Origin of the sequence: Janthinobacterium sp. Mn2066, assembly GCF_049319705.1 — a bacterium.
GTDB lineage: Bacteria > Pseudomonadota > Gammaproteobacteria > Burkholderiales > Burkholderiaceae_D > Janthinobacterium.
The window spans coordinates 1-57671 of record NZ_JBMOUF010000017.1; the positions used below are offsets into that span (position 1 = coordinate 1).

The window sequence follows — 57671 nt, forward strand, 5'->3', positions numbered from 1 at the left end:
TTTGGTGGGTGCTGAGAGGCTCGAACTCCCGACCTACGCCTTGTAAGGGCGCCGCTCTACCAACTGAGCTAAGCACCCGCTATATCCCAGAAAACTATCCCGACGTTTGTCACCACGTCTGGAAGAGGCACTATTATAGGTAGCCTCTGCCGCTTCTGCAACTGTTACGGCATGGTTTTTTGCAAAAAACTGCCATTTTTTTCAGGATGGGGTATGTGGCCTGATTTTTGGGCCTGAAATGGGAAAAGCCCTCTGCTTCAGGGAAGCAAAGGGCTTTTCTTTTATTGGCGGAGCGGACGGGACTCGAACCCGCGACCCCCGACGTGACAGGCCGGTATTCTAACCAACTGAACTACCACTCCAAGCTCGTATGATCTGTATTGCTGATCCATGAAGCACTGGATAATTTTCTGTTTGGTGGGTGCTGAGAGGCTCGAACTCCCGACCTACGCCTTGTAAGGGCGCCGCTCTACCAACTGAGCTAAGCACCCAATGCTTGACTCAGAAAACTATCCTGACGTTTGTCACCACGTCTGGAAGAGGCGCTATTATAGGACGATGAAAATCCGGATGCAAGCGCTTTTTTCCATTGAGTCGCAATTTATTCTGTAATGCCCCATTCGGACAGCATCCAGGCAGTGTTAAAAGCCCCTTCCGCAATCGCATCATAGCGGCCCGACGCGCCGCCGTGGCCGGCGCCCATATTCGTTTTCAGCAACAAGGGATTGTTGTCGGTCTTGTAGGCGCGCAGCTTGGCCACATACTTGGCCGGTTCCCAGTACATCACCTGGCTATCGTTCAAGCCCGTCGTCACCAGCATGGCTGGATAGTTCTTGCGGGCAATGTTGTCGTAAGGCGAGTAGCTGAGCATGTAGTCATACGCTGCCTTTTCATTCGGATTGCCCCATTCCAGGTATTCACCGGTGGTCAAAGGCAGGCTGGCGTCCATCATGGTGTTCATTACGTCGACAAACGGCACGGCCGCGTGCACCGCGTGGAACAGTTCCGGGCGCATATTGACGACGGCGCCCATCAGCAGGCCGCCGGCGCTGCCGCCCTGGATGATGAGGCGGTTCGGGCTGGTCCATTTTTCGCGCACCAGGTAGTCGGCGCTGTCGATGAAGTCATTGAAGGTGTTTTTCTTTTTCATCAGCATGCCGTCTTCATGCCAGGCTTCGCCCATGTCGGTGCCGCCGCGAATATGCGCCTGCACATAGATCACGCCGCGGTCCAGCAGGCTGAGGCGGGCGATCGAGAAACTGGCTTCCGTGGAAATGCCGTAGGAACCATACGAGTACAGCAGCAGCGGGGCGGAACCGTCGAGCTTGACGCCTTTCTTGTAGACCACCCACAGCGGCACTTGCACGCCATCGCGCGCGGTCACCCACAGGCGCTGCGTGGTGTAGCGGGACGCATCATAGCCGCCGACCACTTCCTGTTGCTTCAGCACCGTGCGCTTGCCGTCTTTCATCGACACATCGATGACGGTCGGTGGCGTGACGGGCGATTGATACGACATGCGAAATTGCGTGGCGTTAAATTCCGGCGTACCGGCCGGGTTGGCCAGGTAGACCGGGTCGTCGAATTGCACGGTTTTCCAGTGCTTGCTGGCGAAATCGTAGATGCGCGCGCGGTTCAGTGCACGCGCCTTTTCCATCACCACCAGGTAACCCTGGAACACGTCGATCGACTTGATGACGGCGTTCTTGTCATGCGGCACCAGCTCCTTCCAGTTTTTTGGCTGCGGCGCTGACAGCGGCGCGCTGACGATGCGGAAGTTCTTGGCATGCTTGTTGGTCAGGATGTAGAGCTGGCCATCGCGGTGTTCGACGCTGTAGCGGTGGCCTTTTTCACGCGGCAACACCGATTTGAAGACGCCGTTGGGCTGGTCGGTTGGCAACAGCAAGGTTTCGCTGGTATCGGTGCTGCGCGCCTCGAGCACAAAGAATTTCTTGTCGTGCGTACGGCCCAGGCCGATGGAAAACTGTTCCACCGGCTCGTGGTAGACCTCTTGCGGCTTGCCGCCCAGGGCCAGGCGGAATAAACGGTCCGAACGCTTGGTGGTGGCGTCTTCCTGTGTCATCAGCAAGGTGGCGTTGTCCGCCGCCCAGGCCAGCGAAGTGACGCGCGGCATGCTATCGGTCAGCAATTGGCCCGTCTTCAAATCCTTGATATGCAATTCGTACTGGCGAAAGCCCGTCGTATCCGTGGTGTAGGCGAGCAATTGCTCATTCGGGCTGACGGAAAACGCGCGCACGGAAAAAAATTTCTGGCCTTCGGCCAACTTATTCTGGTCCAGCAGGATTTCTTCTTGCGCTTGCGCATCATAAGCGCCGTTCGCGCCCACGGGGCGGCGGCAATTGATCGGATACTGCTTGCCTGCTTCGGTGCGCGTGTAATAGTAGAAGTTGCCGATGCGCACAGGCACAGATAAATCCACTTCCTGCATGCGGCCCTTGATTTCCGCAAAGACCTTGTCGGCCAGCGGCTGTATCGGTGCCGTCACGGCGGCCGTATAGGCATTTTCTGCATTCAGGTAATCGATGACGGCAGGATCGGTTTTCTTTTGCAGCCAGCGGTAATCATCGGTCACGACGGTGCCGTGGCGGGTTTCCTGCCAGGCCGTTTTGGCAGCGACCGGGGCAACCGGGGCAACAGCGGGGGCATCGGCAGCTTGCGCCAAACCCGATAGCAGCAAGGCAGGCAAGATGGTCGAACAAATGGACAGGCGGCGTAAGGCGTGATGTGCGATAGACAAGGCAACTCCCTTTATAGTGTTGTGCCAAGATTCTAATCTTGCCATTGAGAAAAGCAACCGTTGATCCCCGTCATGCTTATTTGGAATGTTATGTGCGCTGTTCGTTTCAACTTGCATCCCAGCGCGTTTCAGGTAATACTGTATGCATACACAGTATCTTGCCGCAACCGTCTGCAGGCAGGCTTAACCGCCGCGAGGTGTCCTTGACCACATCCGTTTCTTCACTTGCCGATGCGCGCTACGGAGTCTCCAGCAGCGGGGGTGCCCGCCGCTGGATTGCGCACCTGGACATGGATGCGTTTTTTGCCTCCGTCGAATTGTTGAAATATCCGGACTTGCGCGGCCAGCCCGTCGTGATCGGTGGCGGCCGCTTGCAGCAACCGCTGCTGTTGCCTGATGGCACGCGGCAATATGCGCGCATGCGCGATTACGTGGGACGCGGCGTGGTCACCACGTCCACCTATGAAGCGCGGGCCTTTGGCGTGTTTTCCGCGATGGGCATCATGAAGGCGGCCAAGCTGGCGCCGGACAGCATTTTATTGTCGGCCGATTTCGAGGCGTATCGCGAGTATTCCGCGCGCTTCAAGCAGGCCGTAGCCAATCTTGCGCCGGTGATTCAAAACGTGGGCATCGACGAGATTTATATCGACCTCACCGAGCATGGCGAGCAGGCGCCGCAGGTGGCCGCGCGCCTGAAGGCGGCCGTGTTCGAGGCGACGGGATTGTCGTGTTCGATCGGCCTGGCGCCGAACAAATTGCTGGCAAAGATCTGTTCCGACCTGGAAAAGCCGAATGGCTTGACCATCCTGCATCCCGAGGATGTGACCACCCGCGTGTGGCCCTTGCCGGCAAAAAAAATCAATGGCATCGGTCCCAAGGCCACGGCCAAGCTCGAAGCGCTGGGTGTCAATACCATCGGCGAGCTGGCGCAAGCCGACATGGGCATGTTGCGCACGCAGTTTGGCGACCTGTACACGAGCTGGCTGTGCCAGGCGGCGCAAGGTATCGACGAGCGGCCCGTGCAGACCAGCCGCGAAACCAAGTCCGTCAGCCGCGAAACGACCTTCGAGCGCGACTTGCAGGTGGTGCGCGACCGCGCCATCCTGTCGGAAAAACTGGAAAGCCTGTGCACGCGGGTGGCGGGCGACCTGGACAAGCAGGCGCTGGCGGGGCGCACGGTGGGCATCAAGCTGCGCTTCGAGGATTTCAGCACGGTGACGCGCGACATCACCTTGCCCAGCGCGACGGCAGACGCGGCCGCCATCCTGCGCGCCAGCCGCGATTGTTTAAAGCGGGTGCCGTTCGAGAAAAAAATCCGCCTGCTGGGCGTGCGCATCTCGACCTTGTGCGATCCTGCCTTACTGGTACAGCAAGCGCGGCAAGTCCCTGCGCAGGCGGAGCTGTTCCCCGCCCTGTAGCGGCATTGCCCCCTGATTGATTGTGAAAAAAGCACCGCGCCAGACCGCGCCTTTGACGGCATCGCCATGTCAAAAGTGTAGAATGGCGTTCCCCTGGCAATACTGAAACAAACGGAAGACAAAAACTATGTGGTTCAAGAATCTTCAGATTTACCGCCTGCCCGCTCCTTGGGCATATACGCCAGAACAACTGGAAGAGGCATTGGCCTCGAACAAATTTACGCCGGCGACCAGCATGGATCTGATGCGCCAGGGCTGGGATACGCCACGCCCTAACGGTGGCCTGGTTCACGTGGTGAACAAGCAGATGCTGATCTTGCTGGGGACAGAAAAAAAACTGTTGCCAGCGACCGTGATCAACCAGGTCGCCAAGGCCCGCGCTGCTGAAATGGAAGAAGCGCAAGGTTTTGCCCCAGGCAAGAAAGCCATGAAGGAATTGAAAGAGCGGGTGGCCGACGAACTGCTGCCGCGCGCTTTCAGCATCCGCAGCAATGTGTGGACCTGGATCGACCCCGTCAATGGCTGGCTGGTGGTCGATGCGGCCAGCCCTGCCAAGGCGGACGAAGTGATCAAGCTGCTGTTGAAAGCCGTCGACAAATTGCCGCTGGAAAGCCTGCGCGTGCAGCGCTCGCCAGTGGCGGTGATGACGGAATGGCTGCAAGCGGACGACGCGCCTGCCGGTTTCACGGTGGACATGGATACGGAATTGCGCGCCACCGGCGAAAGCAAGGCCACCGTGCGCTATGTGCGCCACACCCTGGAAGCGGACGATGTGCGCCGCCATATCGCGGCCGGCAAGCAATGCACGCGCCTGGCCATGACCTGGAACGACAAGATCTCGTTCGTGCTGACCGAATCCCTGGCCATCAAGAGCGTCAAGCCGCTGGACGTGATCAAGGAAACGGAATCGAGCACCAAGAACGACGACGAGCGTTTCGACGGCGACCTGATGCTGATGACGGGCGAGCTGAGCAAGCTGATGGCCGACGTGGTCGAAGCACTGGGCGGCGAAGCGACGGCTTAAGTTTCCAGTTCAACGCGATCAGTCCTGGCGGCCCGGTGGCAGTATGCACCGGGCCGTTTTGCATCGTCCGCTGGTAGCGGGCTGCTCTCAATGCTGCGGAGTAAAGATCAGGCAGCGCCTGATTTTCTGCTGCGCGCCACGAAGCCCAGCAGGCCGAGGCCAGCTAGCAACATGGCATAGGTTCCCGGTTCAGGCACTGCTGCCACCGGTGAAGCGAAGTTGCCGGTAAAGGTGGAGTAATTGCCGTACTGATTGCTGGCCGACTCTGCCGTCGCAGCGCCGAAGCCGAAATAAGTGGTCAGGCCGACGGTGTTGTTGCCAACCGCAACATTGCTCAAGGTGATGCTGAAGTTCGCTGTCGAGCCTGGCGTGTACACGGATTGGGTATTGCTACCCCACCAGGTGTAGGCGGCATAACCTGCCGGCGCCACCAGATTTTGCGTACCGTTGCCCGCCAGGTCGAGCTGGGCACTGCTGCTTGCCGACCAGAAGCCGGGGGCGCCGTTGTACGGCGCGGGGTAGCTGGCGCTGACCAGGCTGGCCGTGACGGGCACGAAGATCGTGAAGCCATCGAGGCCGGTCTGGCCGCCGATGCCCTGATTATTATTCAAGACGCTGTAATCGAAGGTCCAGGTATTCACGCCTGCGGCGCTGACCGATGTCGTGACCGTGTATTCATTGGTGAGCGTATTGACTGCCTGAGCAGCACCGCTCAGCGCAAATGCAGCGCCCACTGCAGCCCATTGAAAAATTTTTGCAGCCGATGTGTATTTGCTCATGATGGATTCCTGGAAGGACTGGGTCGATGAGCAAAATATAGCACCGAAGCGCGGGAAAGAATTGCAATTATGAACAAATATATTGCTTTTTTACTTTCTTCGTTTCCATTGAGAAATTAATCATTCTTTTATTTATTTTTGTATCAATATTGCTATGATTTTTTGTTGTTGTCTTGCGACGTTGTCGCAACGTAACAACTTTGGCCAGCTGACCTCTGGATGGCGAGCCACCCTGGCTGGATGATGAATCCACTCCCCTGAGTGCCGGCCAACTGGGAGTGTTGCCTGTCGCGATGATGTGTCTGATCTGCACAAGATGGGGCGCCATTACAGCTGGGCATTTTTTGTCGAGGGTAACTGGCAGAGGCCGATCAACAGATCAAGCCCTTGCTACACGATGCAGAGGGAACGCGTGTTGCGGATCGAAGCGCACGACCAGCTGGCGCCAGCAGGGTCTTGAGGTCGTGCAATCAGCCCTTGTTCTGGCCCACGCTCTTGCGCTGCGACGGTGCCGCAGCGCAAGAGCGTGTAGCCCTGTTTCTTACAGCGGCTGGAACACGCCCGCGGCGCGGTTCTTTTGCACATTGTCCCAGGCAAAAATCTGGCCATTCATGGCCACATACACGCCAGCTGGCAAGGTTTGCGCCACGCCGCAGGCGAAGCCCAGGTTGAACAGGGCGTCGGAATTGTCGATTTCATAGGGAATCATGGCGCCCGTCAAAATCACCGTTTGTTGCAGCTTGGCCGCACCCAGCACTTGCGCCGTTTCGCGCATGGTATCGGTGCCGTGGATGATGACGATGGCTTTTTCCTGGGCGGCGCGGCACGAGGCCAGCACGCGCTGGCGGTCTGCGTCCTGCATGTCGAGCGAATCGAGCAGCGGCAATTGTTCCAGCGCCACGGGCGCCGTCATGCGCGCGCGGGCAATGGCAGCGGGCAAATGACTGTCGGAAAAGCCCAGGGTGCCGTTCAATTCGTTGTAGTGTTTGTCGAAAGTGCCGCCAGTGGCGAGTATGCGCAAAGTCATGATGTGGTCACGATGTCAGTGGAGAATGACGCGCATGATAGCGTGAATAACTGGCGCAAGGCGAATCGAGCTTGTTGCAGCGCCTGGAAAATTCGGCCATCTGTGAGTACACTTGATTCTTTGCCTCGCCTACCGGCTGGATTCCCGTATGAAAGCGCTCGCTCCCGGCACCGTCATTTTTCACCGTCACCGCGGTTACGGCGTGATCACGTCCGTCAATTTGCTGACGGGCTGGATCGCCGCCCGTTTCGGCAGCGAGGCGCGCACGCTTGATTTGAATCTGTCGACGGACGACGTGCAATTTGCCGATGGTGAGGCGATCCTGTTCCGCCGCGCGCCGCCCGACCGCATGCCGCATGCGCGCCTGATGGCGATGGTGCGCGAACTGCATCGCGCCGGTTATCAAAAACTGTATTTGTATGCCTGGCCGAAACCGTCCGGCCTGCACTGGCGCTGGCATTTGTTTACCGGGCCGCGCGACTGGATGCAGCGGCCATGGCGCGAAGGCTGGTATGGCTCGGGCGCCGATTACAACGTCAATCCCGTGATGGGCTGGGGCGATACGCCGGGCGCTTCCACGGGCGAACTGATCGATGCGCTGGCCCGTTTCGATCCGCAAGGGCTGGCCCAGGCGCTGGGCCGCGATGAAGACCACACGGCCTGGTTTGCGCAGGTGTGCGACGCCTTGTTGCCCAACTATATGTATAGCCTGGACATGCAGCGCCCCGATGGCGGTCCCTTGCAAGACAGGCCGCCCGTGCCCGTGATCGGCGTGCGTGCCGGTCTGGCGCCGTATGCCGGGCCGGTGCTGCCGTGGCCACCGGGCTGGGCCGGCTTGTGGACGGGTACCCACGTGCTGCCGGCGCCGGCCATCAGCATCACGGGCGAACCTGACCTGCAAAAGGGTTTTCAGCGTTCTTGAGGCTGCTGCCGCGCGTGTTGCAGCACTTCGGGGTTGAGCAGGCGCGTGCATTGGCCCTGCTCGAAATCGACGATGTTTTGCAATGCGTAGCGGAAATACAGCTCATAGCTGTCGCGCTCGACATAGCCCAGGTGCGGCGTGGCCAGCACATTCGGCAATTGCAGCAGCGGCGAAGTGGGCGGCAGTGGTTCGTCCGTAAATACGTCCAGCGCCGCCGCGCCCGGGCGGCCCGTCGGCAGCGCCGCTTCCAGCGCGCCGGTTTCCACCAGTTCGGCGCGGCTGGTATTGACGAACAGGGCAGTGGGTTTCATGCGCGCCAGATCTTCCTTGGTGACCAGGCCGCGCGTCTTGTCGGACAGGCGCAGATGCAGGCTGAGCACATCGGCCTGTGCAAAGAAAGCTTCGCGCGATTCGGCCGCCGTGTCGCCAGCCGCCACCGCCGCTGCGCGGCTGGCTTCGCTACCCCAGACCAGGATCTGCATGCCGAAGGCGCGGCCATAGCCGGCGATCAACTGGCCGATCTTGCCATAACCCCAGATCGCCAGTGTGCGCCCCTTGAGCACCGTGCCCAGGGTATTGAGTGATGGTTCGATGGATGAGGTTTGCCACAAGCCTTCTTTCAAATGTTGCGTGTACGGCACGATCTTGCGCTGCGCCGCCATGATCAGCGCCCACGTCAGCTCGGCCGGCGCCGTCGGCGAACCCACACCCTCTGCAATCGCGATGCCCAGCTGCGTGGCGGCCGCCACATCGATATGGCTGGCCACCTTGCCCGTCTGCGACAGCAGTTTCAGATTCGGCAGTTTAGACAGCAGCGCCTGGTTAAAACTGCTGCGTTCGCGTATCAGTACCAGCGCATCGAACGGCGCCAGGCGGATCGCCAGCTGGCCCAGTCCGCGCGCCGTATTGTTGAACACCTTGACCTCATGCCCATCGACTAATTTGAAACAATCGAGTGTACGTACTGCATCTTGATAATCGTCGAGTATGGCTATTTTCATGGTAGATGGCCGATTTTATGAAAGATTTGGTAGGGAAATAACACGATACGGAAAATGCTGAATAGCCTACTACATTAGTCAAGCTATCTTCCTACATTTTTGCGAAAATAGCTGTTTTGCGGGTGTACAATCGCCGGCACTTTTAATGATTCCTGATCTGTCATCAGGCGCAATACCGTTGCAGCCGCCTTGGGGCATGATCCAGGAAACAGCCGCTGGCGCGTACGCCGCGGCCGACACGACACCAGAGCCCGCCGGCGTGAACTACCCGCCCGCAGTGAGCCGCAGCCACCTCTCAACGATGCTGCCTGTCTTGCCGGAACGACCAGAATTTCTTTTATTGGTATTGGAGGTAACATGAATCAGCCCGTCATGAGTGGTGTCGCCGCACTCAACGTCCCAGCTTACATCAAACAACAGAAGCTCATCAATTGGGTAGCCGATATTGCCGCGCTGACCAAGCCGGAGCGCATCTATTGGTGTGATGGCTCGCAGGAAGAGTACGAGCGCCTGTGCGCCGAGATGGTGGCCAGCGGCACCATGAAAAAGCTGAACGCTGAAAAGCGCCCGAATTCCTACCTGGCCTGCTCGGACCCGAGCGACGTGGCCCGTGTCGAAGACCGCACGTATATCTGCTCGGCAACGAAAGAAGAAGCCGGCCCGACCAATAACTGGACCGAGCCTGGCGAGATGCGCCACACCCTGAACGGCCTGTTCGATGGCTGCATGCGCGGCCGTACCATGTATGTCGTGCCATTCTCGATGGGCCCGCTGGGTTCGCCGATCGCCCATATCGGCGTGGAACTGTCCGACTCGCCATATGTTGCCGTCAACATGAAGATCATGACCCGCATGGGCCGTGCCGTGTATGACGTGCTGGGCGCCGATGGCGAGTTCGTGCCCTGCGTACACAGCGTGGGCGCGCCCCTGGAAGCGGGCCAGCAAGACGTGAAATGGCCATGCAACAGCACCAAGTACATCGTGCATTTCCCGGAAACGCGTGAAATCTGGTCCTTTGGTTCCGGCTACGGCGGTAATGCGCTGCTGGGCAAGAAATGCTTCGCGCTGCGCATCGCCTCCAACATGGGCCACCAGGAAGCGCAAGCATCGAACGACAATCCGGGCTGGCTGGCCGAACACATGCTGATCCTCGGCGTGGAATCGCCGGAAGGCAAGAAGCATTATGTGGCGGCAGCCTTCCCTTCGGCTTGCGGCAAGACCAACTTCGCCATGCTGATCCCGCCTGCCAGTTTTAACGGCTGGAAAGTAACCACCATCGGCGACGATATCGCCTGGATCAAGCCGGGCAAGGATGGCCGTTTGTATGCGATCAATCCGGAAGCGGGTTACTTTGGCGTGGCGCCGGGCACCAACGAAAAAACCAATTTCAACTGCATGGCCTCCATGCGCGACAACACCATCTTTACCAACGTGGCGCTGACCGACGATGGCGACGTGTGGTGGGAAGGCTTGACCAAGGAAGCGCCGAGCCACCTGATCGACTGGCAGGGCAAGGACTGGACGCCGGCGTCCGGCACCAAGGCCGCTCATCCGAACGCGCGCTTTACGGTTGCGGCAACGCAAAACCCCGTGATCGATGCCGCCTGGGACGACCCGGCCGGCGTGCCGATCTCGGCCTTCATCTTCGGCGGCCGCCGCTCGACTACCGTGCCGCTGGTGACCGAAGCGCGCAACTGGGTCGAAGGCGTCTACATGGCGGCGACCATGGGGTCCGAAACGACGGCCGCCGCCGTGGGCCAGATGGGCGTCGTGCGTCGTGATCCATTTGCAATGTTGCCATTTATCGGCTATAACATGAGCGATTATTTCCAGCACTGGCTGGAGATGGGCGTCAAAGTGGGTAAAGTGAATGCGGCGGCCCTGCCGAAGATCTACTGCGTGAACTGGTTCCGTACCGATGCAGCAGGCAAATTTGTCTGGCCTGGTTTTGGCGACAATATGCGCGTGCTGAAATGGATGCTGGACCGCATCGAAGGCAAGGCGGGCGGCGTGGAAAACCTGTTCGGCACCACGCCGGAATATGGCGACCTGAACTGGGATGGCTTGCCATTCACGCAGCAACAGTTCGACACCATCACCTCGATCGACAAGGCCGCGTGGGTGGAAGAATTGGCATTGCATACCGAATTGTTTGAAAAACTCGCGTATCATCTGCCGCAAGAATTGGCAGACCATAAGGCGGCATTGCAACAGCGCCTGGCTGGGTAAGATCACAAGACCTGAAAAGCGCCGCGCGCGGCAGCCGATCAGGATGGTGAGTTGTAGTGGGGGAGAAACACGCCGGCAAAGACTGGCGTGCTATAAATGACACGCCGGCAATGACTGGCGTGCTATCAAAAAGAGAAACGGCGCAGATTGCATGAGCAATCCGCGCCGTTTTTTTTGGCCGTCTTTTTGTTATTGCTTCAGCAGCGGCCCCAGGTATTTACCCGTCACGCTGGCCGCATTCAGGGCCACCTCTTCCGGCGTGCCGGTGGCGATGATTTGTCCGCCGCCGGCGCCGCCCTCGGGGCCCAGGTCGACGATCCAGTCGGCCGTCTTGATCACGTCCAGGTTGTGCTCGATGATCACCAGGGTATTGCCCTGGTCGCGCAGGCGGTGGATCACTTTCAGCAGCAGGTCGATATCGTGGAAGTGCAAGCCGGTGGTCGGTTCATCGAGGATGTACAAGGTGCGGCCCGTGTCGCGCTTGGACAGTTCCAGCGACAGTTTCACGCGCTGCGCTTCGCCGCCCGACAATGTAGTGGCGCTCTGGCCCAGCTTGATGTAGCCGAGGCCCACGTCCAGCAGGGTTTGCAGCTTGCGCGCAATCAAGGGCACCGGCTTGAAGAAGGTGTGCGCATCCTCCACCGTCATGTCCAGCACTTCCGTGATGTTCTTGCCCTTGTATTGCACTTCCAAGGTTTCGCGGTTGTAGCGCTTGCCGTGGCAGACATCGCAGGGCACGTAGACGTCGGGCAAGAAATGCATCTCGACCTTGATCACGCCATCGCCCTGGCATGCTTCGCAGCGACCGCCTTTCACGTTGAACGAAAAACGGCCCGCGCTGTAGCCGCGTTCCTTGGCTGTCGGCACGGTGGAAAACAAATCGCGGATCGGCGTAAACAAGCCGGTATACGTGGCCGGGTTCGAGCGCGGCGTGCGGCCGATCGGCGCCTGGTCCACGGAAATCACCTTGTCGAAATGCTCCAGGCCGCTGATCGACTGGTGCGGCGCCGGTTCCGTCTGTGAACCATATAAATGGCGCGACAGGGCCGGGTACAGGGTATCGTTGACCAGCGATGATTTGCCCGAACCGGACACGCCCGTGACGCAAGTCATCAAGCCCACCGGCAAGTTCAAGGACACGTTTTTCAGGTTATTGCCTGTCGCGCCAGTAATCACCAGCTGCTTTTCCGGATTGCTGGCGTGGCGCTTGGCGGGCACGGCAATTTTCATCTTGCCGTTCAGGTACTGCGCCGTCAGCGATTTCTTGTTTTTCAGGATGTCTTGCAAAGTGCCTTCGGCAATGATTTCGCCGCCGTGCACGCCCGCACCGATCCCCATGTCGACGATGTAGTCGGCCGTGCGGATGGCGTCTTCATCGTGCTCGACCACCAGCACGCTGTTGCCGATATCGCGCAAGTGTTTCAAGGTTTCGATCAGACGGTCATTGTCGCGCTGATGCAAGCCGATCGACGGTTCATCGAGCACATACATGACGCCCGTCAAACCGGAGCCGATTTGCGACGCGAGGCGGATGCGTTGTGCTTCGCCACCCGACAAGGTGTCGGCGCTGCGGTCCAGCGACAGGTAGTCGAGGCCCACATTGTTGAGGAATTTCAGGCGCGAAATAATCTCTTTTACCACCCGGTCGGCGATCTCTTTCTTGGCGCCCGTCAATTTCAGTTTTTCGAAAAATTCCAGCGTATCGCGCAGCGGCTTTTCCGCCACTTCATAAATCGCCCGCTGCTGCTTGCCGGTGCCGACTTTGACGAAGCGCGCTTCCACGCGCAGGCGCGCGCCATGGCAGGACGGGCATTGTTTTTCATTGATGAACTTGGCCAGCTCTTCCTTGACGGCCATCGAGTCCGTTTCGCGGTAGCGGCGGGCCAGATTGTTGACCACGCCTTCAAACGTGTGTTCCTTGATGACGGTACGGCCGCGCTCGTTCACATAGGTAAACGGGATCGTTTGTTTACCGGAACCGTACAGGACCACTTGCTGTGCATTCAAGTCCAGCTGTTCGAATGGCATGTCCAGGTCGAATTCGTAAAAGGCGGCCAGGTTCGACAGCATCTGGAAGTAAAACTGGTTGCGGCGGTCCCAGCCCTTGACGGCGCCCGAGGCCAGCGACAGATTCGGGAACGCGACGATGCGTTTCGGGTCAAAGAATTCGATGTGGCCCAGGCCATCGCATTCAGGACAGGCGCCCATCGGGTTGTTGAACGAAAACAGACGCGGTTCCAGTTCCTGCAGCGAGTAACCGCAGACATTGCAGGCGAACTTGTTGGAATACACGTGTTCCTTGGCCGTGTCCATTTCATAGGCGATGGCGCGGCCATCGGCCAGGCGCAGGGCTGTTTCGAAACTTTCCGCCAGGCGCTGCTTGATCTCGCCATTGACTTTGACGCGGTCGATGACCACGTCGATCGTGTGTTTTTCCGTTTTCTTTAATTTCGGGAGGTCATCGACTTCATAAATCTTTGCCTCATGCGTGCCGCTCTGCACGCGAAAACGCACGAAACCCTGGGCTTGCATCTGCTCGAACAAGTCCACGTGTTCGCCCTTGCGGTTAGCCACCACGGGCGCCAGGATCATCAGCTTGGTGTCTTCCGGCATGACCAGCACGGCGTCGACCATTTGCGACACGGACTGGGCCGCCAGCGCGTTTTCCGGGTGATCCGGGCAATACGGCGTGCCCACGCGCGCATACAGCAGGCGCAGGTAATCGTGGATTTCCGTCACCGTGCCCACCGTCGAACGGGGATTGTGCGAGGTGGCTTTTTGTTCGATGGAAATCGCTGGCGACAGGCCTTCGATCAAGTCCACGTCCGGTTTTTCCATCAGCTGCAAAAATTGGCGTGCGTAGGCCGACAGCGACTCGACATAGCGGCGCTGCCCTTCTGCGTACAGCGTATCGAAGGCCAGCGAGGACTTGCCGGAGCCGGACAGGCCGGTAATCACGATCAGCTTATTGCGCGGCAAATCGAGACTGATATTCTTGAGGTTATGCGTGCGGGCGCCGCGAATGCGGATCTGTTCCATGTGATTGCCTTGCTTTCAGTGAGTGGTGCGGCCAGCGCGTTGCGGAAGATGGCAGATGACGGGCCACAACGGGTCAACCTGTTACTATAGCCGGGTTTTGATCTGCATGCCTGGGGTCGCCACAGGGGAATTTCGCCAGCCCTGCCGTACGCCCTGACAAAGATTGATATGGATGCGTGCAGACGTGTAAACACTGTATATAATACCAGTATTCAAGTTTCTTGTTTTCCCCAGCTGTGAAAAAAAAACAGGCTGCCGCGTGCCAGATGGCGCGCCGGGAACGTACGTTTTTTGTACCTGGTCGCTTATAATCCTCGTTTAGTAAACTAAACTAACGCGCGGGAACACCGACTTCCGCTGCAGTTCATCAGGAGTTATTCATGGCATCAGTCAACAAAGTCATCATCGTCGGCAATCTGGGCCGTGACCCGGAAATCCGCTACATGCCGAGCGGCGACGCGATCGCCAACATCGCCGTGGCCACTTCGTACAAATCGAAGGACCGCAACACGGGCGAGCAAAAAGAATTGACAGAGTGGCACCGTATCTCGTTCTTCGGCCGCCTGGCTGAAATCGTCGGCCAATACCTGAAAAAAGGTTCCTCCGTCTACGTCGAAGGCCGTTTGCAAACCCGTAAATACACGGACAAGGACGGCGTCGAGAAATACGCCACCGACATCATCGCTGAACAGATGCAAATGCTGGGCGGCCGTTCCGGCATGGGCGGCGACAGCGGCGGCGACGATAGCTACGGCGGTGGCGGCTACGACGCCCCGGCCCCACGCCAGGCACCAGCCCCCCGTCCAGCGCCGGCACCTGCCCCACGCCCGGCACCGAAGCCAGCGCCGAACTTTTCCGATATGGATGACGATATTCCGTTCTGATTCGAATAAAATTGCGTTAATGAAAACCCGTTCTTCGAGAGAGGAACGGGTTTTTTATTTGCACTTTGCTGCTGGTATCACAGCAACATGCTGTTGACATGTCAATGAGGAGGTGCAGCCCCGGCTGCATGGCACAAGTGGTGTAAAGCAACCGGAAAATCAATCGGCAAATCAATCGGCAAAATAAATGGTTAACTTAATCAAATTTGAGTAGATTTACTTGTACAATCAGATACTTGTAAAAAATATAGATCGGCAAGGAGATCGGCAAATGTATAGCGAAATCCATCAATTTGAACCTACCCTGCCGAGTGATCGTCTATGGACAGAACTCTATCCGATTGCTGAGAAAATTGTCATCGATTCTACAAGATTGACTGAAAAAGCGCACGCGACTACGCGCTCGGTCATCCGTGAACTTGTACGACAAATGAACTCGTACTATAGCAACCGGATAGAAGGCCAGAGTACTCACCCTCTCAATATTGCGGACGCGCTCAAGCGTCATTTTTCTCATCGGCCTGATGAGGCGAGATTGCAGCGGATTGCGCTTGCGCACATTGGTGCTGAGCAAGCTTTAGAGCAAGCGCTGGGTGATCATTCTCCGTTATCGTCTGGATTTCTGATTGGCGCGCATCGTGAAATGTATCAACGCCTGGCGCCAGAAGATAGATTGTCTGATGACGGCCTGGAGATCATGCCTGGTCAGTTAAGAAATAAAGAAGTCAAGGTGGGTGAGCACGTTGCTCCCACTGCCGAGTCGATACCGCGATTCTTGAGCCGGATGAACCAACAGTATGAGCCGATCCGCGGGGAAACGCAGACCTTGATTATCGCGGCATGTGCACATCATCGAGGTGCCTGGGTTCATCCCTTTTTGGATGGGAACGGTCGCGCGCTACGATTACAGTCCCACTGCGCTCTATGGAAGCTATCGGAAGGCTTATGGTCCCCTAGTCGTGGTTTCGCACGTGACACTTCAAAGTACTATGAGGCATTGAACGCAGCAGACAGGATGCGTGAGGGCGACTATGATGGACGAGGCAACTTAAGCCAACAAGGTTTTTCGACCTGGATCCTCTATTTTTTGTCGATCTGTCAGGATCAAGTGAGCTATATGTCAAAGATGCTCGATCTGGATGGCGTACGCAAGCGGATTGAAGCATTGATCATTATGCGTAGTCTAAATAACAAGGATTATCGCACTGAAGCGATTCTGCCTTTAATGCATGTTTTTGCATTGGGACCGGTGACGCGCGGTGATTTTTCTCAAATGACCGGGCTTGGCGAGCGTACTGCACGTACGCTTATCGCCAAATTACTGGAGGATGGCTTGTTATTGTCTGATCATCGTGTCGGCCCGGTTCGAATGGGCTTACCGCTTGATGCGCTCAACGTATTGTTCCCTGCACTCTACCCCGAGGTTAACCAGCCTCTGATTTGATGAATTTACGCTTGAGGTAGAGGCGTGGGTCGTAACCAAGCCATACACTATTACTTCGCCACCGCCACGCTGGCGATACTGCGCTGCAATAACCACAGCAAGCCCAGCGCCAATATTGCCGTGCCGACCATCACGTCGCCGATGGTGTCGAAATGTTGAAGCTTGCCATCGGCGCCGAAGGTGACGATGTGGCCGGCGATGACGGAGGCGACGCCGCCGGCCAGTTGCTGGATCGATGCGCTGATGGCGTTGAAGGAGCCGCGCTGGTTGGCGGCCGGTACGGACGACACCAGGGCTTGATACGGGATCATGCGTGAAAAGATGCCGACGAACATCAACGCGTTGATGAAGATCAATGCTGGCAGGCTGACGGCAGTCAAGCGGGTGTAGACCAGTACCATCACGATCGATACCACGGTGCCAAAGATAAACACGCGGAACTTGCCGTAGGCGTCGGCTGCCTTGCCGATCAGGGGGCCGAAAAAGATGGTGCACACGCCCGTCACCAGGTAGACGGTGGGCAATTGATGCATGTCGATGCCCAGGTTGTTAACGATGTAGGCGCTGCTAAATGGCATCAGCATGAAGCCGCCCGTGGTCAGCACGGCCGTGATGGCAAACGCCAGCAGGTAGCGGCGCTCGGTAACGGTGTGGTACAGGTGCATCCACGGGCTGTGTTCTTGCGGCAGCGCCAGGTGGGCGTTGACTGGCTGCATTTTTCGCAGCATCAGCAAGCCGCCGACCAGACCGAAGCCGGCCATGGCCAAAAAGGGCATATGCCAGTCCCAGCGGTTGGCCAGGTACAGGCCGATGGGGATGCCCAGCACCTGGCTGGCGGCGAACGCCGTCTGGATCAGGCCCATGACCCGGCCCCGCATGTGAGGGGGAAACAGGTCGGTGGAAATGGCCAGCACGATGGAGCCGATCACGCCGCCAAACAGGCCGGTGACGATACGTGCCAGCAACAGCATTTCATAGCTGCTGGCCAGGCCGCACCACAGGGTGCCGAGCAAAAAGCCGGTATAGAAAAACAGCAGCAGTTTCTTGCGGTCGTAGCGGTCGGCCAGGCCGGCCGTCAGCAAACCGGCGATACCGGCGCTAAAGGCGTAGGCCGAGACCACCAGGCCGAATTGCGCGGTATCGATCTTGAGTTCGGGAATGATCATCGCGCCCAGCGGCGACATCAGCATGAAGTCGACGATGACGGCAAACTGCAAGAAGGCCAGTATCGTGACGACGATTTTCTGGTAAGGGGAGAATGTCCCTGGTGTTTCCTGGAGGGTGGAATTCATGGATTGCTTCAGATGTTAGGTTGTGCCGGATGGCCACGCTGCGCGCACTGTTGCAGGACTTGTTCGCGCTCTTCCGGCGTCATTTTTTGCCAGCGCTGCCATTGGCCATGATCGTGCCGGTGGCCACGGCCGCGGAAACCGCCAAACAGGATACGGCTCAGCACCAGCAAGCCCAGCGCGCGCCAGTAATCGATGGTCGCCACGCCTGTTACCAGGCCGGGCATGACCCAGTTCCACAGCAGCATGACCACGCCGCCCAGGATGGCCGCGCCGGCCAATAGCAGGCCCAGTTTGGCCAGCTTTCTTGTTTTCATCTTTGTTTTCAAATGCATGATATTCCTCCATCGTTAGTCGTTGTAAAAATCCTGTAGCTGCGTGCGCAGAGACAGGACCGCGTAGCGCTTGCGCGCCAGTAAGGTATTCACCGGCACACCACTGTGTGCCGCCATGTCCTTGAAGCTGATGCCTTCCAGCTCATGCGCGATAAACACTTCGCGCTGATTGGCTGGCAAGGCTTCCAGGGCGCTGTGCAATGCCTGCAACAGCATGCTCCGGGCATACGCCGCTTCCGGGCCGGCGTCGCCCGAAGGCAACAGCAAGTCGAGGCGGTAAGCCTCGTCGTCGTCGCCGTCGTCGAAATCGTCCAGCGAGGTTTCCTTCTTCTTGCGGAAGCGGTCGATGATGCGGTTGCGCGCCACCCGGAACAGCCAGGCGCTGGCCTGTTCGATCGGCGCCGGCAGCCGGCATGCCTCGATGAATTCCTGGAACACATCTTGCAGGATGTCATCGGCATCGGTGGGATCGCGTACGCGGCGCCGGATGAAATTGCCCAGTTTCAGCTGTTCGCGTTCGACGGTGTCGGCGATGTGCTGTTCGTGCGCTGCGCTGGGGGAAGGGGGCTTGGGCGGGTTCATGTCATTGAAGACGTTTCAGAATCGCAAATATTGTGGCGCGCCGTGACGATATTTTTGGCCAGTGTTGTCGGCGCAGGCATGGTGATGCGCGCCAAAAAACGGGGCAATCAAAGAAGCGGTCGCCGATCAGCTGTTTCCAGCAAAAATAAGGGATTTGTTATTGGACAATTAATAAGATATTAATTATAATTGTTGCAATTTAATAATTATTACTTATATGAACTATTCAAGCTTGATGCGCAAGTTCGCCGTACTCGTTCCATTCCTATTGCTCGCTGCATGTGGCGGTGGTGGTAATACTGCTGCAGAATCGCCGCCTGTCGTCGTGGCGCCGCCCGCACCGGCGCTCAAATATCCTATCCCGGCAGGGATGTGGTCGGCGCCGAATGGCGTAACGCCAGCCCAAGGGAATTATGTCTATCTGCAAAGTTCTGCTGGCGATTATATCGGCCGCGGTGCCAGCTATCTGTATACCAACAGCAATACGGCGTTCAAGTTGAGCAGCAATGGCTTGGGTATTTCCCTGAGAGTGGCTGGCGACCAGAATTGGGATGGCAGCTTTTTGTTGCCAAGCGCAGCTACGCAGTTGCAGACTGGATATTTTTCAAGTCTGAGCCGGACGCCATTCACCGATACGGCTGTGGGCGGGCTGGATTGGTCCGGCGAAGGCCGTGGCTGTAATCAACTGACGGGCTGGCTAATCATCGACAAGATTACTGTTGCCGACGGTGTCATGAACGCACTCGATTTACGCTTTGAACAGTATTGCGACGGAAATCCCGCGCCCTTGCGCGGCCAGATCCACTGGACCAAGGCCGATGATGTAGCATCCACCGCCGGCCCACAAGCGATTCCTGCAACGCTGTGGAAACCTGATGCATCCTTCGTACCGCCATGGGGTAATTATGTGTATCTGGTCAACAGCAATGGCGGCCGCCCCGAGTTGCAGACATCCGCCAGTACCAGCATAGAAGTCGATGTAACGCGTACTGCCGCCTTGAGTATCGCCGTAGGTGGTTTTGCCGGATTGAGGGGAGACTTCGTTGGCATGAATTCACTATCGCAACTCCAGCCTGGCTATTACGCAGATTTGCAGCGCTATCCCTTCCATAATGCGGTGAAGGGCGGTATGAGCTGGGTTGGCAACGGACAAGGATGCAATACGCTGAAGGGCTGGTTTGTTGTCGATCAGGTGAGCTATGTATTGGGCGCATTGACATCCATCGATCTGCGCTTCGAGCAAATATGTGATGGCGCCCCAACATCATTGCGTGGTGCGATTCACTGGGCCAAGTAAATCCTGTTCTCCATGGCGGGCGCAAGCCGGAGCTTGATGGCTCGTTTGCCCGCGCTGATGTTGCATAGCATCAGACTCGTTTTTTGCAGATCTCTTGATGTAAAGCTCTTTTTTCTCAATTCCTGTTTCGTGTGCTCTTTTCAGCATCAGGGAAAAGGTTTTTCATAGGAACGGAACTGGGCCTGCATGTTGCAGACTCGCTATTTCGAGAGGAAAGCTGATGAGTATCACAGGAAAAGTCGCGCTGGTCACGGGCGCCGCGCAAGGTATCGGCAAGGCGATTGCCTTGCGTCTGGCCAGGGATGGCGCCGATATCGCGCTGGTGGATCTCCATCAAGAAAAGCTGGACCTTGCCGCCGCCGAAGTGCGCGCGCTGGGCCGCAAGGCCGTCACCTTTGTTGCTGATGTGTCGCAGCTCGATCAGGTGACAGAAGCGGTGGCGTTTGCCGAGAAGCAATTGAACGGGTTCGATATCATCGTCAATAACGCCGGCATCGCGCAGGTCGCGCCCTTGCTGGAAGTCACGCCCGCCGAGGTCGACCGCATCATGCGCATCAATGTGCAAGGCACTTTGTGGGGTATCCAGGCCGCTGCCAAAACCTTCAAGGCGCGCCAGCAGAAAGGCAAGATCATCAATGCCTGTTCGATTGCCGGGCATGAAGGCTTTGCCTTGCTGGGCGTGTATTCATCCACCAAGTTTGCCGTGCGCGCGCTGACGCAGGCGGCAGCGAAAGAGCTGGCGGCCGACGGCATTACCGTCAATGCGTATTGCCCCGGTGTCGTCGGCACCGATATGTGGGTCGAGATCGACAAGCGCATGGCCGAGGTGACGGGCGCTGCGCTGGGCGCCACGTATAAAAAGTATGTGGATGGCATCGCGCTGGGACGCGCCGAGACGCCGGAAGACGTGGCGGGCCTGGTGTCTTTCCTGGCCGGACCGGATGCCGACTACATGACGGGGCAGGCGCCGCTGATCGATGGCGGGCTGGTCTACCGTTGATGCGGCAATAAAAAGCGGGGCCTGAACCGGCGGTTCAGGCCCCACACACTTACAACGCCTAACAAAACCGTAGCGAGCGGATGAGATTTGTGGCTGAGAAGCGGAGCTGTGCGGATGCACAGTGAGCATCGGAGGCCGCACATCGCGACGCGCAGTAGGTTTTGATAGGCGTTCTTAGTTAAAGCTGACTTCCTTGCGGTTATCGCTAGACACCCGGTCGATCAGCTTGTTGTAAGGATCGACGCCCACGTCGAACGGTTTTTCCTTGACGGTAATGGTCACCACCGGATCGCTGCCTGGCAAGATGCGCTTGTCGGTGAACAAGACTTTTTCATCTTTTTCCTTGCCGCCCGGTGGACGCGAGAAGATGGCGATTTCCACCGGCTCGTCATACACGCGCGGGCTTTCCTTGCCCTTGCCGTCGGACTCCAGCTTGGCCAGATGCAATTTCATGGTGACATCCCACTGGCCGTCGGCCCGTTTGACTGCTTTTGCTTCCGTCACGCGGTTGTCGTAGAAGACGATTTTCTCGAACAGGTCCGTGATCAGCGCCTGCTTGTCTTGCGGTGCTTCGGCGCGGATGTAGCCCAGCAGTTCCAGGGTGGTGGTGAAGGGTGCTTGCTGGAAACCTTTATCTTGCAGATAGCGTTTCAGGGCACGGTTCAAAGCTTCCTCGCCGATCTCGTCACGCAGGCGGTAAAACACCAGGCTGCCCTTGTTGTAGTGGATATATTGCTGTCCTTCTACACGCGCCAACGGCAATTCCTCGATGGCTTCGCCGCCACGGCCGCTCAGGTAACGGTCCAGCTCATAACGCAGGAAGCGGCGCATTTTTTCGCGGCCGTATTCCTTTTCCATCACCATCAGGGCCGAGTATTGCGCCAGCGACTCCATCAGCATGGTGGCGCCCTGTACATTGGCGCCGATGACTTGATGGCCCCACCACTGGTGCGCCATTTCATGCGCGGTGACGTAGAACACGTAGTCGATGTCATCCTTCTTGCGCAGGTCGGCGATAAAGCCGATGCCTTCCGAATACGGAATGGTGTTGGCGAAGGACTGGGCGAAGCTCTGGTAGCCCGGGAACTCCAGGATGCGCACCTGCTTGTGCTGGTAAGGCGTGAACTGGGTGGTGTAATAGTCGAGCGACTTTTGCACGGAGGTGATCATGCGCTCCGTGTTATAGCCATGCTTTTTATCGTAATAAATTTCGATCGGTACGCCATGCCAGTCGCCTTTCTTGAGCTCCCAGCGCGCCGACAGATAGGCGAAGAAAGGCATCATCGGCTGGTCCATCTTGTAGTGGAAATAGCGGCGGCCGTCCTTTTCCCAGCTTTTTTGCAGATAGCCGGGCGCCACGGCGATCTGGTCGCTGCTGGTCGATACGGTGGTGTCGAAATTGATCCAGTCCGCTTCCTCGCCAAACACGGTATTGCCGTAGGCCGATTTGTCTTCCAGCTTGGCCATCCGCTGCGGTTCGCCCAGTCCCCGCTTGCGGCGCTCGTTGCGGTCGGTCAGCTCGAAGCTTTTTGCATAGCCGAAATGCGGGAAAAAGGCCTGGTTATTGAAGAAGCTGCCGTTCAGGTTGACCTGGTCCGGTGCGCCATCGTTGCTAAAGCCTTCATGCGTCACGGCCACCGTGAAGTCCAGCGGCAAGGTCGCACCGGGGGCCAGTGGCTGGGCCAGCTTGAGGATGCTGAATCCCAGCTCCTTGTCGTCCAGTTCCACCTTGTGCGCTGGCAGGTTCAGCCAATGCGTTTCCAGGTCGGGATTAAGCTGGATGCGCAGGGTATCGAGTGGCTGCTGGGTCTTGTTCTGCAGCACGTAATGGCCCTTGATCAGCACCTTGCGCTGTTCCGGATAAATATCGACATCGGCCTGGATATCGGTAATCTTTGGTTGTGGCAAGTCATTGTACTATTTGTAGGTTTTTTCGTAGCGGGCCTGCTTGTCCATGGCGATGTTCGACGGCTCGTACTGGTTCAGCACATTCGTGTTGTAGAAGATCCAGCCACCCGTACCGATCCAGGCCAGCACCACCACGGCCAGGGCGCCACCGGCGCTGCTTTTCAGGCGCTGGCCAGCCAGGCGCGCGCGCGCGCCAGCCGCTAGACAGGCCACGCACCCAGAAGGCTTGCGCGACGATCAGCAGTGCCACGGTAAACAAGCTCCAGTACAGGGCAAACCAGCTCCAGCCCGTCAGGAAATGGCCATAGCCATTCATGTCCGAGTACTTGATGGCAGGCGTGGCGCCGAAGTTGTACAGATTATGCTCGAAGTGCAGCATGCCCAGCACGCCTTGCACGATCATCAGTACGATCACCAGCAGGTAGCCGATGAATTTATTGTTCGATAGCACTTGCAAGGTGAGCGCGCACAAGGCCATCAGCACGAAGAAGAAGGCGCCCAGCAACGTGCCTTTCAGGTACAGCGCCAGTTCCACCGACGCACCACCCTTGAACAGCTGGAAGCCGATGGCGGCGATCACGCCCACCAGCAGGTAGCCGGCGATCACGCCGACCAGTGCCGTGCACTTGGCCAGCAGCGGCACCCAGTTGGGTACCGGCATGGCGTCGCTGACATCGGCAATCTTGACTTGCCTTTCCTTGAAGATCAGCTCCCCCGCGTAAAAGGCGACGATGATGATCAGCATGAAACTGAAGCTGTTGCTGATATTTTGCAGCATCAGATGCGTCATCGGATAGACGGCCGTGCCGTACATGTTTTTGGCCACGCTGGAGCCGGCGATCAGATTGATCACGCCGAATAGCAGCATGACCATGAACGGTACGCTCCTGAACACGCCAACGGCGTCGAAGCGCAGGATTTGCCACCATTGGCGCCAGCCCGTCGCGCTCGTAAAACGTGGCGCGGTGCGCGGCAGGTGCAGCGGGGCCGTGAGGGCGGGGACGGCGGCCTGGAGTTTGTTCTTGCCGAACCAGCGCTTGCCGGTACCGGCGCGCTGTGGCTTGAACAGCAGCACGGTAGCGATGAACAGCACGGCCGTAATGCCCAGCCATAGCAGGCGGTTGGCCAGCAGGAAGCCGGACAGCGGCGGCAGGATGGTGTTCGCTTCGGAGGACGTGAAATAGCGCGTCATGCGGCCGAAGGCGCGTACGCCAAACGGGTCGAGCAGCACCGAGACCCACTCATTGTTGATGTCGCGCGTAAAGGCGCCGGCGATGGCCCACAGCACGAAAAAACCCAGCACGCCGACGTAGACCAGCATCATCGAACGGGTGGTTGCTGCCAGTAGCATCAGCAGCGCACCGATGAACAGCAGGTTGGGGATCACCATGATGGCGAAGCTCCAGGCGTAGGTGTGCAGCGAGAACGCACCGACCCGTTGCGGATCGACCCAGGGCATGAGCGGCCCGAGCATGGTGGCCAGGGCGATTGCGATAAAAATCACCAGGCAGGCGGCAAAGCCGGCGGCGAAGCGGCCGAACAGATAATCCCACTTGCGCATGGGCGTGGCGAACAGCATGTCGGCCATGCCCACTTCGCTGTCGCGCAGCACGGCGCCGGCGATGAAGACTGTGACCAGGAACATCGCCAGCAGGCTGAACATGCCCATGATCTGCGCGATGACGGTGGGGGCGTTGCGGTTGATATTGCCGATGGCGCCGCCGATCTGTACGGAATCGCTGGTGGTGACGCCAAACGCCATCAAGGCCATGATGGCGGCAAATACCCACAGCAGCGGTTGTTTCAGCTGGTAGCCGAGGTCAAACTTGAAAAATTCCTTCCACATGGCGGCCCCTTACGCTGCTGCTGCGGCTTGTACTGCGGCGGCAGGCACGGCAGCGCCCTGGCGGGCGGCATTGCGGACATGCAGGAAATACACGTCTTCCAGGTCGGGCGCGACGGACACGAAACCGCTGTCGGGCTGGCTGTCGGCAAACACATTGATTTGCGGCTTGCCACCCACCAGGCGCGTCGACAGCACATTAAAGCGCTCCTGGTATTGCGGCAGCTCATCGCTGGTAACGCTGCGGCGCCAGACCTTGTTGTGCAGGGTATCGATGGCAGCCTGCGGTTCGCCCTGCACCAGCACTTCGCCCTTGACGATCATGGCCATGCGCGGGCATAAATCCGTCACGTCTTCCACAATATGGGTCGACAGTATTACCACCACCTGCTCGCCGATCTTGGCCAGCAAGTTCAGGAAACGGTTGCGCTCGTCCGGGTCCAGGCCGGCCGTCGGTTCATCGACGATCACCAGGCGCGGCGCACCGAGCAACGCCTGGGCGATGCCGAAGCGCTGGCGCATGCCGCCCGAATAGGTGCCCAGGTTGCGCTTGCGTGCTTCCCACAGATTGGTTTGCTGCAGCAAGGCTTCCACCGCTTCCTTGCGCGGGCCTTTTTCCGTCAAGCCTTTCAGCACGGCAAAGTGATTCAATAAGGTTTCCGCACTGACTTTCGGGTACACGCCGAAGTCCTGCGGCAGATAACCGAGCTGGCGGCGCAAGCCTTCCTTGTCCTTGAGCACGTCGACGCCATCGAAAGTAATGCTGCCGCTATCGGGATCTTGCAATGTCGCAATCGTGCGCATTAGGGAAGACTTGCCCGCCCCATTCGGTCCCAGCAAGCCGAACATGCCGTTCGGTATCTCAAGACTGACGTTATTGATGGCCTTGACGCCATTGTCATAGGTTTTATTCAGCTGTTTGATCGATAGCATGTGCAGCACTCTCCTGGGCTTTAGATAGGGTGATGGAATCCGGGCCGCCTGCCTCATGCGCAGAACGCCCTCGGTTCCCGCCGGGGATGGGTATTTATTTCTCGGCAACAATAATGTACATTGTTCCGTGAGGAAATAATTACTTTTGCGACAGGCTGTCGCAATTCGGTGACGAATGACGAAATACGCGGGTGGAAGACGGGGAAGCTGGAGGGGAAGCTAGAGGGAAACGACAGAACTGGCCGCACATCCGGGCGCGGCCAGTGGAAGAGACGGTCAGAAACGCACTTTCACATAGGCCGAGGGACCGGCCAGGCGTATGTTCAGGTTGGCGTCATTATCGCTGTCGCGGTTCAGCTTGATTTTCGAGATGCCATAGTCGGCCACGAAGCCGATATTTTTGAATGGGAACCATTCGAGACCGATATTGCCGCCGTAGATATGGCCATTGATGCGTCCGCCATTCTTTTTGATGCCCGACGCTTCCGCATACATGCGCAAGTCCGGCGTGAAGGCGTGGCGCCAGCCGATTTCCAGCAGTGGCGCAAACGCGTGCTCGCCGATCGAGTCACGCGCCGTTGCTGGTTGCCCGTTGACGATGCCCGAAGCCGTGCCTTCCAGGTGGGCACGGTAATAGGCGGCGCCCAGGCCAATGCCGAAGGTATCGTTGCCTTCGCCCAACCACCATTTATAGGCCAGCTTGGCCAGGTCCAGCTCCAGGTCCGCATTGGCGGTAGCGGTGCCGGTGACTGGCTGGCCATTGATGGTGGTCTGGCCCGTCAGGGTCGGCGTGTAGGATTTGTCGTAGCGGTAGTAATCGAAGGCCAGGCCGTGCCGGTCGCCGATCAGCAAATCGGCTTTGACCCGCGGTATGGTGGTATGGTTGGGATTCGATTCCGGTGCATCGATACGGCCAAATTGCGTGTCTGCCCCGATATTGATGCGCGGCTCCGCATAGAAAGCGCCCAATGAAATGCTGGCGCGGTCCAGGGTGAGCGATGGGTCGGCGCGGACGGTGGTGCTGGCAGCGCCTGCACTCAGTATCCCCAGCATCATGACGCTGCGCAAGCCGAAGTGGCGCAAGCGTGGTGGAGCAAGGCGGGCGGGCGCGGACGTGGCAAACATGGAGGCTCCTTTGCTATGTGGATGGCGTAGCCGCAAGGTTGGGGCGGCTACACAGTAGAAAAATAATAGCAATTCAATCAAGTTGTTGACGTAGCCGCACGGCGCAAGTCGCCGTCGGAATTGTCCTACTGGGACTTAACAAGGGGGAACCGTATGAGAATCGCCGCCATTTCCGATATCCATGGCAACCTGCAGGCGCTGGACGCCGTGCTGGCCGACATTGCGCGCTGTGGCGTGGACGTGATCGTCAACCTGGGCGATATCGTCTCGGGTGGTCTGCAGCCGAGCGCCACGGCGGCCCGCCTGATGGCGCTTGATTTCCCCACCATCGCTGGCAACCACGAGCGCCAGTTGCTGGGTGACCTGGCGCGCATGGGAAAGTCTGACCGCTATGCCCGCGAGCAACTATTGCCGCAGCAACTAGAATGGATCGCTGCGCTGCCGGCCAGCTTGCGCCTGACGGAGGATGTGTTGCTGGTGCATGGCACGCCTGGCAGCGATCTGGTGTATTTTCTCGACACGGTCACGCCGCAAGGCAGCCGTGCCGCCACGCCAGACGAGGTGCTGCAGCGCGCCGGTACGGCGGACGCTGCCTTGATACTGTGCGGTCACACGCATATGCCGCGCCAGGTGGAGTTGCCCGACGGGCGGCTGATCGTCAATCCCGGCAGCGTGGGCTTGCCGGCCTATGACGACGACCATGTTTACCCGCACGTGATGGAAAACGGCACGCCGCACGCGCGCTACGCCATCGTCGAACGCGATGCGCGCGGACGCTGGTCGGCGCAGTTTCATGCGGTGGAGTATGACTGGGAAGAGGCGGCGCAGCTGGCGCTGGCCAACGGCCGCCCCGATTGGGCCGTGCCTTTGCGCACGGGCCGGGTTCAGCCTGGGCGTGGCGTTTAGCAGCCAGGTGCGGCAGTGACGGGGACTGGGACCAGTTCTGTCTTGCCGTCCTTGACAACGACCTCATTGACGCCCGTGCGGCACAGCCTGCCTTCCCACGAGAACGATGCTTCGTAATCGGCGCCGGCGCGTGGCGTAAAGCTGATGTCGCCGCTGCAGCTGGCGCCGCGGGTTTCATGGCTTACGCCATGCATGACGTAAAACGACGAGACATTCTGAAAGCCGAGGCGCAGACTGCTGGGCTTACCGGCAGGAATTTCATATTCGCGGAAATACGCCTTCGACAGCAAGCCATCCTTGCTCGACAGGTTTAACGAGGTTTCCGTTTCCGGGATACCCAGGCTTTCATTGCTGACCTGGCCAATAAACGAACTGAAAGCGGCACCCATGCTGCCGCTGGCTTTTTCCACGCCATCGCTGAAGAAACCGCGGATGCAGCTGCTGTCGCGGTACAGAAAGGCCGTTGCGCCATTCTGGCCGAACAGGCGGATACGGCTGATGGTCGACGGGGCCGGCGCGCTGGCCGCTGCAGTGGCCGCCGCTGGCGTGTCGGCGGGAGCGGCTTCCTGGGCAAAGCTGGTGCTGGAAAACAGGAGGGAAGCGAGCAGCAGAGACTTGTGCATGGCGTTATGGAATTATTGAAAAGAAATAATATATACCATAAGGCAATATATTCTGATGCATTCTTTTTATTTTTCTCTGGCCAGAGCGCTGATTCAGCGAAACTCTTCCGCCACCAGATTGTACTTTTGCATCTTGTGATACAGGGTCTGTTTCGGCAGCCCTAATACCGCGCTGACTTCACTGACGTTGCCCGCATAAGCGCGCAGTTCCTGCTCGATCAAGGCACGTTCGAAGCCGTTCACCTGTTCCGCCAGCGACAATGGACTGGCCGGTACGCCTGCCAGCAAGCTCGCGGCGCCGCTGGCGATGCCCAGCACGAAGCGGTCCGCGATATTGCGCAGTTCGCGTACATTGCCGGGCCAGTTGTGCGCCATCAGGTTGCGCATTTGTGCGCTGGACACCACGGGCGCGGCACGGTTGTAGCGGGCCGCGGCAGCCAGCACGAAGTGTTCGAACAGCATCGGGATATCTTCGCGCCGGTCGCGCAGCGGCGGCAAATGCAGCACGATCAAGTTCAGGCGGTAATACAGGTCGCTGCGAAATTTCTGTTGCTGCGACAACTCTTCCAGGTCCAGCTTGGCCGCTGCGATGACGCGCACGTCGACCGGCGTGGGCAGGTTGGAGCCCAGCCGTTCGATATAGCGTTCCTGCAACACGCGCAGCAATTTGACTTGCAGCGACAGGGGCAGGCTTTCGATTTCATCGAGAAAGAAGCTGCCATGGTCGGCATGCTCGATCTTGCCCACTTGCCGCTTGGCCGCGCCCGTGAAGGCGCCCGGTTCGTGGCCGAAGACTTCGCTTTCAAAGATGCTTTCAGGAATCGCGCCGCAATTGACGGCGACAAAGTTGTGCTTGCGGCGGTGGCTGAAGTCATGCAGGCAGCGCGCCACCATTTCCTTGCCGGTGCCGGTGTCGCCATAGATCAGCACATCGGCCGGTTCGTCGGCGACGTCGAGGATCAAACGCCGTATGTCGCGCATCGCCACCGAATTGCCCAGCAGGCGCGCTTCGATGCCGCCGCCGTCTTCCAGCTGGCGGCGCAGGCTGTGCACTTCCAGCATCAAACGCCGCGTTTCCAGCGCGCGCAGGATCACGTCCACCAGCTGTTCCGACGAATATGGTTTCTCAATGAAATCGTAGGCGCCCGTGCGCATGGCGTGCACGGCCATGGTGATGTCGCCGTGGCCGGTGACGAGGATCACGGGCAGGTGGGCGTCCAGCGTCTTGACGGCTTGCAACAGTTCCAGGCCGCTCATGCCGGGCAGGCGCACGTCGCTGACGACAATGCCGGGAAAGTCGGGTGTCAGCAGCTTATACGCCAGTTCGGCTGAATGAAAAGCCAGCACGTCCAGGCCGGCCAGTTGCAGCGCCTGTTCGCTGCCTTCGCGTACCGTGGGGTCGTCTTCCACCAGCAAGACTTTCAAACCTTCAAACATGTTTTTCCTCCTGCCTTGCAATCTGTAATTCGATGGTGAAGATGGCGCCGCCACCGGGCGCGTTTTCGGCGCGCAACAGGCCGCCGAACTGGCGCGTGATCTGTTCGGAAATGGCCAGCCCCAGGCCCAGTCCCTGGCCTTGCGGCTTGGTGGTGAAGAACGGCTCGAACAGGTGTTCATACACTTCTGGTGACAAGCCCGGCCCCGTGTCGGCCACGTGGATCAGGACTTGCTCCTCGGTGCATGCTACCGAGACGCGCAAGCTGCGCACCTCGCTGCCATGCATGGCGTCGAGCGCATTCGCATACAGGTTGACCAGCACCTGCTCCAGGCGGTTGCTCTCGCACAGGGCGAAGATATCGTCGGGCGGCAACTGCAAGGTAAAGCGCACGTTTTCCACCTGCAGCCGGCGCTCGACCAGGAACAGGGCATTGCTGATGGCGGTGGGAATCGAGACCGAGGTCAGGCTGGTGGTCGACTTGCGCGCAAACACTTTCAATTGCCCCGTGATGGCGCCCATCCTGGCGGCGATCTGCGATATTTTAGTCAGGTTGCGCCGCGCATCGTCGAGCCGGCCCCGCTCCAGCAGGATCACGGCATTGTCGGACATGGTGCGCAGGGCCGTCAGCGGCTGGTTCAGCTCATGCGTGATGCTGGCCGACATTTGCCCCAGCACGGCCATCTTGCCAGCCTGGAACAGCTCGTTTTGCGTGATGTGCAGTTTTTGTTCCGCCTTGCTGCGCACCTCGATTTCCTGGCTCAGGCTTTGCGTCATGGCGTTCAATTCCGAGGTGCGTTCCTCGACCATGGTTTCCAGGTTGTCGTAGGCGTGCTGCAAATCTTCCCGTGCGCGCAATTTTTGCGCCACGGCGGCGCGCCGCTGGCGCAGGTAAAAGAACAGCAGCATGAAAAAGCCCAGCAGCACGCAGGAAAAGGCGGCCGCCGCGCGCGCGCTGGCCTTGGCCTGCGCCAGGTCGGACAGATAAATAAACGTCCAGCCGTTCGGCGATTTGAGCTTGATCTGCGTCATCACGCTCGATGTGGTCTTGGGCGGGCCATCGGCACGGTCTTGCTCACGGATGGTGATCACCCGTGCGCCATTGCCCAGCTGGCGGTCGGCAATGAAGGGAATCGGTTCCAGTTGCTTCGAGTAATACTGGCGCGTGCGGTTCAGCTCCTCGACCACGTCGGCCGACAAGGACGCCAGGGTCTTGTATTTCCAGTCCGGCATGGAGCTGAGAAAGATCACCCCATGTTCATCGGCCAGCATCACTTTGTCCGCCCCTTGCACCCAGCGTTTTTCCAGGTTTTCCAGGTTCAGCTTGACGGTCGCCAGGCCCAGCATGCGGCCATTTTGATAAATGCCATGGGCAAAGAAATAACCGGGTTCCAGCCGCGTCGTGCCCACGCCATAAAAGCGCCCTGGCGTGCCGCGCAAGGCATCCTTGGCGTAGGGGCGAAAGGCAATATTGTCGCCGATAAAGCTGTCCGGCAAACGCCAGTTGCTGGCCGCGCGCGTGTTGCCATCGAGGTTGCTGATAAAAATCGTCGACGACTTGGCCTGGGCGTTCATTTGCTCCAGGTAATGGTTGACCGTATCGACCAATACCGGATCTTCCGGGTGCTGCAGCAAACGGATCACATCGCGGTTCAACTCCAGCGTCTTGGGCAGGAAATCGTATTTTTCCAGCGCGTTTTCCAGGCTGCTGATATACACCTCCAGCCGCTGCGCGCCGCTGGCCTGCAGCTTGCCGATGGCGATGCGTTCGGTCCAGAAATACACCAGCCAGACGATCGCCAGGCAGGCGGCCAGCACCAGACCCCAGGCCAGCGCCTTGCGGCCCGGGCGCTGCATCAGGCGCTGGCGCCAGGAAAGAGGTGGTTTGCTGCTATTCATAGGCTGACAGTATCGCATCCCGATGCTGCAAAGATAAAAAAGCCGCCGGATCTGACGCCGGCGGCCTGGGTATTGCGCAAGCAGGCGTCATCAGAAAGTATGGCGCATGCCCAGGTTGAAGCCCGTGTTGCCGGTGCCATTATCGGTCGCATTGCCGACCGTAAACGTGGCGCCGTTCTTGTTGTTGATATGGCCGTAGCCCGTGTACAGGTCGCTACGCTTGGACAGCGAATAAAACGCGCCGATGGCCCATTGCCGGGCGTCACGGTTGAGCACGCTCTTGTCGTCGTGGCGGATGTAGGAAGCGACCAGCCTGGTGCGGCCAAACGGTGCGCTCAAGCCCAGCAGCAAATCGTTGCTCTTGCTATTGTCCAGTGCACGGTTGTCGGCGTAGCCAAAGTTCGCTTGCAGCATCTTAAAATCATAGCGCGCGGCCAGCAGGGTGTTGCGGGTTTGCTGGGTCGCCAGGGCGTTATCCTTGCGGTGATGCGCCAGGGTCAGGTTCAGCGGTCCATCGATGTAATGCACGGCGCCGCCGATACTGCGGTTCTTTGCATTGTCGCCCGCCACTTCGCCGAAGCCATACGCCAGGTCGGCCGACAGCTTGTGGTAGCTTGGGGTGGTGTATTGCAGCATATTGTCGACCCGCATATTGGTCGCCATCAGGTTCGATGCGGTGCCGGCCAGGCCGATGGCAAACGGATCGGCCACGTCGCGCAAGGCCAGGTAATACGGCGAATACTGGTGGCCGGCGGTCACGGCGCCGGCGCTGCCCGACAAGCCCACATACGCCTGGCGGCCAAACAGCAAGCCGCCCTGGCCGGTGGTTCCCGTGTCGATGTTGTAGCCGTTTTCCAGCACGAAGCTGGCGGCCAGGCCGCCGCCCAGGTCTTCGCGGCCCTTGAAACCGATGCGCGAGCCTGACGCAACGCCGCTGGCGATGCGGTTCAGGCGCGCGCCGGTGGCGTCCTTGTCGGCCACCAGGCCGGCGTCGGCGACGCCGTAAATCGTGACGTTGGACTGCGCCAGGGCGCCGTTGCAGGCGCCAAGGGCCAGCAACGTCATCAACAATGCTTTTTTCATGAGTACCTCAGACGTCAGGATGCAAGACCCTGGCCCGCGCATGGCGGACCAGGGGGCTTGGTTCAAGCCTTGCTGGCGTGATCGGCTTCGCCCCAATGGCTTTCCGTATTCTGGCTGGCGGCGTTGGCAGCGGCGGCTTCTTCTTCCGTGGCCAGGCCACCTTCCCATTTGGCGACCACGGCGGTGGCAACGGCATTGCCGACTGCATTGGTCGCCGAGCGGCCCATGTCCAGGAACTGGTCCACGCCCATCAGCAGCAACAGGCCCGCTTCCGGGATATTGAATTGGGTCAATGTAGCAGCAATCACCACCAGCGAGGCGCGCGGCACGCCCGCGATGCCTTTCGAGGTCAGCATCAGCAACAGCAGCATGGTGATCTGGGTGCCGATCGACAGGTCGATGCCGTAGGCTTGCGCGATGAACAGCACGGCAAAGGTGCAATACATCATCGAGCCATCGAGGTTGAAGGAGTAACCCAACGGCATTACGAAGCTGGAAATCTTGCGGTCCACGCCGAACTGGTCGAGCGCTATCAGCAGTTTCGGGTAGGCCGCTTCCGAACTGGCGGTCGAAAAGGCCAGCAGGAATGGTTCACGGATCAGGCCGACCAGCTTGAAGATGCGCGGGCCGATGACGAAGAAGCCGGCCGCGATCAGCAGCGCCCACAGGCATACCAGGCCCAGGTAGAAGCCGCCCATGAATTTGGCAAACGTGAGCAGCACGCCCAGGCCGTGGGTGGTGACGACGGACGCCATGGCGGCGAACACGGCCAGCGGCGCCATGTTCATGATGGTGCCGGTGATGCGCAGCATGACTTGCGCCAGCTGGTCGATCACGTTGGTGAGCGCCTTGCCCGATTCGCCCAGGCCGGCCAGTGCGCCGCCGAAGAAGATGGAGAACACCAGCACTTGCAGGATTTCATTATTGGCCATCGCCTCGATCGGCGATTTTGGCACCAGGTGCGTGAAGAAGTCTTTCATGGTGAAAGCGGCTGTCTTCAGATTGGTGCTGGCGTGTACGTCCGGCAATGGCAAGCCCAGGTTGGTACCCAGTTGCATCAGATTGGACAGCACCATGCCCAGCGCCAGCGACACCAGCGAGGCCACCATGAACCAGCACATGGCTTTCAAGCCGATGCGGCCAGCCGTCTTGCCGTCGCCCATGTGGGCGATACCGACCGTCAGGGTGGAGAACACCAGCAGCGCAATGATCATCTTGATCAGGCGCAGGAAGACATCGGTGACGATGGAGATATTGCCAGCGATTTCTGCGCTGGCCTTGGCATCCGGGAATGCCGTGTTGCATGCGTAACCCACGCCGATGCCCAGTATCATCGCAATCAGGATGTACAGGGTTAATGGCCGTTTCTTTTTCATGTTGACTCCTCCAGATGAAGCGCCGCTGCGAGCGGATTATGTATTAATGTTAATTAATGAGCAATTCATATCTGGCGTTGCTCATTAGTAATTTTTTTGTGTTTGCGTGTCATAAAACTTTTACATAGCAAAGGATATGCCTGAAATCGGTTTTTGCCACGCAGATATGTAAGGGTATGATTTCATGCTGTTTTTTTGCTGCAGCCGCATTGTAATCGCATCCCGGGCAAGCTTGCATGTGCAAATTGTTGGACGACAATGGGGCAGGCCGTATGACTTTTCATACAAAGGGCGCTTGCCTGCACCATCAATGACAATGTTTATAAAATAAAAAAGCCCCTCCGGAGGGAGGGGCTTGCTTGCCAAACCGCCACATGGCGGCCAGGCAGGACGGGATCAGAACTTGATATTGGCCGTCAGGCTGAACGAGCGCGGCTGGCCTGGCGTGTAGCGATAGCCACTCTTGTTAATCGCTGCCACGTAGACCTTGTCGGCCAGGTTGTAGGCATTCAGCTGCAAGTCCAGGTTCTTGCTGACGCTATACGTGGCCATGGCGTCGAAGACCCAGTAGCCATCGATGCGGGCCGGCGTGCCGACGGCGCCATCGGTGCCGCGCAGCATGTCGCCCACATAGCGGGCGCCGCCGCCCAGTTTCAGGCCGAATGGCAGGGTGTACGACGTCCAGCTGGTGAACGCCTGTTTCGGTGTATAGCTGAGGTTATTGATGCCCGACGCCGTCACCACCTTGCCCGATTCCACTTCCGTATTCATGCGCGTGTAGCCGGCGCTGACCAGCCAGTCGCGCATGATTTCACCGACTACGCCGATTTCCACGCCCTGCACGCGTTTCTTGCCGGTCTGGTAGTACAGGGTCGGGATCACAGGGTCTTGCTCGACGTCATTCTTGACCGTGGTCTGGTACAGGGCGGCCGTCAGCGACAGTTTTTGTTTCAGCAAGTCCCACTTGCCGCCGAGCTCCTTGGTGGTGGTCTCTTGTGGGTCATAGGTGGGATTCTGCGCACTGCTGGCCGCCGCGCTCAGCGCAAAGTTCACGCCCGGTGGCGCCTTCGAGCTGGCCCACAGTGCATACACGCTGCTGTCGGCGGTCGGCTTGTAGGACACGGCCAGCTTGCCGTTGGCCAGGGTGTTGCCTAGGGTCAGATGGGTCGGAATTGGCGTGCCCACGGGCAAAGGCTGCACCTGGCCGGCCGCCACTGCCGTTTGCAGGGTGACGGCGTCATAGGTGGTGTTGAAGTGGTCGAAGCGCATGCCGCCATTCACGCTCCACTTGTCACCGAACTTGATGGTGTCGAACGCATACACGCTTTGCGTGTTGACTTCGCCTTCCGTATAGGCGCCGCTGCGCACCGGGTTAAAGCCGATGACGGCATCGTTGGGATTCGGGTGGTACAGATTGGCGGGCGCCAGGGTGCCCAGGCTAGCCGGCACATAGCTGTAGTTGGTCTGCTTTTCGCTGGTGAATTCGACACCCGTCACCAGCGTGTGTTTCAAGCTGCCCGTGTCGAATTGCGCGGTCACGACAGTTTGATTGGTCAGGATCGTGTTTTCCTGGTCCTTGACCGTGCGCAAGGAGCGCGCCAGGGTCCAGGTCGATGGATCGCTGGCCACCGGCGTCGCCAGGTTGGCCGTGCTGCCCATGAAGGAGGTCAGCAGATAGTCTTCCTTGGTCTTGCCGTAGCGCGTGGTGTTTTGCAATTGCACCGTCGGTGAAAAATCATGCTCGATGCGCAAGGTCGCCATGTCGGCCTTGACCTTGTCATAGTCCGAGGTGGAGCCATAGAAATTGCTGGGGTCGACCTTGGCCGCGCTGTTCAGGAAAGTGCGGACGACTTTATTGGTGGCGGTAATGGTGTCCGGCGTGGTGTAGCCAGGCAAGCCGATGGTCGGCACGCCGCCATCGGGCACGTTGTTCTGGTCCACGTGCAGGTAGCTGGCCGTGATGCGCGTCGGTTTGCCGATGCCGAAGGTGATGGTGGGCGCTACCGCCCAGCGCTTGTTCTTGACGTCATCGCGGGCCGGGTTGCCGCTGTTCTGGTCCAGCAGGTTCAGGCGGAAAGCCGTGCCGCTGTCGGCGTCGATCACCCGGTTCCAGTCGGCCGTGGCGCGCTTTTGCTTGCCGCTGCCGGCCGTCAGCAGGGAATTGAAATTGTTTTCCAGGGTTGCCGTCTTGCTGACCAGGTTGATCGAACCGGTCGGCGAGCCGCGTCCGCTGTCGGTGCCGGCCGGGCCCTTGAGCACGTCGATCTGCTCGATATTGAACACATCGCGCGAAATCGAACCCACGTCGCGCACGCCATCGACATAGATATTGCCCGAGGCATCGAAACCGCGCATGTAGACGGCGTCGCCCGTATTGGTGCTGCCGTTTTCGCCGAGGAAGAAGGTCCCCACGCCAGGCGTGTTGCGCAGCGCGTCGGTCAGGGTGACGGCGCCTTGCTGCTCGATCAATTCCTTCTTGATCACGACGATGGTTTGCGGCGTATCAACCAGTTTTTCCGTGTATTTCGGTGATGACGCCTTGTCTGCCTTGAAATCATTTTCCTTGGCGCCAACGATCTTGACTTCGTTCAGGGTTTGCTGCGATGCGGGTGCCGCCTGGCCGGCCGGATCGGCGGGGCTGGCCGCGTCGGCTGCGTGGGCGGCCACGGGCAGCAGCATCACCGCCAGCGCGGCGCCGATCTGCTGGTTGAAACGGGATGACACGTGTTTGCGGCTCTTGATTGCCATTTTTTGCTTTCAATGATCTTGAGAAGTCCTGGCTGGCGCTGCTGAAGGGATGCAAAAACGCATCGGCAGATGGCTGGCGATGGAGAGAATGGGAGACATTGTAATAATCGGTAGCTGATTCGTAAATGGGAATCGTTATCAGTCTCGTTTACGCAACGAATCGCAGTAGCAGTAAAAAAACACTGTGATATCCCATCAATGCTTGTGCTGCTGGCCACTTTGCTGCTACGCGCGCAGGCGTCTTGAAGCGGGAGTATGATGAGCAACCTTTACAAAATTCCTCTTAGCATGCTGCAGACTCCCGACGCGTTCTTGCCCCTCATCGATGTTCCCACGCCCCTGCCGGGCGATCCGCTGACCTTTGTATTCCACCGTGGCCGTTTGCTACTGGACACCCTGGAGCATGCCTTGCCCGAGTGTGAGCGCGTCCAGGCACTGGGCCTTGATCTGGCGCAGGCGCAGCCGGTAGGCATGTGGCAAGGCCGCTACTGCCAGACCATCTGGACCGATGACGAAACCCTGCCAGATACCCGCCTGGCGTATCACGGCCTGCGCTCGCTGTTCAACGTGGTTGATGACGGTTTCCTGGGCTTGATCAGCCGCGCGGCCCAGTTGGCCGAGTGGGCGCGCACGCACCGTTATTGCGGCGTGTGCGCCACGCCCATGCAGCGCCATCCGGGCGAGCGCAGTTTCAAATGCGGCGCCTGCGGCATGCTGGCCTACCCGCGCATTTCACCGGCCATGATGGTACTGATACGCAAGGGGGACAAGGTGTTGCTGGCGATGCACAAACATTCGCCTTCGCAGCGTTTCAGTCCGCTGGCCGGTTTCCTGGAAGCGGGCGAATCGATCGAAGAAGCGGTGCACCGCGAAGTGATGGAAGAAGTGGGTTTGCGCGTGCACAATCTGCGCTACTTCATGAGCCAGTCCTGGCCCTTCCCCCATTCGTTGATGATTGCGTTTACGGCCGATTATCTGGATGGCGAGATTCGCCTGGACGAGAATGAAATTGCCGAGGCGCGCTGGTTCGGTGCAGACGATGTGTGGCCCGAAGCGACCTCCAGCGTGTCGATTTCCGCGATGCTGGTGCAGGCGCACCGTCCGCCCGGCAAATAGGAAAAGCGTGGCTGGCTCAGGCAGCTTGTCCACTTTTCTATATACTGGCGGCAATTGTAACTATTTGGGTGTTTTAGTATGTCTCAAGAAGAATTCTCCGAAAACGACTGGCGCCGCCTGATCAGCAGCCTGGGTGAAGACCCACAGCGTCCTGGTCTGCTGGAAACGCCGGCACGCGTGGCAAAAGCCTGGAAACACTGGACCTCGGGTTATGCCCAGGACCCCGTCGACCTGTTGAAAGCGTTTGAAGATGGCGCGGAACAGTACAACGAACTGATCGTCGTGCGCGGCATTCCCGTCTACAGCCATTGCGAACACCACCTGGCGCCGTTCTTTGGCAAGGCCACCATCGGCTACGTGCCGAATGGCAAAATCGTCGGCTTGTCGAAACTGACGCGCCTGGTCGATTGCTTCTCCAAGCGCCTGCAAGTGCAGGAACGCATGACGATGCAGATCGCCAATGCCTTGATGGAAGTGCTGGAACCGAAATCGGTGGGCGTGGTCGTGCGCTGCCGTCATTTGTGCATGGAAAGCCGCGGCATCCGTACCCCAGGCGAAGAAACCATCACTTCGGCCATGCTGGGCGAGATGCAGCCAAACCTGGCGCTGCGCACGGAATTTCTGGCCTTGGCCCGCGAAAGCTGATTTTCGCTGCAGATGCAGGAAGAAGGCGGCGCGATGCCGCCTTTTTTTCGCCTGTTCACATGTCGCTTGCCTGCTTGCGTTCGGCCAGGTAGCGCGCCGGCGGCTTGCCGGTAGCCTTGCGGAACATGGTGACGAAGCCGCTGGTGTTTTCATAACCGAGCGCCAACGCCACCGCTTTGACGCTATGTCCCCTTGCCAGCCGCTGCAGGGCGATGATCACATGCAGTTGCCGCCGCCAGCGGCCCACGCTCATGCCGATTTCTTCCAGCAGTTGCCGCGTCATGCTGCGCTCGCTCATGCCGATGCGCATCGCCCACTGCGTCAAGGTGCTTTTATCGGCTGGCTGCGCCAGCAGCAAGTCCGCCAGCTGGCGCAAACGCACATCGCGCGGCAGCGGCAAGTGCAAGTCTTCCACCGGGGCGGCCGCCAGTTCGTCGAGCAGGGTAGCCACCAGGCGCTCTTCCGCCCCATTCAGTACATACAAGGTGGGAAAGCTGGCCGCCTTGATGATCAGTTCGCGCAGCAGGGGCGAGACTGCCAGGGTGCAGCAATTGCCGGGCAAGGCGGGCGCCAGGGCGGGCACCATGTCGGCCTCGACAAACAGGCAATAACATTGCGCCTCGCCCACGCCGCGCGCCGCGTGCAGCAAGCCGCCCGGTATCCAGATGGCGCACTGGGGCGGCACGATCCATACCCCGCTTTCCACCTCACAATGAATCACGCCCCGCACGGCGTACAGCAACTGCCCCTTGCGGTGGCGGTGCGGCGCCTGTTCCCATTCGCGGGTCACACAGGCCACTCCCACGGCCAGCACGGGACGCAGCACGTCGTCGATCTGCTCCATGGAAGAGGGTATGTCAGACCGTAATGGCGGCATGGTGGGAAACATGGGCAGGGACATGGGAGTGTTGTTTGGCTGGATTGAGTAATATTGTGGCCAATTTGTGCAATGACGTCCAGTGCTGCCTTCGGTATCGTGTGCCTATCCGCAGCCTCACTTCAACGGCAACAGCCGCCGCCAGTGCTTTGATGAAGGTCTGGACGGATGGGCAACGGCACTATTGATGAGGGAGGTAATACCATGCTGCTCGACATTTCCAATTTTCCACTGGTCTGGATGCGTCACGACGCTGCATCTGGCGGCAATACCGAGGCGCTGTTTGCGCAATTCGATGCCTTGCTGACGCGCCGGCAAGCGTTCGTCATTCTCACCGACGAAGGTTACGCCGATAGCGGCCATGAACACACGCAGGAGGAGCGCAAGCGCACGACTTTATGGATGAAACAGAACAAGGCCGTGATCCGCGCGTATATCCAGGGCATGGTGATGGTGGAGCCCGATTGCGCCAAGCGCCTGGCGGGCAAGGCGTTTGCCGTGATGTTCAACAAGTTCTGGGGTTATCCGCTGCATTTCGGCAGCAGCCGCGACGACGCGCTCGATATCGCCCACAGCCTGCTGCAGGCGTGGCTGCCGCCGCAGTCTGTACTTGATACAACAGTACTGACTTGACGAGGCGTTTTAGTAACGGTATTTAGTAGCGGTATTCGCTCACCAGATGTTTGGTGAAATTGTACTTGCTGCCGCCATCGAGCAAGTCGATCAGGCGTTTTGGGGCCGAGGCCGACATGAAGGCGTCGGCCGCGCCGCCCGTGCTGCGGAACTTCATGCCGGGGCTGAGGATCTGGTTGGCGCCGATTTTCAAGTGCTGGAAGCTCTTGGTTTTTTCATTGTTGAGGATAAAGTGCAATTCCTGCTTGAAGGTCAGGAACGGGATCTTCAGCCACCAGCCCTCATCCGTGCCATAGCTGGCCACGCTGGCGAAATGTGTGTTCTTGTCGGTCAGCGTGGGTTTGCCCAGGCGGTCGTTGATGCGCTTCATGGCTTCGATCTTGGTCATGCGGTTCTTTCTTGTGGATGCAACGGTATTGGTCTATTTGCCGCGCATTCTGCCACAGTTCCCCTCTGCTTCTTGCCAGCCCGATGCGATGCCTGGCGTTTTTAAAAAAACATTTCTCATAGGCATTGTCAGTTTCATTACTTCAAGCGTATGCTGGTGTTGTCTGAATGATGCCGCCAGAGCATCTGCGCCGCCGCATTCCGGCCGTCCGGGCGGGAAGCGGGGCATGTCCTTATCGCTGCAACACCACAAAAGTTGGAGACACGCATGAAGAAACTGACCTTCCAGCAAAAGTTATGGATACCCCTGATTTGCAGCCTGTTGTGCATTACGATCATTTTTGTATATAACGCACTGGAAATCCGCAAGATACGCATCGAGGAGCGCAGCGCCGACCTGGCCAACGCAGCCGACCTGGGCCTGGGCGCCGTCAAGATGTTCGGCGACCTGGCTGCCAGCGGCGCCCTGAGCACGCCCGAAGCGCAAAAGCAGGCGCTTGCCGTGATCAACAGCATGCGCTTTGGCGAGACCGGCTACCTGTCGATCATCGGTTTTGACTCGTCGGTCGTGATGAATCCGGGCGCGCCGCAAACCAATGGCAAGAACATGGCCGACTTCAAGGACGCCAATGGCACGTATCTGTACCGCGACATCGCCAACGTCGGCAAGAGCGATGCGGGCAAGGGCTTTGTCTATTATCACTTCCCCCGTCCCGGTCAGCAAAAGCCGGAACCCAAGATGAGCCGCGTGGTGGCCTACAAGCCATGGAACTGGACCGTCGTGGTCGGCGTGTACATGGACGATATCGACGCCGCCTTCCGCCAGTCCCTGTGGACGGCGCTGGGTCTGCTGGTACTGGTGTGCGTCGTGCTGTCGGCCATCGTGGTGGCGATTAACCGCAGCTTGCGCCATGCGCTGGGCGGCGACCCTGAATATGCGGCGCAAGTGGCCGAACGCATCGCCAATAACGACTTGAGCGGCGTCGTGCGCACCCATGCCAAGGACCGCCAGAGCGTGCTGTTCGCCATGAAGACCATGCAGGCCAACCTGGTCAGCGCGATCAGCGAAATCCGCCACAGCGCCGACACCATCGCCACGGCGTCCAGTGAAATTGCCAGCGGCAATATGGACTTGTCTGCCCGCACGGAAATGCAGGCAAGTTCCCTGGAAGAAACGGCCGCATCGATGGAAGAACTGACCTCGACCGTGACGCAAAACACGGGCAACGCGGTGCAGGCGAATGAACTGGCCAAGTCGGCCTCGGCCGTGGCCCGCCAGGGCGGCGCGGTGGTAGCGCAGGTGATCGGCACCATGGAAACCATCAACGCTTCCTCGCGCAAGATCGTCGACATCATCGGCGTGATCGACGGCATCGCCTTCCAGACCAATATCCTGGCCCTGAACGCGGCGGTGGAAGCGGCGCGCGCGGGCGAACAAGGGCGCGGCTTTGCCGTGGTGGCCTCGGAAGTGCGCAGCCTGGCGCAACGCTCGGCCGCCGCCGCCAAGGAAATCAAGGGCTTGATCGGCGCTTCGGTCGACAGCATTGCGGCCGGCAGCAGCCTGGTGGCGCAGGCGGGCACGACGATGGATCAGGTGGTGGCCAGCGTGTCGCGCGTGACCGATATCATGGCCGACATCACGGCTGCCTCGCATGAGCAAAGCACGGGCATCGGCCATGTCAACCAGGCGATTACGGAAATGGATAGCGTGACGCAGCAAAATGCAGCGCTGGTGGAGCAGGCGGCCGCCGCGGCGGGTAGCATGCAGGACCAGGCCGCCGTACTGGCGCAGCTGGTGTCGCGGTTTACCTTGTCGGCCCAGGAAAATGGCGCCCTGCGGGTGACGGCTGCGGCGCCATCGGCCTTGCGCGCAGCGCCCAGGAAGCCGCTGCGCAGCCTGGCTGCATAACTTCTATTGGGACGGCGCCGCCGCTGGTGGCGCCGCTTCAAACACCAGCTTGTCATCGACTACCTCGAATTTGCCCACTGGCTGGCCCAGGTCGGCTTTCGGATCATTTTCCATTTCCGTCAGGCTATTGCAGGTATTCGTTTCCGCCTGCCACAGTTGCTTGCCCATCCGGATATTCCACACGTCATCGCCGGCCGCAAACACTTCCACCGTGATGTCGGCAGGCGCCTCGGTGGACAGGATATGCAGGCGCTGGCATTGCGGCAAGTGGGTCGCCATCAGTTGCACTTCCACCGTATCTTGCCAAAAGTAATTTTGCTGGCGGCGCACGGTCAGCGCGTGGTCCTGGCCATCGATCGTATAAATGGCGAAATCCTTGACACAGCCTGACAGCAGGATAGGCAACAAAAGGATCAGAATTTTGCGCATGGTCGGCTTTCTTCGTTGGTTCCCGGTATGGTGGCTGAGAGTGGGTACTTGCACTGGTGGGAAATCGAGTGCCCGCCGTCTTGTTTTCCGCTTACGTGGCATTATATCCATGCGCACCAGTTGCGGCGCGACAATACAGACGGGCGCGCCCCAGCCAGCTATCCTCTACCTCATGGAAAGACCACGATGATCGACCTGTACTATTGGACTACGCCCAACGGGCACAAAGTAACGATGTTCCTGGAAGAAGCGGGCATCCCCTACAACATCATTCCCGTGCATATCGGCAAGGGTGAGCAATTCAAGCCGGAATTCCTGGCCATTGCCCCCAACAACCGCATTCCCGCCATCGTCGACCAGGCGCCGGCCGATGGCGGCGGTCCGCTGTCGCTGTTTGAATCGGGGGCGATTTTGCAATACCTGGCCGAGAAAAGCGGCCAATTCCTGCCGGCCGACGTGCGCGGCCGCGCCGAAGTGTCGCAATGGCTGTTCTGGCAAATGGGCGGCCTGGGCCCCATGGCGGGCCAGAACCACCATTTCGTGCAGTATGCACCCGAGCAGATCGAGTATGCGATCACCCGTTATGTCAATGAAACCAACCGCCTGTATGGCGTGCTGAACAAGCGCCTGGCCGACCGCGCCTTTGTTGCCGGCGACGAGTATTCCATCGCCGACATGGCCATCTACCCCTGGATCGTGCCGCACGAGCGCCAGCGCCAGAACCTGGCCGACTTCCCGCACCTGGCCCGCTGGTTCGCCGCCATCGCCGCCCGCCCGGCCACCATCCGCGCCTACGCCCGCGCCGCTGAAATCAACCAGCAGCCGACCGTCAGCGCCGATGCCAAAAACGTGCTGTTCGGGCAGACGGCGAAGTCGGTCAGCTGATCCTGGTTTACCCCATTTCTATTAAAAATTCGTGCATATCGGTATGCGCCAGCTGCGCGCAGGCCGGGGCGAAGTGGGGCAGCTGGCCCCACAGCAGCGGGTTGCCGAGGATGTAGATATGGTGTTTGGCGCGGGTCAGGGCCACGTTCAGCAGGTTCGGCGTGGACGCTGCCCACTGGGCGGCGCCGGCCGTGCTGTTGTCGGCGCCCAGCACCAGCATCACCACGCTTTGCTCCTTGCCCTGGAAGGTATGCACGGTGCCCACCATTTGCCTGCACCACTGGCCCAATTCACGGGCCGTGGGCGCCTTGCCATAACCGAGCCGGCGATCCCAGTCCAGGTCCATGATGCGCGAACGCAATTCATTGCGCACGGCCTTGAACGGCGTGATCAGATACATCTCGGGCAGCTTGCCATCGCGGCGATACAGCTTGAGCAAGACTTCCAGCACAAAATCGAGTTGCAGCGGCACCACCTGCTTGTAGCTGACGGGGCCGGCCACGTCGATCCAGCGGCTGGGGCCACGGCTCAAGCCGCGTGCCTGCGCGGGTGGCGCAGTGTCGGCCAAGCCGTACACCATCTTGCCTTCATAGGCGATGGTATTGGCCAGCGAGAACATCGGTTCCACGCAGCGGCGGTGCACGCGCAGCGGGCTGCCGATCCACAGCGGCTGCCCGCTGTCCTTGCCCACTTGCGCACCATAGCGGTTGGCCCGGTCGGCCAGGGTTTGCACGGACACGGCGGTCGGTGCATAACTGCCGTTCTGCGTGTGCGGCGACAGGGTGGACAAGGCTTGCACCAGGCGCCCCGGCACCGTAAACACGGGTTCGATCTGCAGCGGATCGCCGACCACCACCGCGCGCTTGGCCCGCCACAGGCTGCCGACGGCCGCTTGCGGCACGGCCTGGCCCGCTTCATCGATGAACAGCCAGCCCAGCGATTCTGCTCCCATGCCCTGGAACTGGCGCGCAAACGAGGCAAACGTGGTCGAGACGACGGGCACCACCATGAACAGGCTGTGCCAGACCATGGCGATATGCGACTGGTCGTAGGCGCGCTTGTTTTTCAACAGCTTGGATACCGCCAGCAAGTTGCCGCCAAAGCCGGGGCCGCCTTTTTTCGCCACTTCCGCCAGCCACGCTTCGTGCAGGGCCAGCGCCTTGGCGAACAGGCGCGAGCGCAAGCGGGCCAGCGCCGGTTCATGCCACAGGCCGCCAATTTGCAAGGCATCGCCATCGAGTTCTTCCAGCGAGGCCGGCGCGATCAAGGTGTGGAAACGCAGGCGCGCGCGGCGCAGCATTTCCGTGCTGTCATCCCATTCGCGCTGGCGCGATTGCGCCGTGCGCAGGGCCACGTGCAGGCTGAGGCGCGCGCGTTCGCAGCGCGGTTCCAGCTCGCCCTTGAGCAGCAGCTTGATATTGGACACGTCCTTGGCGGCTTGGCGTTGCGCTTCGGCATTGTCCACCACGGCGGACTGGTAGGCGCGCGCCGTTGCCGTGCGGAACAAACGGGCAAAGAAGCCCGGTTGCGTCAAGCTCACCAGCCGCTCGTCTTCCTGCAATTCCTTCTTCTTGACCAGCAAGATATCCTGCTGCGCCAGCGCTGCTTCCAGCGCGCCATTGGCGCCATCCATTTCCGCTTCCGCCGCGATCAGCGCCTGCTGGCTGCTGGCCAGGAATTCTTCCTGGCTGCAGGTGCCCACCGCTTGCCACAGTGCCGCATATTGCGCCTGCTCGGCCAGCGCTTTTTCCACCACGTGTTCCGTCTCGCGGAATTCGCGCGATGCCTGGGCGAAACTGATACCCTGGTGGCTGGCCAGCCACTGGCGGATATTCTGCGCTTGCTGCGTCTTGCGTGGCGTGCCGGTATCCCAGTCATCATCGTAGAAATTGCTGATGAAGCGGCGGCGGTTGTTGTTATTGCCGAGCGCACAGGAAATCAGCCCCCATGGCGCTTCCTCTTCGTTCAACTGGCGATTGGCGCCATTGCCGTCAGCCACCACGCGGCGCGCCACGCTTTCAAAGTAGCGCGTGCGCGCCCATTCCTTGCCCAGTTGCGTGGGTTTCAGCAAGTCGGCCGAAATGTTTTCCACGGCGGCATTGTTGGACGAGGCCACCACCATTTCAAAGCCTGTCAGTTCCGGGCGCAAACGGGCGATCGTGATCGGGTCGCGCACGCCCTCGAAAGCGACGGCTACCTTGCCGATAAAGGCGTCGGCGGCGCGGTCCAGGTTGGACAGCACGGCGGCGCGGCGCACGATGTTGTCGGCAAACAATTCGCGCAGCAGGGTGGTCTTGCCCGTGCCTGGCGGGCCGTTGACGGAGAAAATGCCCCGCTCGGCCAGGCCCGTGCGGGCGCCATGGATGGCGAACTGCTGCATCAAACTCATGGCGTAAGTGGAATCTTCCAGCCAGTGGCCCCGGTTCATATTGGCCGGATTGAGCATGGCGGCCAGCGCCTGGCGTCCGGCGGGGCTGTACAGGTCGATGCGTTCTTCCTGGGCCAGCGGCGTCAGGTAGGCGGCCAAAGTGGCAGGTACCTTTCCGCCACGCAAGGTGCGGATGATGTGCTCCAGGTCATCGAGGTAAAAACTGTTGAGGATATCGATGGTGGGTTCCACCGTGTCGCCAAAGTCCAAGGTGCGGTTGCCGTTGCCCTCAAGGCTGGCGTCCGCGTCCTTGATGGGGCGTTTCTTGCGCGTGCGGATTTCCAGCACGGCCAGCGGCTGGCCCGGTGATGGCCGGAAACCGGCCCAATCGGCCAGCAAGTCGGCCAGTGCGCCGATTTCCAGTCCCGACAAGGGCGCCGTGACATTGCCCGCCTCATCTGTCACTTGCGCCTGCTTGCTGCGGGCGGCGGCGAAATTGCGCAAGCTGTCCTGCAAGGCCAGCTGGCTATCGCTGAATGCGTCCAGGCTCAGGCCGGACCAGTTCGGCGTGCGCGCGCGGCCCAGCGCCCATGGCAGGGTGGAGACGGAAACGGGGTCGAACTGCGGTTCGCCCAGCGCGTTCAGGCTGATGCGGGCAAAGCAGGAACGCCCAGCCAGTTCCGTCTTTTCCATGTCGGCGATATTTTCTGTGCCGGCAGGCAAGACCTTGCCGATTTCGGCCTTGTCGAACACGTTCAGGAACAGCTGGAAGCCGTCGATCTCGCGGTCGGCGCCGACGTGTAATTGGGTATAAAACTGCGGCGGCAATTGCGCCAGGTGTTCACGCTGAAGGAGACGCACGGTGGACGGGTCTTCAACTTCCGTGATTTGATTCAGGTCAAACGGTATAAAGAATTCAATCTTGTGCCAATACTCCAGGATAGCCAGGAGGCGCTGCTGTTCTGCCTGATTCATGATGACCAATATTTTGTAAAGCGAGCGAGGATTGTAAAGCGTATGGCGGCTATCTGTTTTGCAGTTTCGCCTATCGCGCGGCCTTTGCTGCAAAAAAAAGTGGAGCCGTCATCTGAATTAGCCGGACGGCAACGGCTAGCCATGATTGTTGTTGACAGCAAGTCATGCTTACGGTTACTGTACTGCGTGTAATAGTACAGTGGAGTTATCTCATGAACCGTCGCAGTCCCTTGATGCTACAGATCGTCACCGGCGATCCGCGTCCCATCCACCGCCAGATCGTCGATGGCGTACGGCGTTTGATCGCCAGTGGCGAACTGATCCTTGGCGCCAGCTTGCCCAGCGTACGGGGCCTGGCTTTGCAACTAGGCATTAATCCAAATACGGTCGCCAAGGCGTATGGCGAACTGACTGCAGAAGGGTGGCTCGATGCGCGTGCCGGCCTGGGGCTATTCGTGGCCGCGCCGCGTCAGCGCCTGTCGGACGAAGAGCGTGAGCGGCGCCTGGATGAGGCCTTGACCCGCTTCGTTGGCGACGTCATCGCACTCGACTACCCTGCCGAAACCGTGCTGCAGCGGGTGGCTGGCGAACTGGCCCTGTGCGCTCCCAAGAAAACCGCCTGAGATCGCCCCATGACAACTGAACCCATCTTGCAAACTGATCAGCTTTGCCTGCGTTTCAAGAACAAGCATGCGCTCGACAAATTGAGCCTGAGCGTGGCGCGCGGCGGCATCCATGCCATTGTCGGCGCGAATGGCGCAGGCAAGTCTTCTTTGTTTCGCGTGTTGCTGGGCTTTGAGGCGGCCACTGCCGGCAGTGCCCGCATTCTCGGCTGCGACTGCGCGCAACTGACACCGGCCTTGCGCGGCCGCATAGGCTATGTCAACGAGGAACACACTTTGCCGCTGTGGCTCAAGGTGGACGAGTTGACTGCCATGCAGCGCCGCCTGTATCCACACTGGAACGAGGAACGTTATCGCAGCGTGTTGCGTAACTTCAATGTATTGCCCGGCCAGCGCATTGCACAACTGTCGCGTGGCGAGCGGGCCGGCGTCAACCTGGCACTGGCGCTGGGGCAAAGTCCCGAACTGCTGATACTCGACGAACCTACGCTGGGCCTGGATGTGGTAGCCAAGCGTCTGTTCCTGGGCGCCATGATGGAAAGCAGCTATAGCGATGGCATGACCATCATTTACTGCTCGCACCAGATGGAGGAAATTGAGCGCGTGGCCGACCAGTTGATCATCCTCGAACGGGGCCGCTTGCTGCATGCATCGGCGCCGGACGCCCTATGCGAGCGGGTGCAGTTGTGGGTGGCCGAGTTTCCCTTTTTGCCGCCCGATACCAGCGCGCTGCCCGGCATCCTGCACACCGAACAGATCGAAGGCCTGAGCCATTTCATTGTGCTGGACCAAGGCGAAGAGTTTGCTGCGCGCCTGCGCCTGCTAGGCGCACGCAGCGTGTACAGCATGCCTGTCAGCCTGGACCGCGCCATCAATGCCCTGTTGGCGCGCGGCCATATCTCCACCATTGCCACGACGCTACAAGCGGCCTGAGAAAAGACTGAATCATGCGTGATTTGTACCTGAGTGAATGCCGCCGCTATCTGCGCACGGCCCTGATATTCGCTGCTACCCATTTACTGTTGCAATTATTTCTGAGTCGGCTGGGGAGCATTTTCCAGCAAGCCACGCCCATGCCGTTGGTGATACTGGCAGCCTATATGCTGGCAGGACTGGGCCTTGCAGTGCATCAAATCGGCAGTTATCGCCAGCCCAGCCGCTGGCTGTGGCTGCTACACCGGCCTTTGGCACCGGGGGCTATCCTGGCGGCCTTGATGCTGGCAGCGGCGACGCTGATCATGCTCGCCATCGGCCTACCCTTGCTGCTGACCGTGCTGGGAACGGATTTCCTGTCGCCGCGCACGGTCGACATGCGCCACTATCTGGCCGTGCCTTATCTGGTGATGATGAGCTTGATTGCCTGGTTGTGCGGCGCCGCCATCATGAGCAGCCGTATGCGCTGGGCTTTCCTGATCGTCTTGCTGCCTTATTTCATGCTGATGCATACGGCGAGCGCGGCCAGTGTGTTGCTGGCAACCGTGCCGTGTGCAGCGTTGCTGGCCTGGAATGTGCACGCCAATTTTACGCCCGGCCGCATGCCACTCGCCGGTGCTGCTGGTGCCACGCTGGCGCAGTCGCTCCCATTGCTGGTGGGTATGTATTGCCTGTTGCTGTGGGGAACGATGAGTATCTTTCATATCGTTCAGGTTGGCCTGGGCCAGCATCCGCAGACCATGGCCTTGCCACCGGATGGCGGCCACGTGCAGACCAGCCGTGCCGATGGCCGCAGCCTGCTGCTGGCCGGGCTCGCTGGCAGCCAGGATGTGCGCGCATCACACTGGCGGCAACAACTGCCTTTGCTGGAAGTGGGGACGTTGCAGCCAACGATTACGCGCTATGCCGTGCGGCAGCAATTAAGCAACCAGAACGCGCCATCGCAAGCCGAGCTGACCGATCTGCAGCAACGCCTGACCTTCAATCACGACCATATGCGCTTTGACGTGCATGACATGCGTACGGGGGCGCTGGTCAATCAACTGGGTCTGCACGGCTTGGGCGACTTGCAAGCGTTTCCTGACGTGCCTGTGTTCGCCACCAGCATACTGACAGCCAATATGGTGTTGGCGTTCGATCCATCCAGCCATGCTTTGCGGCCAAAAGCAATTTTGCCGGCAGGCGAACAACTGGTCGCCGCACCCAGGAAAATCGGTGCGCGCGTTTATATGCTGAGCAATGGTCATGTGAACGCCTATGCGCCATCCGATCTGCTCCAGGGCCACGCGGTGGATGATGAGTTGTTCAGCTTGCCATTGCCCGGCCCCTTGAGTGACCTGGAGCGTGTCGATATTGCGCCCATGCTCGATGGCACGCTGGTCTCGTTTACAGGGGGGCGGGCGATGCTGGACGGTGCCTCAGGCAGCAAGCAAAGCGTGTTGTTTGTCGATGCGGGCGGCCGCGCCCAGGTGATCGCCACGCGCGCCATCGGGCACGATTTTCCGCTGCTATTCGAACATGCCGACTGGTGGCTCTCGCCTGTCATGCACGCGCTGCTCAAGCTGCCGCAACAACTGCATGCCGATGGTACGGTGCCCGATTTGAATGGCGGTGATGCCGGGCAAACCACGCGGCCATGGCCGGTCTGGAGTGCCGCGCTGCTGGCGACCTTGTGCAGCTTTATCGGCGCCTGCTACTGGCGGCGCAAAGCCGCTGGCGTAGCGTCTGGCTGGCTGCTGGCCTGTGCTTTGTTGGGACTGCCTTGTCTGCTGACCCTGCTGATATTGTATCCGCTGCCGCAGCTTCAACGCCCGCGCCAGCCTGCTGACGCCGCCGTCGCATGAGCCGCTTGCGTCGTACCGCGTGCGTTCTGATGGCCCTGCTTCTGGCCTGCGCGTGGACACCTGTTCTGGCAGCGCCCGCCGCTGCGACGCAGACACTGGCGCCATGGTTGGCACGCAATGCTGCGCTGCCTGCTGCACCGAAAATAGCGCGCGAGGCATTCGAGCGCCGCCCCCGTTTGCACGCCGTGCGCCTGTCGCCAGACGGATTGTCAGTCGCGTATCTGGAGGGTGCGGGGGCACAGACCAGCTTGCATGTGCTCGATACGCGCACTCAAGGGGAACGGCGCCTGCTGGCCTCGGCAGGACAGGTGGCCTTGTTCTGGTCAGGCGATAGCCGTCTGCTGTTTTTAATCGCTCGTGACGGCGTCTCGGTGGTGTCGCTCGCCGATGGTAGCAGCCGCAAATTGTTCGCCTTCGACGGCAAGACCGAACATCAGTTATTTTCTGCCAGTCCCGGTCCCGGTCTCGGCCATGCACGGCATGTGCTGATCGATAGCCATGATGTCGCCCGCGCCAGCTATCGTCTGGAGCGCATGGATGGAGAAGGCCAGCGCGAGCTCTTGTACCAGGGTGAAAAACTTAAGGGTTTCTTGTTTGACGCCAGTGGTCAGCTGCAGTTTTCCATGGTCCGTGCCAGCGATGGCCGATTCGTCATCATGCGCCGTCAGGCCACGCGGTGGCAGGAGGTGCTGCGTTGCCTTCCTCTCGATGAGTGCACCTTGGTAGCGGCCACGCCCGATGGCGCGCGCCTGAGCATGCTCATGGCGCATGGCGGTGATCGCAGTGTGCTGGTAGAAATAGATCTGGCCCGTGGCACGCGGCGCGTGGTACTAGCCGACCGTGCTGCCCTGGCTGATATCCGCCGGGTGATTAGTGATCCAGAGCAAGCACCGCTATTTGCCATGCTTGAATCGCCCATGCTGCACCACGTCGGCCTGAGTGTTGTTGCGCGTCGCGCGGTGGCTGATATAGACCGTCAATTTGCTGAGGGGGGCGTCTTCATTGCAGCATCGGCTGGTGGCGCAACATTGTTGCTGACCGAAACCGGATCGCGCCTGAGCCAGGAGCGTTATTGGCTGTACGACAGCAGCCAGCGCAGCATGCGTGAAATTTTGCAGCGACAGCGCGCGGCAGATCAGCCATTGCCGCCAGCTCAACTGGCGCAGACCACTGCCATCCATTACCGTGCTTCGGATGGCATGCTGCTACACGGTTATCTGACCTTGCCACCGGGTAAGAACGCCAGGACGGTGCCCTTGTTGACCCTGGTCCATGGTGGGCCGTGGGAACGCGTCAACGCGACCTATACGCCGCTGGTGCAGTTGTTGGCGAACCGCGGTGTGGCCGTGTTCCATCCCAATTTTCGCGGCTCGGTCGGCTATGGCTTGCATTATCTCAAGGCGGCTGGCGCTGATCTGGGCAACGGCCGCGTGCAGGCTGATATTCTCGATGGCGTACAGTGGTTGTTGCAGCAGGGCGTCGGTGACAAACAAAGGCTGGCCATCGCTGGCCATTCCTTTGGCGGCTATGCGACCTTGCTGACGCTGACGCATCAGCCGACCATGTTCCAGTTTGGCATGGCGATAGCGCCACCGCCAGACTTGGCACGCACCTTGCGCAGGCTTGCGGCGATACCCGAGAGCGATGCTGGCCTGATGCTGAGCTTGCCGGAACTGGGCGTCGATGTGCAGGATGTGGCCATGATGGCGGCACTGGATGCCGCCGCGCCCGCGCGTCATACGGAGCAACTGCGCAGGCCGCTGCTGATCATGGCCGGCGCCAGGGATGGGCTGGTCGAGATTGCCGCAGTGACCGATTATGTCGCCCGGCTACAACTGGCGGGAAAACCCGTCAGCCTGCTGGTGGACCCGGACGAAGAGCACAATCCGCGCAAGCCCCTGTACCGTGAGGCTGCGCTGTATTTGCTCGAAGCATTGGTGCAGCGCTATCTGGGTGGACCTGAGCCTGCTGCACCGGGAGCGGAACTGGCTGATTATCTGCGGCAAACGCTCAAGGCCAGGCAGGCTGGGCCTTGGGTGCCAGTGACACCGTCATCCCGTTAAAACTCTTCCCATTCACTGTTGTGAGTGCGCGCTTGCGTGGCGGCAACGGCTTTGCGGGCTGGCGCTGGTGCTGCCTTGATCGCTGGCGCCGCACTGTTGCGTTCAGTTTTCGCTTTCTGTGTCGTCACGGCATTGCCGGTCTTGAAGAAGCCGACTACCTGCGCCAGTTCAGCGGCTTGCTCCTGCATGCTGTGCGAGGCGGCTGCCGCTTCTTCCACCAGGGCGGCGTTTTGTTGCGTGACTTCATCCATCTGGGCAATCGCCATATTGATTTGCTCGATGCCGACGGTTTGCTCGTGCGTGGCCGAGGTGATCTCGCCCATGATGTCGGTCACGCGCACGATGCTGTCGACGATGTCGCCCATGGTCTGGCCCGCTTCATTGACGAGGCGCGAGCCGGTGTCCACGTTGCTCACCGAGGCGGCGATCAGTTCCTTGATTTCCTTGGCGGCCGAGGCCGAACGGTGGGCCAGGTTGCGCACTTCGGTGGCAACGACGGCAAAGCCGCGTCCCTGTTCGCCCGCGCGCGCCGCTTCCACCGCCGCGTTCAGGGCCAGGATATTGGTCTGGAAGGCGATGCCGTCAATCACGCCGATGATGTCGACAATCTTGCGTGACGATGCATTGATGCTGCCCATGGTGTCGACTACTTGCGAGACGATATGGCCGCCGCGCACCGCCACCTCGGAAGCGCTCCTGGCCAGCTGGTTGGCCTGGCGTGCATTGTCCGCGTTCTGTTTCACGGTCGAGGTCAGCTCTTCCATTGAGGACGCGGTTTCTTCCAGCGCACTGGCTTGTTCTTCTGTGCGCGAAGACAGGTCGTAGTTGCCGGCGGCAATTTCGCCCGATGCCGTGGCGATCGCGTCCGTACCCTGGTGCACGCGCGCCACCACGCCCAGCAAGCTGTCGTTCATGGTTTTCAGCGCTTGCAGCAAGCGGCCCGTTTCATCGCTGGCATTGATGACGATGTTCGATGATAAATCACCGGAAGCCACCGTTTCGGCCACGGCCACGGCCGCGTTGATCGGCTGCGTGATCGAACGCGTGATGATCCAGGCCACAAAGGCGCCCAGCAGCACGGCCACGCTGCCCAGGATAATCATGGTGGTGCGCGCGCTGCTGCTCAGCGTTTCGGCATCGGCCGCCGCGTCTGCCACTTGCTCGCCTTCATACGCCACCAGCTTGTCGAGCGTGTCGAGTACGCGTTTCAGGGCAGGCGCCGCCTGTTGGGTCAGGATCCCGGCCGCTTCTTCCGTCTGGCCTGCCTTGCGCAGTTCGATCACCTTGTTGTTCAGCGGTGCACCCGCTTTCAGGGCGGCGTCCAGTTCGCTCATCAAGGCCGCTTCCTTGTCGGTCGCCACCTTTTTAAGCAACTGTTCCTTGGCCGCACCATAGTGCTGGCGCGCCTCGCCTATCTTTGTTTGTTCCGTCTGCACCAGCGCGTCCGTGGGCGCGACCACCAGGCTGGTGATGGCCAGGGTGATATTGCGCACGTTGTCGCTCATGGTGTTGGCCAGCGCTGTCTTGACGTTCTTGTCTGCAACGATGTCATGGGTGCGGCCGCTCAATTGCGCCATCGAATACAGGCCGACCAGCAATACCGCTACCAGCAAGCCCAGCACGATGGTAAATCCAATGCCAAGGCGGGTGCCGATTTTATAATGATTGAGTGACATGATTGCTTTCGTGTTTCTGGAATAAAGAGGAAAACCGGCCGATGACGCCAGGGCGCTACGGGTTTGTACGTAGCGTGGCCAGTCCGTAATTGTTCCTGAAAATTCCGTGTGGCAATACTGTTAATTGTCGGTAATCCAAGAAAAGTGAAAAGATAGGCAGCAAATGAAATAGCTTGTCGTATGGAAACAACGAGAGAGGTGCTGAAGCGAACTCAGCCTTTTTGAAAAACGTGCTCCGCCAGGAAATCGATCAAGGCGCGGAGCTTGGGCGACACATGGCGGCTGCCTGGCCACAGGATGCGGAAAGCGCCTGTGTGCTGTGTGTGCTGGGCCAGCACGGGCAGCAAGCGGCTAGCCTCGCGTGCGGTGCGCACGGCAAAGTCGGGCAGGGCAGCCAGGCCCAGGCCGCTTTCGGCAAAGTGCAGCAAGGTGTCGACATTGTTGCAACTGAGTACGGTGGGCAGGCCGGCGGCCAGCAAGCTGCTCCATGCCGGCAGCGGCCAGGCTTCAATCTTGCCGCTGCTGGGAAATTTATACAGCAGGCACGTGTGCCGGGCCAGGTCTGCCGGCGCGGCTGGCGTTCCATGCCGGGCCAGGTAGGCGGGCGAAGCCACGATCTGCAGCTGGAACAGGCCCAGTTGCCGGCTCATCAAGCGGCTGTCGGCGCTTTCGCCCGCCCGCACCACGGCGTCATAACCTTCCTCGATCACATCGACCCGGCGGTCAGTAAAATCCAGGTCCAGTTCCACTTGCGGATAAGCGCGGACGAAGGCGGCCAGCACGGGATTAAGCAAGCTGCCGACCAAGGGCAGGCTGACTTTCAAACGCCCCTGCGGCGCATTCTTGCTATTCGACAGTTCCAGTTCCGCCGCTTCGATTTCACCGAGGATGCGCCGGCAGCGTTCCAAAAAAACGCTGCCTTCGCTGGTCAGCGTGATGCTGCGCGTATTGCGGTGAAACAGGCGCACGCCCAAGCGCTCTTCCAATCTAGCAATGCTTTTGCCGATGGCCGAGGCCGATATGCCCAGCACGCGCCCGGCCGCCACGAAACTGCGTGTTTCCGCCGCCTGCACGAAAGCCGAGAAGCCTGCCAGATTATCCAAGGTGTTCTTTCGATTGCGGATGCCAACGTCCGCTGTGAAAGAAACTATAGCCTATTTTTCTTTGATGACGATGGTTTTACCCTGTCAGCCTGTCCATTTACAAGGCTCATCATGTCCATCGATCTTTCTCCCGTCACTCTGTCATCCCGCATCGACACGCTGTTGGATACTGTCGTGCAGCAGCAGCGCCTGGTGGGCGCCGTGGTGCTGGTGCGCCACCAGGGTCGCGAAATTTACCGGCGCGCGGCCGGCTACCTGGACCGCGAAGCGCAGCTTTCCATGCGCGCCGATGCGCTGTTCCGCCTGGCGTCCGTCAGCAAACCGATCGTGTCGACGGCCGCGCTGGCGCTGGTGGGCCAGGGCCGTCTGGGCCTCGATGACCTGGTAGCTCGCTGGCTGCCGTATTTCCAGCCGCGCCAGCCGGATGGCGCCGTGGCAAGAATTACCGTGCGCCATCTGCTGACGCATACGGCAGGCCTCGACTATGGCTTTTTCCAGCCGCCCGCTGGGGCGTATGCGCAGGCGGGCGTGTCGGACGGCATGGATGCGCTCGTGATCACGCTGGAAGACAACCTGCGCCGCCTGGCAACGGTGCCGCTGGCCTATGCGCCCGGTGAGCGCTGGGCGTATTCGATCGCCACCGATGTGCTGGGCGCCATCATCGAGCAAGCGGCGGACTTGCCACTGGCACAGGCGGTGCGCAGTTTGGTGACGGCGCCGCTGGACATGCACGACACCGGTTTTATTGCCGTCGACCCGGCGCGCCTGGCCGTGGCCTATGCCGACCGCACGGCGCCCGATGCATTGCCGCGCCGGCTACGCGATACGGGTGACGACCATCTGCCGTTTTTGGAAGGCATGGCAGGTTTCCAGCTGTCGCCGGCGCGCGCCCTGAATCCACAAGTCCATGCGTCGGGCGGCGCCGGCATGGTCGGTTCGGCCGATGACTTCATGCGCTTGCTGGAAACGCTGCGCCTGGGTGGCGCACCGTTGTTGCCGTCCAGCCTGGTCGACCAGCTGGGCACTAGCCAGACCGGTAGTTTTGAACTGCCTTTCTGGCCCGGACGCGGTTTTGGCCTGGGCTTTACCGTGCTGAACGATCCGCAGCTGGCGGCCACGCCGGAAGCGGCCGGCACCTGGCGCATGGGCGGCACCTATGGCCATTCCTGGTTTGTCGATCCGGCCCGCGAATTATCGGTGGTGGCGTTCACGAATACGGCGCTGGAAGGCATGGCGGGGCCTTTCGTAGGCGAACTGTGCCAGGCCGTGTATGGCGTCAAGGAAACGCCATGATGCGCCCGCAGCCGATTGTTTTTCTCGCGCTGGGCCTGTTTGGCCTGTATTGCATCGAGTTTGGCGTGGTCGGTATCTTGCCGATGATCATGCAGCGTTTCCAGGTCACGGCCGCGCAGGCGGGCTGGCTGGTCAGCCTGTTTGCCCTGGTGATCGCAGCGGGCGGCCCTTTCCTCGTCTTGCTGGCCACGCGCTGGCGCCGCAAGCGCGTGCTGCTGGTCTCCTTGTGTGTGTTCGCGCTGGCCAGCCTGGTGTCGGCGTATGCGCCCCGTTTTGAATGGCTGCTGGCGCTGCGCATGGTGCCGGCCCTGTTCCACCCCGTGTATTTTTCGCTGGCGATGGTGGCGGCCGCGGCCCTGTATCCGCCGCAGCAATCGGCGCAGGCCAGTGCGCATGCCTTTGTCGGCACCAGCCTGGGCATGGTGCTGGGCATACCGCTCACCACCTGGATCGCGGCCCAGTATGGTTATGAATCTTCCTTCCTCGCCTGCGCGCTGGTGAATATATTCGCCGCGCTGGGATTGTGGCGTTATTTACCCGATACGCCGCAGGAAAAACCCATGGCCTATGGCCGCCAGCTGGCCATCCTGCGCAAGGGGGCGCTGTGGCTCAATATCATCGCGGCCGTGCTGGTGTTTGCCGCCATGTTTTCCGTGTATGCGTATGCGGCCGCTTACCTGGAACAGGTGACGGGCTTGAGTCCGCGCCAGACGGGTTCGATCCTGGTGGTGTTTGGCGTGGGTGGCGTGGCCGGCAACTTGCTGGCAGGGCGTATGCTGGGCACCCAGGTATTGCGCACGGTGCTGTTGCAACCTTTGTTGCTGGGGCTGGCGTATGGGTTGCTGTACCGTTATGCGGGCGCAGGCATAGGTTGGATGGGGCTGGCCGTACTGGCGCTGTTCTGGGGCGCGGCGCATACGAGCGGGCTGATCGTCACGCAAGTATGGCTCAGCGGCGAAGCGCAGGACGCGCCCGCGTTTGCCATCGGCGTGTATATCGCCGCCA

The 57671-nt window shown here is 59.8% G+C and carries 44 protein-coding genes and 3 tRNA genes (1 of these 47 running past the window's edge); 20 read left to right on the top strand and 27 right to left on the bottom strand.

Annotation, left to right across the window (positions count from 1 at the left end):
* Positions 1-2: 2 nt before the first annotated feature.
* The 4 genes from ACL9RI_RS25505 to ACL9RI_RS25520 all read right to left on the bottom strand — a co-directional run bounded on the left by ACL9RI_RS25505 (position 3) and on the right by ACL9RI_RS25520 (position 2758).
* A tRNA-Val gene (locus ACL9RI_RS25505) sits at positions 3-78 on the bottom strand.
* A 207-nt stretch (positions 79-285) separates the two neighbouring features.
* A tRNA-Asp gene (locus tag ACL9RI_RS25510) sits at positions 286-362 on the bottom strand.
* 53 nt (positions 363-415) lie between these two features.
* Positions 416-491, bottom strand: a tRNA-Val gene (locus ACL9RI_RS25515).
* 110 nt (positions 492-601) lie between these two features.
* A complete protein-coding gene (locus ACL9RI_RS25520) occupies positions 602-2758 on the bottom strand; it encodes a S9 family peptidase (protein WP_422729275.1) in 2157 nt (718 codons plus the stop codon).
* Between the two features lie 275 nt (positions 2759-3033).
* On the opposite strand from ACL9RI_RS25520, the gene dinB reads away from it, so the two are divergent.
* Together dinB and ACL9RI_RS25530 are read left to right on the top strand one after the other, a co-directional pair.
* Entirely contained in the window at positions 3034-4176 is a 1143-nt protein-coding gene (gene dinB, locus ACL9RI_RS25525; RefSeq protein WP_422729353.1) for a DNA polymerase IV, read from the top strand.
* Between the two features lie 127 nt (positions 4177-4303).
* On the top strand, positions 4304-5200 hold the full coding sequence (locus ACL9RI_RS25530; RefSeq protein WP_422729276.1) for a recombination-associated protein RdgC: 897 nt from the start codon (positions 4304-4306) through the stop codon (positions 5198-5200).
* A gap of 107 nt (positions 5201-5307) precedes the next feature.
* Here ACL9RI_RS25530 and ACL9RI_RS25535 read toward each other — a convergent pair whose 3' ends face one another.
* Both ACL9RI_RS25535 and ACL9RI_RS25540 read right to left on the bottom strand, forming a co-directional pair.
* Positions 5308-5979 (bottom strand): PEP-CTERM sorting domain-containing protein, encoded by a 672-nt coding sequence (locus tag ACL9RI_RS25535; protein ID WP_422729277.1) that lies wholly within the window; start codon positions 5977-5979, stop codon positions 5308-5310.
* 541 nt (positions 5980-6520) lie between these two features.
* Positions 6521-7006, bottom strand: a complete 486-nt coding sequence (locus ACL9RI_RS25540; RefSeq protein ID WP_131378134.1) for an asparaginase domain-containing protein — start codon at positions 7004-7006, stop codon at positions 6521-6523.
* A gap of 148 nt (positions 7007-7154) precedes the next feature.
* On the opposite strand from ACL9RI_RS25540, the gene ACL9RI_RS25545 reads away from it, so the two are divergent.
* On the top strand, positions 7155-7928 hold the full coding sequence (locus ACL9RI_RS25545) for an L-asparaginase (RefSeq protein ID WP_422729278.1): 774 nt from the start codon (positions 7155-7157) through the stop codon (positions 7926-7928).
* Here ACL9RI_RS25545 and ACL9RI_RS25550 read toward each other — a convergent pair.
* Positions 7916-8929 carry a D-2-hydroxyacid dehydrogenase family protein gene (locus ACL9RI_RS25550; protein WP_422729279.1) on the bottom strand — a complete coding sequence of 338 codons (1014 nt, stop codon included), beginning with the start codon at positions 8927-8929 and terminating at the stop codon, positions 7916-7918. The genes ACL9RI_RS25545 and ACL9RI_RS25550 overlap by 13 nt on opposite strands.
* A gap of 357 nt (positions 8930-9286) precedes the next feature.
* On the opposite strand from ACL9RI_RS25550, the gene ACL9RI_RS25555 reads away from it, so the two are divergent.
* Positions 9287-11158 (top strand): phosphoenolpyruvate carboxykinase (GTP), encoded by a 1872-nt coding sequence (locus tag ACL9RI_RS25555; RefSeq protein WP_422729280.1) that lies wholly within the window; start codon positions 9287-9289, stop codon positions 11156-11158.
* A gap of 189 nt (positions 11159-11347) precedes the next feature.
* Here the strand turns inward: ACL9RI_RS25555 and uvrA are convergent, their stop codons facing one another.
* Positions 11348-14197 carry an excinuclease ABC subunit UvrA gene (uvrA, locus tag ACL9RI_RS25560; protein ID WP_422729281.1) on the bottom strand — a complete coding sequence of 950 codons (2850 nt, stop codon included), beginning with the start codon at positions 14195-14197 and terminating at the stop codon, positions 11348-11350.
* Positions 14198-14577: 380 nt separating this feature from the next.
* Here uvrA and ssb point away from each other — a divergent pair, with 380 nt between their 5' ends.
* On the top strand, positions 14578-15081 hold the full coding sequence (ssb, locus tag ACL9RI_RS25565; RefSeq protein WP_422729282.1) for a single-stranded DNA-binding protein: 504 nt from the start codon (positions 14578-14580) through the stop codon (positions 15079-15081).
* A 271-nt stretch (positions 15082-15352) separates the two neighbouring features.
* A complete protein-coding gene (locus ACL9RI_RS25570; RefSeq protein WP_422729283.1) occupies positions 15353-16525 on the top strand; it encodes a Fic family protein in 1173 nt (390 codons plus the stop codon).
* Positions 16526-16575: 50 nt separating this feature from the next.
* Here ACL9RI_RS25570 and ACL9RI_RS25575 read toward each other — a convergent pair whose 3' ends face one another.
* From ACL9RI_RS25575 to ACL9RI_RS25585, 3 genes are read right to left on the bottom strand one after another with little or no spacing between them, the layout of a single operon-like run.
* Positions 16576-17817: an MFS transporter gene (locus tag ACL9RI_RS25575; RefSeq protein ID WP_422729284.1), complete on the bottom strand. Its 1242-nt coding sequence runs from the start codon at positions 17815-17817 to the stop codon at positions 16576-16578.
* 8 nt (positions 17818-17825) lie between these two features.
* Entirely contained in the window at positions 17826-18149 is a 324-nt protein-coding gene (locus ACL9RI_RS25580; protein ID WP_422729285.1) for a hypothetical protein, read from the bottom strand.
* A 15-nt stretch (positions 18150-18164) separates the two neighbouring features.
* Complete coding sequence (locus ACL9RI_RS25585; RefSeq protein WP_422729286.1) at positions 18165-18731, bottom strand: RNA polymerase sigma factor; 567 nt, start codon at positions 18729-18731, stop codon at positions 18165-18167.
* 235 nt (positions 18732-18966) lie between these two features.
* Between ACL9RI_RS25585 and ACL9RI_RS25590 the strand changes: the two genes are divergently transcribed.
* On the top strand, positions 18967-20028 hold the full coding sequence (locus ACL9RI_RS25590) for a hypothetical protein (protein WP_422729287.1): 1062 nt from the start codon (positions 18967-18969) through the stop codon (positions 20026-20028).
* 220 nt (positions 20029-20248) lie between these two features.
* Positions 20249-21028 carry an acetoin reductase gene (locus ACL9RI_RS25595; RefSeq protein ID WP_422729288.1) on the top strand — a complete coding sequence of 260 codons (780 nt, stop codon included), beginning with the start codon at positions 20249-20251 and terminating at the stop codon, positions 21026-21028.
* Between the two features lie 174 nt (positions 21029-21202).
* On the opposite strand, the gene ACL9RI_RS25600 is transcribed toward ACL9RI_RS25595, so the two are convergent.
* From ACL9RI_RS25600 to ACL9RI_RS25615, 4 genes are all read right to left on the bottom strand, one after another.
* Positions 21203-22936, bottom strand: a complete 1734-nt coding sequence (locus ACL9RI_RS25600; RefSeq protein WP_422729289.1) for a M1 family metallopeptidase — start codon at positions 22934-22936, stop codon at positions 21203-21205.
* A 1-nt stretch (position 22937) separates the two neighbouring features.
* Positions 22938-24782, bottom strand: coding sequence for a hypothetical protein (locus ACL9RI_RS25605; protein ID WP_422729290.1), 1845 nt, complete (start codon positions 24780-24782; stop codon positions 22938-22940).
* A 9-nt stretch (positions 24783-24791) separates the two neighbouring features.
* The gene (locus ACL9RI_RS25610) at positions 24792-25712 is read right to left on the bottom strand and encodes an ABC transporter ATP-binding protein (protein ID WP_422729291.1); all 921 of its coding nucleotides are present in this window, start codon (positions 25710-25712) and stop codon (positions 24792-24794) included.
* 276 nt (positions 25713-25988) lie between these two features.
* Positions 25989-26837, bottom strand: coding sequence for a hypothetical protein (locus tag ACL9RI_RS25615; RefSeq protein WP_422729292.1), 849 nt, complete (start codon positions 26835-26837; stop codon positions 25989-25991).
* Between the two features lie 153 nt (positions 26838-26990).
* Here ACL9RI_RS25615 and ACL9RI_RS25620 point away from each other — a divergent pair, with 153 nt between their 5' ends.
* The gene (locus tag ACL9RI_RS25620) at positions 26991-27743 is read left to right on the top strand and encodes a metallophosphoesterase family protein (RefSeq protein ID WP_422729293.1); all 753 of its coding nucleotides are present in this window, start codon (positions 26991-26993) and stop codon (positions 27741-27743) included.
* On the opposite strand, the gene ACL9RI_RS25625 is transcribed toward ACL9RI_RS25620, so the two are convergent.
* The 6 genes from ACL9RI_RS25625 to ACL9RI_RS25650 all read right to left on the bottom strand — a co-directional run bounded on the left by ACL9RI_RS25625 (position 27740) and on the right by ACL9RI_RS25650 (position 36907).
* A complete protein-coding gene (locus tag ACL9RI_RS25625; protein ID WP_422729294.1) occupies positions 27740-28366 on the bottom strand; it encodes a hypothetical protein in 627 nt (208 codons plus the stop codon). The genes ACL9RI_RS25620 and ACL9RI_RS25625 overlap by 4 nt on opposite strands.
* 93 nt (positions 28367-28459) lie before the next feature.
* Positions 28460-29803, bottom strand: a complete 1344-nt coding sequence (locus tag ACL9RI_RS25630; protein WP_422729295.1) for a sigma-54-dependent transcriptional regulator — start codon at positions 29801-29803, stop codon at positions 28460-28462.
* The gene (locus tag ACL9RI_RS25635; protein WP_422729296.1) at positions 29796-31700 is read right to left on the bottom strand and encodes a sensor histidine kinase; all 1905 of its coding nucleotides are present in this window, start codon (positions 31698-31700) and stop codon (positions 29796-29798) included. The genes ACL9RI_RS25630 and ACL9RI_RS25635 overlap by 8 nt, the downstream gene beginning before the upstream one ends.
* A gap of 90 nt (positions 31701-31790) precedes the next feature.
* Positions 31791-32783 carry a porin gene (locus ACL9RI_RS25640; RefSeq protein ID WP_422729297.1) on the bottom strand — a complete coding sequence of 331 codons (993 nt, stop codon included), beginning with the start codon at positions 32781-32783 and terminating at the stop codon, positions 31791-31793.
* A 62-nt stretch (positions 32784-32845) separates the two neighbouring features.
* Positions 32846-34159 (bottom strand): dicarboxylate/amino acid:cation symporter, encoded by a 1314-nt coding sequence (locus tag ACL9RI_RS25645; protein ID WP_422729298.1) that lies wholly within the window; start codon positions 34157-34159, stop codon positions 32846-32848.
* A gap of 396 nt (positions 34160-34555) precedes the next feature.
* Positions 34556-36907 carry a catecholate siderophore receptor Fiu gene (locus ACL9RI_RS25650; RefSeq protein ID WP_422729299.1) on the bottom strand — a complete coding sequence of 784 codons (2352 nt, stop codon included), beginning with the start codon at positions 36905-36907 and terminating at the stop codon, positions 34556-34558.
* 288 nt (positions 36908-37195) lie between these two features.
* Here ACL9RI_RS25650 and nudC point away from each other — a divergent pair, with 288 nt between their 5' ends.
* Entirely contained in the window at positions 37196-38023 is an 828-nt protein-coding gene (gene nudC / locus ACL9RI_RS25655) for an NAD(+) diphosphatase (protein WP_422729354.1), read from the top strand.
* A 78-nt stretch (positions 38024-38101) separates the two neighbouring features.
* Complete coding sequence (gene folE, locus ACL9RI_RS25660) at positions 38102-38668, top strand: GTP cyclohydrolase I FolE (protein WP_422729300.1); 567 nt, start codon at positions 38102-38104, stop codon at positions 38666-38668.
* A gap of 55 nt (positions 38669-38723) precedes the next feature.
* On the opposite strand, the gene ACL9RI_RS25665 is transcribed toward folE, so the two are convergent.
* On the bottom strand, positions 38724-39569 hold the full coding sequence (locus tag ACL9RI_RS25665) for an AraC family transcriptional regulator (protein ID WP_422729301.1): 846 nt from the start codon (positions 39567-39569) through the stop codon (positions 38724-38726).
* A gap of 180 nt (positions 39570-39749) precedes the next feature.
* On the opposite strand from ACL9RI_RS25665, the gene ACL9RI_RS25670 reads away from it, so the two are divergent.
* A complete protein-coding gene (locus ACL9RI_RS25670) occupies positions 39750-40178 on the top strand; it encodes a hypothetical protein (protein WP_422729302.1) in 429 nt (142 codons plus the stop codon).
* A gap of 22 nt (positions 40179-40200) precedes the next feature.
* On the opposite strand, the gene ACL9RI_RS25675 is transcribed toward ACL9RI_RS25670, so the two are convergent.
* Positions 40201-40566 carry a hypothetical protein gene (locus ACL9RI_RS25675; protein ID WP_422729303.1) on the bottom strand — a complete coding sequence of 122 codons (366 nt, stop codon included), beginning with the start codon at positions 40564-40566 and terminating at the stop codon, positions 40201-40203.
* A 267-nt stretch (positions 40567-40833) separates the two neighbouring features.
* On the opposite strand from ACL9RI_RS25675, the gene ACL9RI_RS25680 reads away from it, so the two are divergent.
* Positions 40834-42474, top strand: coding sequence for a methyl-accepting chemotaxis protein (locus tag ACL9RI_RS25680; RefSeq protein WP_422729304.1), 1641 nt, complete (start codon positions 40834-40836; stop codon positions 42472-42474).
* Between the two features lie 3 nt (positions 42475-42477).
* On the opposite strand, the gene ACL9RI_RS25685 is transcribed toward ACL9RI_RS25680, so the two are convergent.
* Entirely contained in the window at positions 42478-42903 is a 426-nt protein-coding gene (locus tag ACL9RI_RS25685) for a hypothetical protein (RefSeq protein WP_422729305.1), read from the bottom strand.
* Positions 42904-43089: 186 nt separating this feature from the next.
* Here ACL9RI_RS25685 and ACL9RI_RS25690 point away from each other — a divergent pair, with 186 nt between their 5' ends.
* Positions 43090-43788 carry a glutathione binding-like protein gene (locus ACL9RI_RS25690; protein ID WP_422729306.1) on the top strand — a complete coding sequence of 233 codons (699 nt, stop codon included), beginning with the start codon at positions 43090-43092 and terminating at the stop codon, positions 43786-43788.
* A 7-nt stretch (positions 43789-43795) separates the two neighbouring features.
* Here ACL9RI_RS25690 and ACL9RI_RS25695 read toward each other — a convergent pair whose 3' ends face one another.
* Positions 43796-47131, bottom strand: a complete 3336-nt coding sequence (locus tag ACL9RI_RS25695; protein ID WP_422729307.1) for a DEAD/DEAH box helicase — start codon at positions 47129-47131, stop codon at positions 43796-43798.
* Positions 47132-47343: 212 nt separating this feature from the next.
* On the opposite strand from ACL9RI_RS25695, the gene ACL9RI_RS25700 reads away from it, so the two are divergent.
* The 4 genes from ACL9RI_RS25700 (at position 47344) to ACL9RI_RS25715 (ending at position 52594) form a co-directional block, all read left to right on the top strand.
* On the top strand, positions 47344-47754 hold the full coding sequence (locus ACL9RI_RS25700) for a GntR family transcriptional regulator (RefSeq protein WP_422729308.1): 411 nt from the start codon (positions 47344-47346) through the stop codon (positions 47752-47754).
* Positions 47755-47763: 9 nt separating this feature from the next.
* Positions 47764-48687 (top strand): ABC transporter ATP-binding protein, encoded by a 924-nt coding sequence (locus ACL9RI_RS25705; RefSeq protein WP_422729309.1) that lies wholly within the window; start codon positions 47764-47766, stop codon positions 48685-48687.
* A gap of 14 nt (positions 48688-48701) precedes the next feature.
* Complete coding sequence (locus tag ACL9RI_RS25710) at positions 48702-50531, top strand: hypothetical protein (protein ID WP_422729310.1); 1830 nt, start codon at positions 48702-48704, stop codon at positions 50529-50531.
* 107 nt (positions 50532-50638) lie between these two features.
* Entirely contained in the window at positions 50639-52594 is a 1956-nt protein-coding gene (locus tag ACL9RI_RS25715) for an alpha/beta fold hydrolase (protein ID WP_422729311.1), read from the top strand.
* Here ACL9RI_RS25715 and ACL9RI_RS25720 read toward each other — a convergent pair.
* Both ACL9RI_RS25720 and ACL9RI_RS25725 read right to left on the bottom strand, forming a co-directional pair.
* The gene (locus ACL9RI_RS25720) at positions 52591-54270 is read right to left on the bottom strand and encodes a methyl-accepting chemotaxis protein (protein ID WP_422729312.1); all 1680 of its coding nucleotides are present in this window, start codon (positions 54268-54270) and stop codon (positions 52591-52593) included. The genes ACL9RI_RS25715 and ACL9RI_RS25720 overlap by 4 nt on opposite strands.
* A gap of 212 nt (positions 54271-54482) precedes the next feature.
* Positions 54483-55373 (bottom strand): LysR family transcriptional regulator, encoded by an 891-nt coding sequence (locus ACL9RI_RS25725; protein ID WP_422729313.1) that lies wholly within the window; start codon positions 55371-55373, stop codon positions 54483-54485.
* Between the two features lie 111 nt (positions 55374-55484).
* On the opposite strand from ACL9RI_RS25725, the gene ACL9RI_RS25730 reads away from it, so the two are divergent.
* Both ACL9RI_RS25730 and ACL9RI_RS25735 read left to right on the top strand, forming a co-directional pair.
* On the top strand, positions 55485-56666 hold the full coding sequence (locus ACL9RI_RS25730) for a serine hydrolase domain-containing protein (protein ID WP_422729314.1): 1182 nt from the start codon (positions 55485-55487) through the stop codon (positions 56664-56666).
* Positions 56663-57671, top strand: partial view of an MFS transporter gene (locus ACL9RI_RS25735; protein WP_422729315.1) — the 5' portion only. 176 nt of this gene lie beyond the right edge of the window; only the first 1009 of its 1185 coding nucleotides appear in the window; the start codon lies at positions 56663-56665; its stop codon lies beyond the right edge, outside the window. The genes ACL9RI_RS25730 and ACL9RI_RS25735 overlap by 4 nt, the downstream gene beginning before the upstream one ends.

Excerpts from the sequence above, each read along its gene's own strand:
- ACL9RI_RS25625 (WP_422729294.1), bottom strand. The coding sequence starts at position 28,366 with ATGCACAAGTCTCTGCTGCTCGCTTCCCTCCTGTTTTCCAGCACCAGC.
- ACL9RI_RS25580 (WP_422729285.1), bottom strand. The coding sequence starts at position 18,149 with ATGCATTTGAAAACAAAGATGAAAACAAGAAAGCTGGCCAAACTGGGC.
- ACL9RI_RS25605 (WP_422729290.1), bottom strand. The coding sequence starts at position 24,782 with ATGTGGAAGGAATTTTTCAAGTTTGACCTCGGCTACCAGCTGAAACAA.
- ACL9RI_RS25705 (WP_422729309.1), top strand. The coding sequence starts at position 47,764 with ATGACAACTGAACCCATCTTGCAAACTGATCAGCTTTGCCTGCGTTTC.
- ACL9RI_RS25685 (WP_422729305.1), bottom strand. The coding sequence starts at position 42,903 with ATGCGCAAAATTCTGATCCTTTTGTTGCCTATCCTGCTGTCAGGCTGT.
- ACL9RI_RS25615 (WP_422729292.1), bottom strand. The coding sequence starts at position 26,837 with ATGTTTGCCACGTCCGCGCCCGCCCGCCTTGCTCCACCACGCTTGCGC.
- ACL9RI_RS25730 (WP_422729314.1), top strand. The coding sequence starts at position 55,485 with ATGTCCATCGATCTTTCTCCCGTCACTCTGTCATCCCGCATCGACACG.
- ACL9RI_RS25550 (WP_422729279.1), bottom strand. The coding sequence starts at position 8,929 with ATGAAAATAGCCATACTCGACGATTATCAAGATGCAGTACGTACACTC.
- ACL9RI_RS25590 (WP_422729287.1), top strand. The coding sequence starts at position 18,967 with ATGCGCAAGTTCGCCGTACTCGTTCCATTCCTATTGCTCGCTGCATGT.
- nudC (WP_422729354.1), top strand. The coding sequence starts at position 37,196 with ATGCTGCAGACTCCCGACGCGTTCTTGCCCCTCATCGATGTTCCCACG.
- ACL9RI_RS25540 (WP_131378134.1), bottom strand. The coding sequence starts at position 7,006 with ATGACTTTGCGCATACTCGCCACTGGCGGCACTTTCGACAAACACTAC.
- ACL9RI_RS25645 (WP_422729298.1), bottom strand. The coding sequence starts at position 34,159 with ATGAAAAAGAAACGGCCATTAACCCTGTACATCCTGATTGCGATGATA.
- folE (WP_422729300.1), top strand. The coding sequence starts at position 38,102 with ATGTCTCAAGAAGAATTCTCCGAAAACGACTGGCGCCGCCTGATCAGC.
- ACL9RI_RS25585 (WP_422729286.1), bottom strand. The coding sequence starts at position 18,731 with ATGAACCCGCCCAAGCCCCCTTCCCCCAGCGCAGCGCACGAACAGCAC.
- ACL9RI_RS25680 (WP_422729304.1), top strand. The coding sequence starts at position 40,834 with ATGAAGAAACTGACCTTCCAGCAAAAGTTATGGATACCCCTGATTTGC.
- ACL9RI_RS25535 (WP_422729277.1), bottom strand. The coding sequence starts at position 5,979 with ATGAGCAAATACACATCGGCTGCAAAAATTTTTCAATGGGCTGCAGTG.
- ACL9RI_RS25570 (WP_422729283.1), top strand. The coding sequence starts at position 15,353 with ATGTATAGCGAAATCCATCAATTTGAACCTACCCTGCCGAGTGATCGT.
- ACL9RI_RS25575 (WP_422729284.1), bottom strand. The coding sequence starts at position 17,817 with ATGAATTCCACCCTCCAGGAAACACCAGGGACATTCTCCCCTTACCAG.
- ACL9RI_RS25720 (WP_422729312.1), bottom strand. The coding sequence starts at position 54,270 with ATGTCACTCAATCATTATAAAATCGGCACCCGCCTTGGCATTGGATTT.
- ACL9RI_RS25630 (WP_422729295.1), bottom strand. The coding sequence starts at position 29,803 with ATGTTTGAAGGTTTGAAAGTCTTGCTGGTGGAAGACGACCCCACGGTA.
- ACL9RI_RS25620 (WP_422729293.1), top strand. The coding sequence starts at position 26,991 with ATGAGAATCGCCGCCATTTCCGATATCCATGGCAACCTGCAGGCGCTG.
- ACL9RI_RS25610 (WP_422729291.1), bottom strand. The coding sequence starts at position 25,712 with ATGCTATCGATCAAACAGCTGAATAAAACCTATGACAATGGCGTCAAG.
- ACL9RI_RS25700 (WP_422729308.1), top strand. The coding sequence starts at position 47,344 with ATGAACCGTCGCAGTCCCTTGATGCTACAGATCGTCACCGGCGATCCG.
- ACL9RI_RS25545 (WP_422729278.1), top strand. The coding sequence starts at position 7,155 with ATGAAAGCGCTCGCTCCCGGCACCGTCATTTTTCACCGTCACCGCGGT.
- ACL9RI_RS25695 (WP_422729307.1), bottom strand. The coding sequence starts at position 47,131 with ATGAATCAGGCAGAACAGCAGCGCCTCCTGGCTATCCTGGAGTATTGG.
- ACL9RI_RS25555 (WP_422729280.1), top strand. The coding sequence starts at position 9,287 with ATGAATCAGCCCGTCATGAGTGGTGTCGCCGCACTCAACGTCCCAGCT.
- ACL9RI_RS25635 (WP_422729296.1), bottom strand. The coding sequence starts at position 31,700 with ATGAATAGCAGCAAACCACCTCTTTCCTGGCGCCAGCGCCTGATGCAG.
- ACL9RI_RS25690 (WP_422729306.1), top strand. The coding sequence starts at position 43,090 with ATGATCGACCTGTACTATTGGACTACGCCCAACGGGCACAAAGTAACG.
- ACL9RI_RS25670 (WP_422729302.1), top strand. The coding sequence starts at position 39,750 with ATGCTGCTCGACATTTCCAATTTTCCACTGGTCTGGATGCGTCACGAC.
- ACL9RI_RS25530 (WP_422729276.1), top strand. The coding sequence starts at position 4,304 with ATGTGGTTCAAGAATCTTCAGATTTACCGCCTGCCCGCTCCTTGGGCA.
- ACL9RI_RS25595 (WP_422729288.1), top strand. The coding sequence starts at position 20,249 with ATGAGTATCACAGGAAAAGTCGCGCTGGTCACGGGCGCCGCGCAAGGT.
- ACL9RI_RS25650 (WP_422729299.1), bottom strand. The coding sequence starts at position 36,907 with ATGGCAATCAAGAGCCGCAAACACGTGTCATCCCGTTTCAACCAGCAG.
- ACL9RI_RS25710 (WP_422729310.1), top strand. The coding sequence starts at position 48,702 with ATGCGTGATTTGTACCTGAGTGAATGCCGCCGCTATCTGCGCACGGCC.
- ssb (WP_422729282.1), top strand. The coding sequence starts at position 14,578 with ATGGCATCAGTCAACAAAGTCATCATCGTCGGCAATCTGGGCCGTGAC.
- ACL9RI_RS25675 (WP_422729303.1), bottom strand. The coding sequence starts at position 40,566 with ATGACCAAGATCGAAGCCATGAAGCGCATCAACGACCGCCTGGGCAAA.
- ACL9RI_RS25665 (WP_422729301.1), bottom strand. The coding sequence starts at position 39,569 with ATGTCCCTGCCCATGTTTCCCACCATGCCGCCATTACGGTCTGACATA.
- uvrA (WP_422729281.1), bottom strand. The coding sequence starts at position 14,197 with ATGGAACAGATCCGCATTCGCGGCGCCCGCACGCATAACCTCAAGAAT.
- ACL9RI_RS25640 (WP_422729297.1), bottom strand. The coding sequence starts at position 32,783 with ATGAAAAAAGCATTGTTGATGACGTTGCTGGCCCTTGGCGCCTGCAAC.